The sequence below is a fragment of the Alsobacter metallidurans genome (assembly GCF_014636935.1).
In the GTDB taxonomy this organism is placed as follows: domain Bacteria; phylum Pseudomonadota; class Alphaproteobacteria; order Rhizobiales; family Beijerinckiaceae; genus Alsobacter; species Alsobacter metallidurans.
Genome location: NZ_BMES01000003.1, coordinates 391,242 through 446,227 on the forward strand (window position 1 = coordinate 391,242; position 54,986 = coordinate 446,227).

Here is a 54,986-nt window from a genome sequence, read left to right on the forward strand (position 1 = left end):
CGTCCGGCGAAATAGGTGAGCTGCCGGGCGATGTTCACCTCCACGGCCATCATCGCGATCTTGTCGGCGACACGCGGGAAGGCGATCAGCGGCTTGCCGAACTGCACGCGCTCCTCGGCGTAGCGCAGCCCGATGTCGAGCGCCGACTGCGCGACCCCGACCGCACGGGCGGCGGTCTGGATGCGGGCCGACTCGAAGGTCTGCATGAGCTGCTTGAAGCCCTGGCCCTCGACGCCGCCAAGGAGGTTCTCGGCCGGAACCTCGAAGCTGTCGAAGGCGAGCTCGTATTCCTTCATGCCGCGATAGCCGAGCACCTCGATCTCGCCGCCCGTCATGCCGCTGGCCGGAAACGGATCCGCGTCCGTGCCGCGCGGCTTTTCGCCGAGCAGGATCGACAGGCCGCGATAGCCGGGCTCGTCCGGGTTGGTGCGCACCAGCATGGTCATGACGTCGGCGCGCACCGGATGCGTGATCCAGGTCTTGTTGCCCGTGACCTTGTAGACGTCGCCGTCCCGCACGGCGCGCGTCTTCAGCGAGGCGAGGTCCGAGCCGGTGTTGGGCTCGGTGAACACCGCCGTGGGCAGCACCTCGCCGCTGGCGATCAGCGGCAGCCACTTGGCCTTCTGCTCCTCGGTGCCGCCGCCGATGATCAGCTCGGCCGCGATCTCCGACCGGGTGCCGAGCGAGCCGACGCCGATATAGGCGCGCGACAGCTCCTCGGAAACCACGCACATCGAAACCTTGGAAAGGCCGAGCCCGCCGAATTCCTCCGGCAGCGTGAGCCCGAACACGCCGAGTTCGGCCAGCTTGGAGACGACCTCCATCGGGATGTACTCGTTGCGCAGGTGCCAACCATGCGCGTGCGGCAACACCTCGGCCTCGGCGAATTTCCGCATCTCGGCGCGGATGGCCTCCAGCGTTTCGTCGAGCCCGCTGTCGCCCATCGTGGGCGCGCCCTGCGCGTCGCGGATGCGGGCCACCAGCCGGGCGCGGTGGGCCGGCGTGTTGCCGTCCGCGATCAATGATTCCACGGCGCCCGTCCGCCGCGCCGCGATCTGCGCCGCCGAGAGGCCGAGCGCCGGCAGGCGGATGATCTCGCCCTGGCTCATCGGAATGCCGCCGAACGCCTGGGCGCAATACTCGCCCACGCCGATCGCGATCAGCAGTTCCTCGGTCTCGCCGTAGCGTCCTTCGGCCTGCAGCAGCCGCCCATAGGCGGCGAGCTCGCGGATGGCCTCCGCATAGGTGGCCAGCCAGGCGAGGCCATGCGCGGCGTGCTGCTCCTGCTCGAGCAACGCCGCCGAGATCTTGCCGTCACGGCTGACTTTCGCCCGCACCGCGGCCGTGGCTTCGCCCGCGAGAGCCGACACCGCCGCGGCGGCGTCTTCGGCCAGCGCGAGCCAGTCGGGGGCGTCGTGGGTTCGGGCGGCGGCGACGGACATCGGGGGCTCCTCGGCTCCTGCACGGCGTTTTTCGCAATGCAACATGGCGCGGAGCGCAGCCCTCGGCAATGGGCCTTTTGGCGGGCGCGGGCTGTCAGCTTTTGCGTGTCGCGAGCGCCACGCCCGCGCTGGTAACCACCATTCCGACCACCTGAACCGGGCTCAGAGTCTCGCCGAACAGCAGAAACGCCTCGATCGCGACGGTGGGCGGCACCAAATAGATCAACGCAGCCGCCCGCGAGACCGCGCCGTTGCGGATCAGAAGGAGCAGCAACCCGATCGCGCCGAGCGACAGCGCCACCACGGACCACGCCATGGTGAGCACGACCTGGAGGTTCCACTCTACCCGCATGGGCTCCAGCAGCAGCGCGGCCGGCGCCACCGCCAGGAAAGCTCCCGCATATTGCAGCGCCGTGATGGTGCGCAGGTCGCCGGTCGCGACGAAACGCTTCTGGTAGAACGAGCCCAGCGTCACCCCGACCATGCCGACGAGGTTCACGACGATCGGCGCCGCGACGGCCGAAAGCCCGGCCGCATCCACGCCAGTGAGCTTGGGCTGAAGCACAAGCGCGATGCCGACAAAGCCGAGCGCGATCCCGATCCATTGGCGGCCCGAAATCTTCTCGCCGATCAGCGTCGGCGCCAGAAACGCCGTCATGATCGGCTGCACGGCCGCGATCAGGCCGGAAACGCCAGTCGGCAGCCCGTGCGCGATCGCCCACCAGACGCCGCCGAGATAGATTGCGTGGAGCAGCACGCCCGACGCCATCGCGTGCAGCGCCTCGCGGCGGGACGCCGGCCAGGGCGCGCCGGCCAGCCGGGCGATGAGGCTCACCAGCGCGCCCGCAATCGCGAAGCGGATGGCCAGAAACGTCAGCGGATCCGCATAGGGCGCGCCGTAGCGGGCCGAGATCCAGCCGGTCGACCAGATCAGGACGAACACCGCCGGCGCGGCGCGCAGCAGGCTGGGGGACACGCGGATGCTTCTCCGGTTGGCGGGAGGACGTCCCGGACGGGACCTGCGGCGTTCTGGCCAGGAACGCCCCCATAGCAAGGGGCGTTGTTGCGGTCGAGGCTCAGCCGGGCCATATCCTTTTGGGATCGCCACGCGATCCACGATATCGCCACGCGGCGTCGAGGAGAATACACGGCCCGATGCGGCGATTGCCACGCATCATCTATGACGCCTATTGGCGCTTCGTCGAGGACGACGGGTGGGCCATCGCGTCCCATATCGCCCTGTCCGGGCTGATGTCGCTATTTCCGTTCCTGATCTTCGTGACATCGCTGGCCGGATTCTTCGGCTCCAAGCAGCTCGCCGACGAAGTCGTGGGCCTGCTGCTGGAGGCCTGGCCGTCGCGCGTGGCAGACCCGCTCAGCAACGAGATCCACAACGTGATGAACAACGCCCGAGGCGACATCCTCACGGTGGGCGTGCTGCTGGCGATCTACTTCTCGTCGAACGGCGTCGAGAGCCTGCGCATCGGGCTCAACCGCGCCTACCGGCTCAAGGAGCACCGCGCCTGGTGGCTGCTCAGGCTGGAATCCATCGCCTACGTGCTGGTGGGGGCGGCGGCGCTCTTGTCGCTGGCCTTCCTGGTCGTGCTCGCCCCGATCCTGTGGCAGACCGCGATCCTGTATGTGCCGCAGCTGCAGCCCTACAACTACGTGATCACCATCGGCCGCTTCGGCGTCGCGACCCTGATCATCGTGTCAGCGCTGCTGATCCTGCATCTCTGGCTGCCCTGCGGCCGCCGCGCCTTCCGGGAAATCGTCCCCGGCGTGGCGCTCACGGTGGCGCTGGCGCTGTCGTGCGGCCACGCCTTCGGCATCTATCTCGCCAAGGCGGCCAACAACTACGCATCCACCTATGCGGGGCTGGCCTCCGTGATGGTCGCGCTGGTGTTCCTCTACACCATCGCGTCCATCTTCGTGTATGGCGGCGAGTTCAACGCCGAACTCGCCCGCGTGCGCGAGACCTACGCCGAGCAGGAACGGCGGCTCAACGTCATCGAGCGCGGCCGCGCCTTCCTGCGCCGCCGCCGCGCCTGAGACCGCTCAGCCCGGCTGGTTTTCGAGCACGTCGTCGAACGACCGCAGCCCGGCCCGCTGGGCGTTCACCAGCACGGCCATGTTGCCGGGCGCATGCTGGTTCTTCCACATCTTGGTGTGCGCCACCGGGATCTTCTCCCAGGGGAACACCTCGCTCATGCAGGGGTCGATCCGCCGGTCGATCACGAACTGGTTCGCGGCCGTCGCCTGCTTCAGATGCGCGAAGTGCGAGCCCTGGATGCGCTTTTGCCGCATCCACACGAAGCGGGCGTCAAAGGTGAGGTTGAACCCCGTCGTGCCGGCGCAGAACACCACCATGCCGCCGCGCTTCACCACGAAGGTCGACACCGGGAACGTCTGCTCGCCCGGGTGCTCGAATACCACGTCCACGTCCTTGCGGCCCGTGATGTCCCAGATCGCCTTGCCGAACTTGCGCGCCTCGCCCATGAAGGCGTTGAACTCCGGCGAGTTCACGGTCGGAAGCTGCCCCCAGCAGTTGAAGTCCTTGCGGTTCAGCACGCCCTTGGCGCCCAGCCCCATCACGTAGTCGCGCTTGGTCTCGTCCGAGATCACCCCGATCGCGTTGGCGCCTGACGCCGCGCACAGCTGCACGCCGAACACCCCGAGCCCGCCTGACGCGCCCCACACCAGCACGTTGTCGCCCGGCCGGATCGTGTGCGGGGCATGACCGAACAGCATGCGGTAGGCGGTCGCGAGCGTCAGCGTATAGCAGGCGCTCTCCTCCCAGGTGAGATGCTGCGGCCGCTTCATCAGCTGGCGCGACTGAACCCGGCAGAACTGCGCGAAGGAGCCGTCGGGCGTCTCGTAGCCCCAGATGCGCTGCGACGACGAGAACATCGGGTCGCCGCCATTGCACTCCTCGTCGTCCCCGTCGTCCTGGTTGCAGTGGACGATCACCTCGTCGCCCACCTTCCAGCGCTTCACCTTGCGGCCCACCGCCCACACGACGCCGGAGGCGTCCGATCCTGCGACGTGCAGCGGCTGCTTGTGTCCGTCGAACGGCGAGATCGGCTGGCCCAGCGCCGCCCAGACGCCGTTGTAGTTGACGCCCGCCGCCATCACGAGCACCAGCACCTCGTCGTCGCCGATGGTCCAGGTCGGAACGGCCTCCAGCTGCATCGCGTCCTCGGGCGGCCCATGCCGCTCGCGGCGGATGGCCCAGGCCCACATCTTGGCGGGCACGTGGCCGAGCGGCGGGATCTCGCCGATATCATACAGGTCCTTGACGGCCCGGCTCTTGGGGGCGGGCTCGGCGGTCTGGGTCTGGGCCACGGCGATCCTCCTTGGGGGAAATGTCCCGGTGATCTTACCCGCCATGCTGCACTGCGCCATAGGGCGAAGGGTTGAGGCCGGCCCCGGCGTTAACGATGGCTTTGTACGGAACCGTTATTCTGAAGCCAGGCTGCACCGAACATCGCGGATCGAATGGACCTTCTTCGCACCTTCGGTTTTGGACAGATCCCGCAGGACGCGGTGAACTGGGCCCTGTTCGGCATTCTGATGGTCAGCATGATCGGCGCCTGGATCGTCGACAGCATCATGCAGGATCTCGGATTCGGCGTCTTCTTGAACGGAGCGCTGTTGTTTTTCGGCTCCATCGCCGGGATCGTGCTGTGGAACATGTACTACATGCCGATCACCAGCACAGACGCGATGCTCGTGGTGGCGGTGGCGGTGGGCTCCGGCTTTCTGGCGGTTCTCCTGGCCGGCGGCCTGCGCAGCCTCACGCACTGACGTTCAGACTTTAGCCGGGTGGCGGCCCGCACGGCCTTGCCGCATGTTGCCGCAATGCAGCATGATAGCGAGAGCCAACCGGAGACCGCACGCATGAGCCCCGACCGCGGCCGCCCCGAGCAAGACAAGCCCTGGATCTTCCGCACCTACGCGGGCCATTCCACCGCGGCCGAGTCGAACAAGCTCTACCGAAACAATCTCGCCAAGGGCCAGACCGGCCTTTCCGTCGCTTTCGATCTCCCCACCCAGACAGGCTACGACCCGGACCACGTTCTGGCCCGCGGCGAGGTCGGCAAGGTCGGCGTCTCCATCGCGCATCTGGGCGATATGCGGGCGCTGTTCAGCGATATCCCGATCGCCGAAATGAACACTTCGATGACCATCAACGCCACGGCGGCTTGGCTGCTGTCGCTCTATGTGGCGGTGGCGGACGAGCAGGGCGCGCCGCGCAAGGCCCTGCAGGGCACCACTCAGAACGACATCATCAAGGAATATTTATCGCGCGGCACCTACGTGTTCCCGCCCGCGCCCTCGATGCGGATGGTGAAGGACGTGATCCTGTTCACCACCGCCGAGCTGCCGAAGTGGAACCCCACCAATGTGTGCAGCTATCACCTGCAGGAGGCTGGCGCGACGCCAACCCAGGAGCTCGCCTATGCGCTCGCCACCGCGGTGGCGGTGCTCGACACCGTGAAGCAGGAGGGCGTCGACGAACGGGTTTTTGCCGAGGTGGTCGGCCGCATCTCGTTCTTCGTCAACGCCGGCATGCGCTTCGTCACCGAGCTGTGCAAGATGCGGGCGTTCACGGAGCTCTGGGAGGAGATCACCCGCGAGCGCTACGGCGTCACGGACGAGCGCCACCGCCGCTTCCGCTACGGCGTGCAGGTAAATTCGCTCGGCCTCACCGAGCCCCAGCCCGAAAACAACGTCTACCGCATCCTGATTGAGATGCTGGCCGTGGTGCTGTCCAAGAACGCCCGCGCGCGCGCCGTGCAGCTCCCGGCCTGGAATGAGGCGCTCGGCCTGCCGCGTCCCTGGGACCAGCAATGGTCTCTGCGCATGCAGCAGGTCATGGCCTATGAGACCGACCTGCTCGAATACGGCGACATCTTCGACGGCTCAGTCGAGATCACCCGCAAGGTCGAGGAGCTGAAGGACCTCGCCCGCGCCGAACTCGCCGCCATCGACCGGATGGGCGGGGCCGTGGCGGCGGTGGAAAGCGGTTACCTGAAGCGCATGCTGGTAGAGTCCAACGCCCGCCGCATCGCCGGCATCGAGGGTGGCGACCAGACCGTCGTCGGCGTGAACCGCTGGCGCGAAACCGAGCCGTCGCCGCTCACGGCCGGCGAAGCCTCGGTGATGACCGTTCCCGAGCAGGTCGAGATCGAGGCCATCGGGCGCATTCGCGCCTGGCGCAGCGAGCGCGACCAGAAGGCCGCGGACGCCGCCTTGGATGCGCTGTGCGCAGCCGCCCGCGAGGGCCGCAACGTCATGGAGCCCTCCATTGCGTGCGCCAAGGCGGGCGTCACCACGGGCGAGTGGGGCGAGGCCCTGCGCGAGATCTTCGGCCAGTACCGCGCCCCGACCGGCGTGACTCCCGAGACGCGCACCTCCGACGCGCAGCGCGACGTGAGCCTCCTGGTGGCCGATCTTGCGGCCGAGCTCGGCGAGCAACCCCGCATGGTGGTGGGCAAGCCCGGCCTCGACGGCCATTCCAACGGGGCCGAGCAGATCGCCCTGCGCGGCCGCGACGTCGGCTTCGACGTCACCTACGAGGGCATCCGCCAAACGCCGGCCGAGATCGTCGCCCGCGCGCAAGAGAGCGGCGCGCACGTGATCGGGCTTTCCATCCTGTCCGGCTCGCACGTGCCGCTGGTGCGCGACGTCATGGCCCGCATGCGCGCGCAGGGGCTTGGCCACGTCCCGGTGGTGGTCGGCGGCATCGTGCCGCCCGAGGACGAGCTGGTGTTGAAGAACATCGGCGTCACGGCCGTCTACACGCCCAAGAACTACGTGATCGACGAGATCATGAAGGACATCGTCCGCATCGTCGCGAAAGCCCCTCGGACCGCACCTCAAGACGACGCGCCCGCGCCGCGGCGGGCCGGGCGGCGGTGATCCGGACAGCTTGAGGGCCGCCATCGCCACCTTCAATGGTCGCGATCTAAACGAAGCGGCATGATCGATCGGGCATCGACGTGGTGACGGCGCGGGAACTCACCCCCGCGCCGCGATCGCGTCCGCGATGGCGACGACGCGCTTGCCCATTTCGGCGTGGAGGCGCTCCACCATCTTGCCGTTGAGCTGCAGCGCCCCCTTGTCGCGGTTCTCCGGAAGGTCGAACGCCGCGATGATCGCGCGCGACCATTCCACCTCGGGCGCGGTGGGGGCGAAGATCGCATTGGCGGCGGCGATCTGGCTGGGATGAATCAGCGTCTTGCCATCAAAGCCCAGGTCGCGCCCCTGCTCGCACTCCGCCTGCAGCCCCGACTCGTCCGTGATGCCGTTGAACACGCCATCCAGGATGTCGAGTCCATAGGCCCGCGCAGCCGTGACGCTCACGGACAGCCAATGCAGAAACGGCAGCCGGTCGCCCGTGAACCGCGCGCGCGTTTCCTTGGCGAGATCGTTGGTGCCCATCACGAAACAGGTGAGCCGATTGGCCGGGTCAGCCGCCGCCGCCGCGATCGCCTGGATATTGAGGATCGCGAGCGGGGTCTCCACCATCGCCCAGAGTCGCGTATGCTCCGGCGCGCCCGCCTGGCTCATGATCGACGCAACGCGCACCACCTGTGCGGGCGACGACACCTTGGGGACAAGGATGGCGTCCGGTCCCGCCGCCGCCATGGCCTTGAGGTCGTCCTCTCCCCACGGCGTATCGAGACCGTTGATGCGCCCGACCACCTCGCGGGAGCCAAACCCACCGGCCCGGATTGCGGCTCCGACCTGCTCGCGCGCCGTCGCCTTCGCGTCTGGCGCAACCGCGTCCTCGAGGTCCAGGATCACCCCGTCGACGTCCAGCGTCCTGGCCTTTTCGAGCGCACGGGCGTTGGAGCCCGGCATGTAGAGCACGCTGCGGCGGGGGCGGATGGCGGTCGGCGTCATGGCTCACCTGAAGGATCGTTTTCGCAGTGCAGCATAGACGCGGTCGTTTGGGCGCGCCATCGTCGGAAAGGCGGAAGCGGAGGCCACAATGGCGCGTTGGTTGGCGGGAGTGGACGGCTGCAAAGGCGGGTGGGTTGCGGCGGTGCGCGCTCCACGCGCAGCTGGGCCGACGATCGAGGTCTTCGCCCGCTTCGCCGACCTTCTGGACCAATTGCCGGCCGACGCCATCGTGGCGGTCGACATGCCGATTGGGCTGCCGGAACGGATCGGCCCCGGCGGCCGCGGCCCGGAAGCGCTGCTGCGGCCACTGCTGGGCGAGCGGCAATCCTCCGTGTTTTCGGTGCCGTCGCGCTCCGCCGTGAGCGCCCCCGACTACGCGGCGGCCTGTGCGGCCGCGCTGGCCACCTCCGACCCGCCCCGCAAGGTGTCCAAGCAATGCTTCTTCCTGTTTTCCAAGATGCTTGAGATAGACGCCCTGCTCCGCGCCGATCCGGCGCTTCGGACGAGGGTCTTCGAAAGCCACCCCGAAGGCGCATTCATGCGCCTGAATGGCGGCCCGCTTACCGAGCCCAAGAAGGTGAAATCGCAAGCCTATGGCCCCGGGCTGGAGCAGCGGCGCGCGCTGCTGGAAAGCGCCGGCCTGGCGCGATCCCTTCTGGCCGCCAGGCCGCCGCGCGGGGCCGGCGCCGACGACGTGCTCGACGCTTGCGCGTGCCTGGTCACGGCCATCCGGCTGGAGCGCGGCGAGGCCAGCAGCCTGCCCGCGCAGCCAGCCTTTGACGCGCACGGCATCCCGGTCGCAATCTGGATGTAACGCTGCGCGGCGGTTCTCCGTCGCGTGATCACCAGGGCAAGCCCGTGACCGACACTCTTCATCCAGGCTGGCCCGACCGTGACGCCCTCCGGGCGCTCGCCCGCATCGTGGCCTATCGGCCGGCCGAGCCCACCGCCGTGCTCTCGCCCGACGACCTCGCTGTCGCCCGGCGGCTGTTGTGGGACACGCCTCCGGCGACCGCCGATGACCTGGACGTCGTGCGCCAGTGCCAGGAGCGTGTGGGCGCCATCAACCAGTGGCTCACCGGCGCGCTGCTGGCCGGCTTCGAAGCCGCGCAGGCGCCCCCCGCCCATGATTGCCCGTGGGTGAGATGGATGCTCAACCTGGAAACAGGATCGCGCTCCACGGGAAACGGCGGCACGCAAACATGACCCAGAACGCTGGGGCCAAGCTGCAGCGCGCGCCCTCTGCCTGACACAGGGAGAGGGCTGGGGTGGGGGCCTCCCCACCTCTGCAATGTCTTCAGTCAGCGTTTGGACCGCCCTCACCCTGCCCCTCTCCCCTGCTGGGGAGAGGGAACGCGCCGGGATATTGAGCTTCCAGGAAGACGTGCTTAAGCGGCCTTGGGCTTCAGCAGCTTGCGGTTGATGATCGCCTCGGCGATCTGCACGGCGTTCAGGGCCGCGCCCTTGCGCAAATTGTCGGAGACGCACCAGAACGCGAGGCCGTTCTCCACCGTCGAGTCCGTGCGGATGCGCGAGATGTAGGTCGCATCCTCGCCGGCCGCCTCGTGGGGTGTGATGTAGCCGCCGTCTTCCTGCTTGTCGATCACCAGCACGCCGGGCGAAGACCGCAGGATGTCGCGCGCCTCGTCGGCCGTGATCGGATTGGCGAACTCGACGTTCACGGCTTCCGAATGCGAGATGAACACCGGCACCCGCACGCAGGTGGCCGTGAGCTTGATCTTGGGGTCGAGGATCTTCTTGGTCTCGACGTTCATCTTCCACTCTTCCTTCGTGAACCCGTCCTCCATGAAGACGTCGATGTGCGGGATCACGTTGAAGGCGATGCGCTTGGTGAACTTCTTGTTGGCGACTTCCTGCAGGGAGTAGAGCGCCTTGGTCTGGCGATCGAGCTCCTCCATGCCATCCTTGCCGGCGCCGGACACCGACTGGTAGGTCGACACCACCACGCGGGTGATCTTGGCCTTGTCGTGCAGGGGCTTCAGCGCCACCACGAGTTGCGCCGTGGAGCAGTTCGGGTTGGCGATGATGTTGAGCTTGTCCCGGCGCGCCATGTAGTCGGCCAGGACGTGCGCGTTGACCTCCGGCACGACCAGCGGCACGCGCTCGTCGTAGCGCCAGCAGGACGAGTTATCGATCACCAGGCAGCCCTGCGCGCCGATGCGCGGCGACCACTCCTTGGAGACGGCCGAGCCGGCCGACATCAGGCAGATGTCCGTCTTCGAAAAATCGTGGTGGTCCAGCGACTGCACCTTCAGCACGCGGTCTCCGAACGAGACCTCGTGGCCGAGGCTGCGCTGCGACGCCAGCGCGATCACCTCGGAGATCGGAAACGCTCGCTCCTCAAGAATGGAGAGCATCTCGCGGCCCACATTGCCTGTGGCCCCCACGACCGCCACGCGAAAACCTTCGGCGCCCTTCGAACTCATGATCGTGTTCCTATCGTCTTTGAGATCTTTCCCCCGGATCGAGCCCACCTGACAGGCGGGTCCTCTTCCCCCGCCAGGGGATGATCCGGAGCGAGGACGAGCGTCAGCGCGCCGCGCCGCCTTTGGCGGCCGGCGTTTTCGTCGTCGTTTTGAACGTGACGAAGCGCATGGCGAGACGCTGTTCCGGAGGCGCTTGCGAGGAAGCGCCGATCGCGCAGGAGAAGCACGAGCGGGGGCGCGAAGTCAATCCGTCGTTTGCGGGTCTCTGGGCCGTCGCGTTAACGCTGTCGGTCAACCCAGCGTTGACTCTCCGCCGCGAAAGCCCCGTCGCGGTAACGAGCGACTCAACAGATTGCCGACAATTGGAGGGATCGGAGCCTCCGAAAGGCTCATCGCGCCCCAGGACGGGGCGGCGGAACGGGGTTGCGTCATGTCCCAGGCGACGTTGGACTTTCCGGATCTGGAGCGGGCCACAGGGCCGTCGCCTGCCGACATCGGCCTCGGCCGCGCCGCATGGGCGATCGTACAGGCGATCGGGGTCGGCCGCGTCGCCGGGCTGGCCGGCGCCGTGGCGCTGATTGGCGGCGTGCTGCTGTTGAATCCCGATCTACCCCGCTTCGCCCGCTCTGATGACGCGCCGGCCGCGACCGCGCCGACCGAACCGCTAAGCTGGGTGCAGGTGTCGCGCCCGATCGCAATGTTTGCGCTGGACACGACCCTTCTGCCGCGCGAGGGCCGCGCCATCGAGGCGCGCCGCCATGCAGGCGGCGGCGGGCGCGAGGAGATCCAGTCCTTCGGCCGCCCCGAGGCCGGCCAGCCCTTCGCCCGATTGGTCGCCTATCGCCCCGGCTCGGAAGCCGCAGCGCCTGGCTCGCTCTTCCTCGACACCGCCCGCCGCGCAGCCGAGGCCGGCTACGCGGTCACCCGCAGCGCCGTCCCTGTCCCCACCCCCACCAAGTTCGGCGCGGCCGAGAGCGCGGATGTGGTGCTCTCGCGCGCGGGCGCGCAGTACGCGTGCGTAGCCTGGCGCGTGCTCGCGGAGGACGCGGACCTGCGCCTCTCCGGGTGGATGTGCGGCGGCGCGGACAGGCCCGCGGACCGGCTCACGCTCTCCTGCGCGCTCGACCGCCTGGACCTCGTGGGCGCGGGCGATGACCGCGCGCTCAAGGCGTACTTCACGCGCGCCGAGCGCAACCGCCTGCCCCAGTGCGCGACCCGCGCGACCCCCGGCGGCCGGCGCGCCGGCTGGCTCGACGCGGACGCCGAGCGCGCGCTGCGCCTGCGCTCGCATTCGTGATCCCGCGCCGGGACCCACGAGCCCTCGAAAATGTTGTATAATCACGAACCCAACATGCGAGGCATATGATGTTCCGTCACGCCGCAATCCTGGGCCTCGCGGCCCTCACGGGCGCGCTCTCGGTCGCCACCGCGGACGCGCAGACCCGCCGCCGGACCAACGAGATCACGGTCACCGGCCGCTCCTACCTGAACGCCGGAACGATGGTGAAGCCCGGCACGGGCTACCAACTCAACTACGTCTATGTCGGCCAGGGCAACGCCACCCCGGTCTATTCCAACATCAACAGCCGGTTCGGCGGCGAAACCCTGCCGAGCCGCTGGGACCTGCCGAACTGCTGCGGCACGACGGTGAATTTCGGCCCCTGAGCGCGGCTGGCTGAACATCGGCTTTGCGCGGGATTCCTGTCCCGCGCGAAGCCGTCTACGATGGCGGGATGATCCTCCGAATCGCCACCTTCGCCGGCCTGCTGATCGCCGCCGCCACGCCCGCCGCCGCACAGGCGGATTTCGGCGGCTGCCTGTCCGCCCTGCGCTCCACGATCGTCCAGGGGGGCGTCTCGGCCGCCACATTCGACGCGGCCACGCGTGGGCTCCAGCCCGACATGAAGGTGCTGGACTTTTTGAACGACCAGCCCGAGTTCAAGACCCCCATCTGGGACTACCTCGCCGCCCTGGTGGACGAGGAACGCGTCGCGGACGGCAAGGCCATGCTGCGGCAATGGAGCCAGGCGCTGGCCACGGCCGAGAGCCGCTACGGCGTCGATCGCCACGTCATCGTGGCCGTCTGGGGCGTCGAGTCGGACTTCGGCAAGGCCATCGGCAAGCGGCCGCTGGTTCAATCACTCGCGACGCTGTCCTGCTACGGCCGCCGTCAGGGCTACTTCCGCGGCGAGCTCGCCTCCACGATGAAGATCCTCGACCGCGGCGACGTCGCGCCCGAGCACCTCACCGGCTCCTGGGCCGGGGCCTTCGGGCACACGCAGTTCATGCCCTCCACCTTCCTGCGCCTTGCCGTCGACCTCGACGGGGACGGGCGGCGCGACGTGGTGGATTCCATTCCGGACGCGCTCGGCTCCACGGCCAACTTCCTGAACAAGGCCGGCTGGGTGTCGGGCGGAACATGGGGCTTCGAGGTGAAGCTGCCGCCGGGCTTCAACACCGGCCTCGCGGGCCGCACCAAGAAGCGCCCGATGGCCGATTGGGAGCGGCTCGGCGTGCGCCGGATCGACGGCCGCGGCATGCCGGGCGGTTCAGCCGGCCTGATGATGCCGGCCGGCCCGAACGGCCCGGCGTTTCTGGTGACCAAGAACTTCGAGGCTATCTATGGTTACAACGCCGCCGAGAGCTATGCGCTCGCGATCGCGCACCTGTCGGACCGCCTGAAGGGCGGCGGCCCCATCGTGACGCCGTGGCCCACCAACGATCGCGGGCTGTCGCGCGCCGAGCGGCGCGAGGTCCAGGCGATGCTCAACCGAAAGGGCTATGACGTCGGGCAGCCTGACGGCGCGATCGGAACCAAAACCAGGCAGGCCATCGCGGATTTTCAGGTGAGGAATGGAATGGACCGCAACGGCCGCGCCTCCGGGTCCGTGCTGGATGCGCTGCGGGCCGGGCGCTGAGGTTCAGAGCCTAACCAGCACGTAGCCTTTCTGCTGCAGGTCCACCACCTCGGCGACTCCCGCCGGCACCAAGTCGCTGGCGGTCGCCCCATACAGGTCTTCAACCGGATAATTTCGCCCGACCAGCGTGTTGCGGCAGATCACGAAGCGGATGCCCGCGCGCCGGAGCCTGTCCACCATGCCGGAAAGTTTGCTGTTGCTGGCTGCGTCGTAGAGCAGGCTCGCGCCGTCGCCCTGCAGGATCGCCACCATGTCGAGCTTGTCCCTGCCCACGGCGTTGACGTGGTTGAGCATGGATTGCAGCCGCGCCGCATGGTCCCGGCCAAACCAGCCGCCGCCCTGGGTGATGTGGTAGACGACTTTCTGGCGCGCATAGGGCTCGTGAATGGCGCGCGGCACCACCGCCGGGTCCGAAAAGAATTGCGGAGCGACGCTCGGCGCAGACGCGAGCGCCAGCAGCCCCGCAAGCGCGGCTGAGCGGATGATGATCGAGCGGTTCATGCGGCGCCTCCCGGCTATAACTCGTTCTCCATAAGCCTCTGCGCTTGATATTTGCTAAACGCGGTGAGCCGGCCTTTCGCTTGCCAAGCAACACGGCGAAACTTAAACAGCGCATCGACTTTTGTTCCTCGCAGCGGGGCCGATCATGAGCAGCCACAACATTCTCCTTCTGCCGGGCGACGGCATCGGCCCCGAGGTGATGGCCGAGGTGAAAAAGGTCCTGAACTGGCTGGGCTCACAGGGCGCGGCCAAGTTCGAGACAGAGACCGATCTGGTCGGCGGCGCCGCGTATGACGCACACAAACTTGCGATCACGGATGCCGCCACGGCGCGCGCCACGCAGGCGGACGCCGTGCTGTTCGGCGCCGTGGGCGGACCCAAGTGGGACGACGTTCCCTACGAGGCGCGACCCGAGGCAGGCCTGCTGCGCCTGCGCAAGGATCTGGCTCTGTTCGCCAACCTTCGTCCCGCCATCTGCTACCCGGCGCTGGCGGACGCTTCCTCGCTGAAGCGCGAACTCGTCGAGGGGCTCGACATCGTCATCGTGCGCGAGCTCACCGGGGGTGTGTATTTCGGCGAGCCGAAGGAAATCGTGACGCTCGAGAACGGCCAGAAGCGGGCCGTGGACACGCAGGTCTACACCACGTCCGAGATCGAGCGCATCGGCCGGGTCGCGTTCGAGCTGGCGCGCAAGCGCCGCAACAAGGTGACGTCGTCCGAGAAGCGCAACGTCATGAAGTCCGGCGTGCTCTGGAACCAGGTCGTCACCGCCCTGCACAAGGCCGAATACGCCGACGTGCAGCTCGAGCACCAGCTCGCCGACTCGTTGGCCATGCAGCTCGTCCGCAACCCCAAGCAGTTCGACGTGATCGTTACCGACAACCTGTTCGGCGACATCCTGTCCGACATCGCCGCCATGCTGACCGGCTCGCTCGGCATGCTGCCCTCCGCCTCGCTGGGCGCCGAAGACCCGGCCACGGGCAAGCGCAAGGCGCTTTACGAGCCCGTCCACGGCTCGGCCCCCGATATCGCCGGCAAGGGCATGGCCAACCCCATCGCGATGATGGGCTCGCTCGCGATGGCGCTGCGCTACTCCTTCGGCCTGCTGGAAGCCGCCGACATGGTTGAGAGCGCCATTTCCAACGTGCTGGCGAGCGGCCTGCGCACCGGCGACATCGCCGCCAAGGGGCAGAACGCCGTCTCAACCGGCGAGATGGGCGACGCCATCCTGAAGGAAATGCAGCGCCTCGCCGGCTAAGCGCAGCGCGAAGCCCCACCCTCCCCTCGGGGGAGGTCGCCGCGAAGTGGCGGGGTGGGGTGCAGCCGGGCAAGGCGTGCGATCAACCGGACCGGAGAACGATCCCAGCCGCACATAAGGGTCAAACGGCGAGCGACTGCGCCAATAAAAAACCCCGCCAAGGGCGGGGTTTTCCAGTCGAGAGCGGACGAGCTCACAGCCAGGGCTGGCTGGCCGTCTTGGTTTTCTCATAGGTGTCGATGGCGGCGGCCTTTTCCATCGTAAGCCCGATGTCGTCGAGGCCGTTCAGCAGGCAGTGCTTGCGGAAGGGGTCGATGTCGAACTTCACCACTCCGCCGTCCGGCCCGCGGATTTCCTGCGAGGCGAGGTCGACCGTCAGGGTCGCGTTCGCGCCGCGCTTGGCGTCGTCGAACAGCTTGTCGAGGTCTTCCTGGCTGACCGTAATCGGCAGGATGCCGTTCTTGAAGCAATTGTTGTAGAAAATGTCCGCGAAGCTGGTCGAGATCACGCAGCGGATGCCGAAGTCCAACAGCGCCCATGGGGCATGCTCGCGCGACGAGCCACAGCCGAAGTTGTCGCCCGCCACCAGGATCTGCGCCTTGCGGTAGGCCGGCTGGTTCAACACGAAATCCGGGTTCTCCGAACCGTCCTCCTTCAGCTTCATCTCGGCGAAGAGGCCCGCGCCGAGACCCGTGCGCTTGATGGTCTTCAGGTACTGCTTCGGGATGATCATGTCGGTGTCGACATTCATGATCTCGAGCGGGGCGGCGACGCCGGTGAGCGTGGTGAAGGGCTGCATGGTCGAGGTCTCTCGCGAGCGTGGGCGCGGTGTCAGCGGGTTCTAGACCAATTGCCGCCGGAGAGGAAACCGGATTCTAGGCCCGCGCTTCACTCCGCGGCCGCCTCGATCCCGTACATGTCGTCGTCGCTCAGCCCGAAATGGTGCCCGATCTCGTGCACCAGCACGTGCGTGACGAGGTGCCCCAGCTTTTCGTCGTGCTCGGCCCAATAGTCGAGCAGCGGCCGGCGATAGAGCCAGACCATGTTGGGGAACTGCCCCGTCTGCAGCGTCGCGCCCGCCTGCGCCAGGCCGACGCCGCGGAAAAGCCCGAGCAGGTCGAACTCTGTTTCGCACTGCATCTCGGCCAGAGTTTCCTCGTCCGGGAAGTCGTCGACCTTGATGACGACGCCCTCGCAAAGCGCCCTGAACTCCGGAGGGAGGCGCGCGAAGGCCTCGGCGGCGAGCTTTTCGATGTCGGCGAGCGTTGGGGCCGCAAGGGTGGACCAGTCGGGCGATGGGGTGGACGTCATGAAGGATCTCGCGGCGGGTTCAGCCGCAGATGGCTCTTGCGGGCCGTTCCGTCAACGCCCGAACGCGCCCGTCAGGTCGCCCAGCAGGTAAAGCACGAACAGGAGCGCCAGCGCGCGGGCGATGCGCTTGCCCCAGACCTCCACGCGATCCTCCGCCGGCGCGTCGGCGGCGCCGAAATGGCGGGCCGCCCGCGCCATCGCGGAACTCAGCACCGTACCGCTCTCGGATTGCGCCCGGTCGAGAATGTCCTGCGATTCCCGGCGCCGTTCCTCGTCCGTGCGTCTGTGCTCACTCTCCAATTTTCGACCCCGTTCCGCGCCAAAAAGCGCCCAAACCGACGTTCACGAATCTAAACGGCGGCTGAACGGCCCATTGCGACTTCGTTCAGCCTCAAGTTGCAATCCTGCGTTCATGCCGAGGGGCACGGCTCACCTGAGAGGAACCCTTATCATGTTTTCACCCCGCTCACTCGCGATCCAGGCTCTGGCGGCCGGCGCCCTGACGCTCGGCGGCCTCGCGGGCGCCCAGGCCGCGCCGCTGCCGCCGGTCGCGGCCGCGCCCGTCCAGCATGACGGTTTGACCACCACGGTCCAGTGGGGCCCAGGCTACGGCTACTACGGCCCGCGGCGGCACTACTGGGGCGGCGGCCCGCGCTACCGGCCCTACTATGCCCGCCCCTATTGGGGCGGCCCGCGCTGCCGCGTCGTCCGCCGCTGGGACCCCTACTGGGGCGGCTGGCGCACCACCCGCCGGTGCTGGTGACCGCGTCGGCCTGAAACAAGAAAGCCCGGGCTCACGCCCGGGCTTTTCGCATGCAGCTGTTTCGAGAGCGCGTCAGCGCCACTCGCGGATGTCGACGAAATGGCCCGCGATGGCGGCGGCGGCCGCCATGATGGGCGACACCAGATGGGTGCGGCCCTTGAACCCCTGCCGGCCCTCGAAGTTGCGGTTGGACGTCGAGGCGCAACGCTCGCCCGGCGCCAGCTTGTCGGCGTTCATGGCGAGGCACATGGAGCAGCCTGGCTCGCGCCAGTCGAAGCCCGCGGCCTTGAAGATCTTGTCCAGGCCTTCTTCCTCGGCCTGCATCTTCACCAGTCCGGATCCCGGAACGATCATGGCGCTGACGCTGGACGCGACGGTGCGGCCCTCGACGATCTTCGCGACGGCGCGCAGATCCTCGATGCGGCCGTTTGTGCACGAGCCGATGAACACCCGGTCGAGCCGGATGTCCTGCATGCGCTCGCCGCCCTTCAGGCCCATATAGTCCAGCGCGCGCGCGATGGCGGCCTTCTTCTGCTCGGATGGGGCGTCATCCGGCCGCGGCACCGTGCCGGTGATCGACACGACGTCCTCCGGGCTCGTCCCCCAGGTGACGATCGGCGGCAGGCTGGCGGCGTCGAGCCGGATCTCGCGGTCGAAATGAGCGCCCTCGTCGGTGACGAGCGTGCGCCAGTAGTCGACCGCCATGTCCCACGCCATGCCCTTGGGGGCCTTGGGCTTGTCCTTCAGATACGCGAAGGTCTTCTCGTCGGGGGCGATCAGGCCCGCGCGAGCGCCGCCCTCGATGGTCATGTTGCAGACCGTCATGCGGCCTTCCATGGACAGCGAGCGGATCGCCTCGCCGGCATATTCGATGACGCTGCCGGTGCCGCCGGCCGTGCCGATCTCGCCGATGATGGCCAGGATGATGTCCTTGGCGGTGACGCCGGGCGGCAATTGGCCGTCCACGGTCACGCGCATGTTCTTGGCCTTTTTCTGGATCAGCGTCTGCGTGGCGAGCACGTGCTCGACCTCGCTGGTGCCGATGCCATGGGCCAAGGCCCCGAAGGCGCCGTGCGTCGAGGTGTGGCTGTCGCCGCACACGATGGTGGTGCCCGGCAGCGTGAAGCCCTGCTCCGGGCCGATGATGTGGACGATGCCCTGGCGCTGGTCGAGCTCGTCGTAGTACTCGATGCCGAAGTCTCGGGCGTTCTCGGCCAGCGTCTGCACCTGGATGCGCGACTCGGGATCGTCGATCCCGTGCCGGCGATCGGAGGTCGGGACGTTGTGGTCCACCACGGCCAGCGTTTTCTGCGGAGCGCGGACCTTGCGGCCGGTGACGCGCAGCCCTTCGAAGGCCTGCGGGCTCGTGACTTCGTGCACGAGGTGGCGGTCGATATAGAGCAGGCAGGTTCCGTCGGGCTGCTGGTTGACGACATGGTCGTCCCAGATCTTGTCGTACAAGGTGCGCGCGGCCATGGCTCTGCCTTCTGCGATAACGGTTTCGTGCGCCTCATTTACCGAAGCCGCGCCCCAAAGGGAAGCCGCCGCGTTGGGGCCGGCGACCCGGGCTTAAGCCCTTTTTCAGTTCGCCGGGGTAGCGTCCGCGTCGACCGGATCGGGGACCTCATGCGGATCGCGCTCACCACCTGCACCTTCGCGCCGAACCTCGAAGGCGGCGGCGCGATTGCGGCCACCGCCCTGGCGCGGGAGCTGGCCCGGCGCGGACACGACGTCCACGTGATCACGCTGCCGCTGCCCGACGGCATGCGCGAGCTCGACGAGCCCGGCCTCACGGTGCACCGCATCGCCCCGCACGGACCCGTGGCCCCCGGCGCGCCGTTTCCGAGCGCACTCAAGAAGCTGGAATTCCACCTGCGCGACAGTTTCGACCCCGGCGTGATGGCGCGCGTCGGCGCGTTGCTCGACGTCATCAAGCCCGACGTGGTCAATTCGCACGCCATTCCGGGACTTTCCGGATCGCTGTGGCTGGCGGCCGAACGGCGCGGCATCCCGGTGGTGCATTACATTCACGAGCTGTGGGCGATTTGCGCCAATGCGGGAATGTTTCGCAACAACGCCGGCAATTGCAGGTCACGCTGCTGGGAGTGCCGGGTCATCACCGCGCCGCGCCGCCTCCTGTCGCGCCGTGTCGACACCCTGATCGCGCTCAGCGCCTTCGGGCTTACCAAGATGGTGGGAGCAGGGCGCTTTACAAAAAGCCATCTGGCCGTGCTTCCAAACGCTTTCGAGAACGTGCATTTCACCCCGCGGCCGCGTCCGCCCGGCGAAGGGCTCCGGCTCGGCTTCCTGGGGCGCATCGTGCCCAACAAGGGCCTCGACGTCTTGGCGCGCGCGCTCGTGGCCGCGGACCTGCCGCAATGGCGGCTGCTCGTGGCCGGTAGCGGCGACCCGGCCTATGTCGACGAGGTTCTCGGCATGCTGCCGCCCGGGCGCGTGGAGCGGCTCGGCTGGATTGACCCCGGCGAGCTGTTCCGCCGGATTGACCTGCTCGTGGTGCCGTCCGTCTGGCAGGAGCCGATGGGTCGCATTCTCTATGAGGCGGCCATGCACGGCGTTCCGGTTCTGGCGTCCCGCGTCGGCGGAATGCCCGAGATCGTCGTCGAGGGCGCGACTGGCTGGACGGTCCCGGGCGGCGACAGCGCCGCCCTGGCCGAGCAGCTTAGGCGGCTCGCGACGCATCCCGAGCAGCTTGACCTGCCGCATGGCGCTTACCGCAGCGTGGTCGATCGCGTCCGCCCCGAAAACCTCATCCCCGCCTATGAGCGGGTGTTCGAGGCGGCGGCTGACCGCGGCCGGGAGCGGCGCCGGGCAGCCGCCCGATGACCCGCTTTCTGATCTCCATCTGCAACTCGGCCGTCAACGTCCTCCTGCTGCTGGCCTTTACCCGGCTGATGCCGCCCGCCTGGTTCGGCGAACTCGGCTATGCGCGCGGCGTCGCCATGGTGGCCTACACGTTGCTGTTCGACTGGTTGCGCCTGAGCGTGATGCGCTACTGGGCCCGCGACGGCGAGGGCCAGTACCGGCGGCGCGACGCCATTCGGGCGTTGGTGGGCTTCGCCATCGCGAGCGTCGCGCCGATAACCGGGCTGGCGGTGGCGTTCGGGGCGGACAAGGTGGGGGCCGCCATGGTGGTCGCCATCGGGGCCAATGTGGCGCTGCAGGGCTACAACGAGGTCCGCATCGCGATGGCCCGCGCCGAGTGCGACGATCGCGGGCTCGCGATGCTGATGCTGCCGCGCGCGGGGTTGAGCCTTGTGCTCGCCATCGCGGCGGCCCTTTGGGGCGGTGGACCGCTCGGCGTAGTCATCATGCTGGCCGTGGCGCAATGCGCCGGCCTGGCCTATCTGGCCCTTTCGGGGCGCAACACCAACGTCAGCCTCGGCCGGCCGGATCTCGCCGAGCTCGGGCTGTTCTTTCGCTTCGGCGGCGCGATCGTGCTGTCCACGGGCGCCGCCTCGGCCACCGCGCTGGCGCTCGCGACGCTCACGATCACGCATCGCGGCCCGGCCGAGTACGGCGCCTTTGTGCTCGTGCAGGACCTGATCTCGCGTGCAGCCGGCGTGATGGGCCTTGCGCTCGAGATGGCGCTCCTTCCGGGGGCGCTCGCGGCGCTCTCGGTTGGCGGGCTCGCGGCCGCCCGGGCGGTGTTGTCGCGCAACGCCGGGCTCACGGTTGCGATTTTGGCTCCGCTGCTGCTCGGCTTCTGGCTTGTGGCGCCGCGCTTCGCCGCCGTCGCGCTCGGCGCGGAGTACCGGGACGGCTTCGTGGCTTTGTCATCCTGGGTGGCGTTGCAATGCGCCTTCACGGCGGGTCAGCAATTCGTCCTGAACCAGCCGCTCTTCGTGGCCGAACGCACCACGCCGGCGCTGCTGTGCGTGCTGGCGGGCTCGGCCGTGTCGCTGGCGCTGGGGTTCTGGCTGATCCCGTCCTATGGCGCGCTCGGCAACGCCTGGAGCCAGCTCGGCGGCGCCGGCGCGACCTTCGCCCTGCAGGCGATCGTGGTCGGCGCAGTGCTGCCCGCGTTTCCGCCCCGTCGCGCGATCGCATCCGTCGCGTTCTCCTGCGCGGCGATGACGGCCGCGCTGCTGCCTGTGCGAATGAGCGAAGCCATGCCCGGATTTGCGGGACTCGCGCTGGTCGTGCTGGCCGGCGCGGCCGTTTACGCGGTGGTTCTCTGGCTGCTCGACTTCGAGGGCGTCCGCACAGCAAAAAGCCTGCGCGCGATGGCTCGCACGCAGGCTCAAAACTCCTAGACCGGCCGCGCTCTTGCGACCGACGTAGCGTCTTAGACGGCGGCCTTCGGGGCCTTGTTCTTCGGCGCGTCCTTGCGCTCGGCGATACGGGCCGACTTGCCGCGACGATCGCGCAGGTAATACAGCTTGGCGCGGCGCACCTTGCCGGTGCGGACCACCTTGATGGACTCGATCAGCGGCGAGTAAACCGGGAACACGCGCTCCACGCCCTCGCCGTAGCTGATCTTGCGAACCGTGAAGCTCTCCTGGATGCCGCCGCCGTTGCGGGCGATGCACACGCCCTCATAGGCCTGCACGCGGCTGCGCTCGCCTTCGACGACCTTGACGTTCACCTGCACGGTGTCGCCGGGACGGAAGTCCGGGATGGCGCGGACGGAAGCGAGGCGGTCAGCCTGCTCCTTCTCGATCTGCTGGATGATATCCATGTGTCTTACTCCTGCCGGAAGAGGCCTTCGGTTGATCCGTGGCCAAGCGTTCGGCGCCGCTGTTTTCAGTTGGACGCGGGTCCATACACGAGCGGGCGAGCTTTGTCGAGCCGTCTGCCGCTAGCGCAGCAGGTCCGGCCGCCGCTCGCGCGTGATCCGCTCGGACTCGGCGCGGCGCCATTTGGCGACGCGGCCATGGTCGCCCGACAGCAGCACGTCCGGAATGGAGCGGCCTTCCCACTCGCGCGGCCGCGTGTAGTGCGGATATTCGAGCAGCCCGCCCTCGAAGCTCTCGTCCTCGCCGGACGCGTCCTTGCCCATGACGCCGGGCAGCAGGCGGACACAAGCGTCCATGGTCACGAGGGCCGCGATCTCGCCGCCCGACAGGACGTAGTCGCCGATCGAAACTTCCTCCAGCCGGCGGCCCTCGATCACGCGCTCGTCCACGCCCTCGAAGCGCCCGCACACGATGATGGCGCCAGGTCCCGCCGCGAGCTCGCGCACGCGGGACTGATTGAGCGGTCGCCCGCGTGGGCTCATCAACAGGCGCGGCCGCGCGTCACCCTCGGGCGCTACCGCGTCGATGGCGGCCGCCAGCACGTCGGCGCGGATCACCATGCCGGCCCCGCCGCCCGCCGGCGTATCATCCACCGCGCGGTGCCGGCCGAGGCCGTGGGTGCGGATATCGTAGGCGTCGAGCGACCACGCCCCGCGCTTCAGGGCGTCGCCCGCGAGCGACAGCCCGAGCGGCCCGGGAAACATGTCCGGGAACAGCGTCAGAACGGTCGCGGACCAAGCCATTTCAAAGCGTCGCCAGGGTGGCCGGATCGACGTTGCCGCCGCACAGAAGCACGCCGACGCGTTCGCCCGGCCGCGGCTGGTAGGCGCCGCTGAGCAGGGCTGCGAGCGCGGCTGCGCCGCCCGGCTCGGACGCGATGCGGTAATCCGCCCACAGGCGCTTCTGCGCGTCCCGGATCGCCGAGTCCTGCACGAGCGCGACATGGTCGATCGCCGCACGCGCGATCGCGAAAGGCAGCGCGCCGACGCGCCGGGCGCCCAGCGAATCCGCCGCCACCGATTCCACCGGCACGTCCACGGGCTCGCCGGCCTCCAGCGCCGCATGGAGACACCGTGAGCCCTCCGGCTCCACGGCCACGACCTTGACGCGGCCGCCCCAGAATCCCGCCATGCCGGCCGCCAGCCCACCGCCGCCGACAGCAACCAGCACGGTCTCGATTGGCGCGAGGCCGAGCCGGGCCTGATCCTCTTCCCACTCCAACGCCACCGTGCCCTGGCCCTCCAGGGTCCCGACCGCGTCGTAGGGGTGGATCTTCAGGGCGCCGCTCTCGGCCGCGAAGCGGTCGCAGGCCTCCTGCGCGTCCGCATAGCGCGCGCCGCCCACCACCACCTCGGCGCCCTGCGCCCGGATGGCGGCGATCTTCACTGGAGACGAGATCTCGGGCACGAAGATGCGCGCCTCGTAGCCGAGCCGCCGGGCCGCCAGCGCGGTCGCGATGCCGTGGTTGCCGCCGGACGCCGCCGTGACGCCCGCGGGAGGCACCACGCCGCCCAGCAGGGTGTTAAAGGCGCCGCGCGTCTTGAACGAACCTGCGTGTTGCAACAGCTCGAGCTTGAACGTGACGTGCGCGCCCGCGAAGGGATCGGCCGCCATGAGGGGCGTCCGCCGAACATGCGGGGCGATCCGCGCGTGAGCGGCCTTGATGGTCTCGGGAGTGACCGGCAGGTCCATGGCTTCAGCCGCAATGCATCAGCGAGAAGCGGCCTTCCGGGCCGGGGCCGACCGGCTCGAACCGGCGCGTCTGCGGGTCGCGAATCAGCAGCCGCCCGGTGGTCACGCCGAAATAGGCGCCGTGGAGGGCGATTCGCTTTTTTTCCACCAGCGTGCGGATGCACGGGAAGGTGAGCAGGTTGGCGATGCTGTTTTCCACCGACGCCATGCCGAGCTTTTCGACATAGCTCTCGTCCGCCGGCGAGCCGGGGCCGACGGCCTCGTAAGCCGGCGCGATCAGCTTGATCCAGCGGCCGATGAAATCGCCCGGTGAAAGCGGGCGCGCATAGGGATCGGCCTCGCTCTCCGCAAACGCGCGGACGCCGCCGCACAAGGCATGGCCCATCACGACGATGTGCTCTACGCGCAGGCCCATCACGGCGAATTCCAGCGCCGCCGAAGTGCCGTGGTTGTGCTCGTCCCCGGGCTCATAGGGGGGCACCAGGTTGGCGACGTTGCGGACAACGAAGATCTCGCCCGGCCGGGCGTCGAAGATCACCTCGGGCGACACCCGCGAGTCGCAGCAGCCGATCAGCAGCACCCGGGGCTTCTGCCCCGCGGCGGCGAGTTCCTCGAAGCGCTCGCGCTCGCGCGGCAGGCGGTTCTCGCAAAAAGCGCGGTAGCCCTCCAGCAGCTGCGGCGGAAACACGTTCAGATCGTCAGCAGGCAGATCGTCGGCGCGCTTGTCGTCGGTCATACGGCCTCCTCGGGGGGTTCTTCCTCGCCTGATGTCTCGAGCGGCGGCTCGGCGATCAGCCGTCCTCCGGCGATGTCCACGTGAGGGACAACCGCCTTGGTGAAAGGAAGCATGATCGGCCGTCCGCCGGAAGCGGGCTCGATTTCCAGGATGTCGCCGGCTCCGAAGTCCAGCACGGCCAGAACGGTGCCGATCGCTTCGCCGTTCCTGGCCTCGACCCGCAGGCCGATCAGGTCGGCCTGGTAGAATTCGTCCTCGTCCTCAACGGGCGGCAGCAGGTCGCGCGGCGCATAGAGGCGTGTGTTGGTGAGGACCGCAGCCTTGTCGCGGTCGGCGACGCCTTCCAGGCGCACCACCAGCATGTCGTCTTTCACGAGCCGGGCGGACAGGATTTTGAATGCACGCGCGCCCGCCTCGTCGGTAAGCGGCTTGTAGTCGGCGATCGCGAGCGGGTCTTCCGTATAGGACTTCAACCGCATCTCGCCGCGCACGCCGTGCGGGGCTCCAAGCACGCCCAGGAGAATGAGATCGCGGGTCACGCTGGTACTCCGGGTTCTGTTCTTCGCCCCGGGACAGGGAGAAGGCGGCCGAGCGAAGCGGGGTGGCATGAGGGGAGCGGTCAAACTGGAGCGCTGCCCGGCCACCCTCACCCCGGCCCTCTCCCCATGCTGGGGAGAGGGAGAACGCGTGAGCCTTACTCCGCCGCCGCAGCGGCCGCGGCGGCGCGCTCCTGGGCCTTCTTCTTCGGCTTGGACTTCTCGGGGTTGTTGCGGGCTTCGCGCTTCAGGAGGCCGGCGGCGTCCAGGAAGCGGGCGACGCGGTCCGTGGGCTGCGCGCCCTTGGTCAGCCAGTCCTTGGCCTTCTCGGCGTCGAACTTCACGCGCTCGGCCGAATCCTTCGGCTTCATCGGGTCGAAGGTGCCGAGCTTCTCGATGAAGCGGCCGTCGCGCGGGTAGCGGCTGTCGGCGACGACGATGGAGTAGTGGGGACGCTTCTTGGCGCCGCCGCGGGCGAGCCGGATCTTGAGAGACATCGTTTTTTCCTCAGTTGTCCCGTCTGGTGTGGATGAAAGGGGAGCGCAGACTGCCGACGGGATGTTGGCTGCCGCGCGCCGAACTCACTTCTTCTTCCCCCCGAAGGGGTTGAACCCGCCGCCCAAGCCCGGAAGCCCGGGAATCTTTCCGCCGCCGAGCCCGGGCAGGCCCGGACCCTTGGGACCGCCGGTCAGCCCCGCAGGAGGCGCGGACGGCAGGCCGCCACCCATGCCGGGCGGCATGCTTCCGGGCGGGAGCTTGTCCTTGAGTTGCGCCAGCATCTCGGGCGTGACCTGCGGCATGCCGCCGCCCATCCCGAACATGTTGGCGAGGCCCGCCATGGGCCCGCGCTTTCCGCCCTGGCCCATCATCTTCATCATGTCGGCCATCTGGCGATGCTGCTTCAGGAGGCGGTTGACCTCCTCCACCTTCGCGCCCGAGCCGGCCGCGATGCGCTTCTTGCGCGACGCCTTCAGGACGTCCGGGTTGCGGCGCTCACCCGGCGTCATCGAGTTGATGATCGCGATCTGCCGGCCGATCACCTTGCCGTCCATGTTGGCGCTGGCGATCTGGTCCTTCATCTTGGCGATGCCCGGGATCATGCCCACGAGGCCGCCCATGCCGCCGAGCTTCTCGACCTGGCTGAGCTGCTCGCGCATGTCGTCTAGGTCGAACTTGCCCTTGCGCATCTTGTCGGCGATGCGAAGCGCCTTCTCCTGATCGATCGTCTGCGCCGCCTTCTCGACCAGCGAGACGATGTCGCCCATGCCGAGGATGCGGTTGGCGATGCGCGCCGGGTGGAACTCGTCCAGCGCGTCCATCTTCTCGCCGACGCCGACGAGCTTGATCGGCTTGCCGGTGACGGCCCGCATGGAGAGCGCCGCGCCGCCGCGGCCGTCGCCATCCACGCGCGTCAGCACAATGCCGGTGACGCCGAGGCGCCCGTCAAAGGCGCGGGCGGTGTTCACCGCGTCCTGACCCGTGAGCGCGTCCGCGACCAGCAGCACTTCATGCGGGTTGGTGAGCGCCTTCACCTCCGCGACCTCGGCCATCAGGGCCTCGTCCAGGGTGGTGCGGCCGGCGGTGTCGAGCATCACCACGTCGAAGCCGCCGAGCCGGGCTGACTCCATCGCCCGCCGGGCGATCTGCACGGCCGACTGTCCGGCCACGATCGGCAGCACCTCGACGCCGACCTGCTTGCCCAACACCGCGAGCTGCTCCATGGCGGCCGGGCGGCGGGTGTCCAGCGAGGCGAGCAGCACCTTCTTGCGCTCGCGGTCGGTCAGGCGCTTGGCGATCTTGGCCGTCGAGGTCGTTTTGCCCGAGCCCTGCAGGCCCACCATCAGGATCGCGACAGGCGGCACGGCCTCGAGGTTGATCGGATCGGCCTCGGAGCCCAGCGTGTCGACCAGCGTGTCATGGACGATCTTGACGACCATCTGGCCGGGCGTGACCGACTTCACGACCTCCGCGCCCACCGCGCGGGCGCGCACCTTGTCGGTAAACGAGCGTACGACTTCGAGCGCGACGTCGGCCTCGATCAGGGCGCGACGCACCTCGCGCAAGGCGGCGTTGACGTCCTCCTCCGTCAACGCGCCACGGCGCGTCAACTTGTCGAGAATGCCAGAGAGCTTGTCGGACAGCCCTTCGAACATCAAACACCACCTGATTGCGTGATCCACCTAGGGGCCGATCAAGCGCATGAATGCGGCGACCTCACGTCCTGAAACCGGCGGCGGGCGATGGATAACCCACAAAGCCAAGCGCGCCCGAGGGCGCATCGCGCTGTCGGACGGTGACCTCCGGGCTCCGGGCCCAGGCGGCGGCTCAAGACGAAAACCGTCGTTGATCGGCGGGCAATAGGCGAAACGACGCGCGGAGTCAATAAAACGGCCGCCGCCGAACCCGGCTCAGCCGGCGCGGGCCGGAAGAATGGGCGCGTTGGCGCCGAGTTCGGCCAGCCCCTCCGCGAGGAGCCGGTCGGAAGCCTCCTCGATGCGCGCCTGCAGGACGGCGGCGAATTCCTCGCGCGGCATGTCGGGCGGCAGCGGCGGCAGGATCTCCACCAGAATGGTGCCCTGCCGGTGCTGGAGGCTGCGCCGCGGCCAGAACAGGCCGGAATTCAGCGCGATCGGCAGGCAGGGCACGCCCAGCCTCTCATAGATGTGCGAGATGCCGTGCCGATAGTTCGGCGGCGCCCCCGCGGCCCGGCGGGTCCCCTCCGGAAACAGGAGGATCTGCCGGCCCTTGTCGTGCCGGATCTCGTCGCGGGCCTTGTCGTTGAGCTGCCGCAGCACGGCCGGGCCGCCACGGCGATCCACCGGCAACATGCGCGACTTCAGGGCGTATTGGCCAAACAGCGGGATCCAGGTGAGCTCGCGCTTAAGAATAAAGCATGGGTCGTCGAACAGGCCGATGAGCGCGAAGGTTTCCCAGATCGACTGGTGCTTGGAGGCGACCAGCAGCGGGCCGGGCGGGATGTTCTCGCGGCCGCGAACCTCGAGGCCGATGCCGCCGATGACGCGGCAGATCCAGACGAAATAGCGTCCCCAGCTGCGGATATAGGCCATCAAGGCCCGCCGAGGCAGAAAGAACGTCGGCAGCGCCAGCAGCATATAGGCCACCAGGCTGATGTAGAGCACGACGTTGAGGGCAAGGGAGCGAAGCGTCATGGCGGGGTCCGGACGATCCGTCAGGGACGGCCGTCCTGCTTAGTGGTTTTTCACCCCGAGGGAAACGGCGCGCCGAGCACGAAAGCGTTCTAGCGTCGCGCCGCCAGCGTGGCTTCCCGGCGCGGCGGAGAAGACGCCATGGCACTGTCGGGCACGCCCAGCCCGATGCGCGCCATCGCGGCGACGAACTTCACGTATTCGACCGCCAGCAGTCGCACGATGCCCGGCTCGCGCCACCAGCCGTCCAGATCGAGTTTGTCCGCCACCACCGGATGCGGCAGAAACTCGCCTTCCGGCATCGCGTGAGAGAGTTCGGCCAGCGTGCGCGGCATGTGGTAGGTGGACGTCACCACGAGAAGGCGGCGGAAGCCGTGCTGGCGGGCCCAGTTGCGGGTCTGCTCGGCGTTGCCGATGGTGTTCAGCGCCTGATAGTCGAGATCGACGCAGCAATCGAAGAAAGATTTGAGGTCAGGGCGCTGCTTGCCGACGCTGTCGCGCGTCGTCCTGGCGTTCACGCCCGTGATCAGCAGCCGCTCGCCCTTGCCGCGAGAGAGGAGCTCCATCGCGTCCGCGATGCGCTCCGCCCCGCCCGTGAGCGCCACGATGCCCTCGACCTTGGCGGTGGGCGGCGGCTCCGTGCGGGCAAGACTCTGGACGAACAGGAAGAACCCCGCCGCGAGCCCGACGGCCGCCAGCAGGCACGCCGTCACGGTCAGGTTTCGCGCGAGCCTCAGCATCTTGATCCAGTTTGGTCGCCCATCCGCGTCATGATTTCGTATTCATGATCACAGAAGGTTAACGATAATGAACCCGCCTATCCGGCGGGCCGGCCATGCGGTCAGGAGAGCTCCTGGAGCGTCCGCCTCACCGTGAGGCGCGACACCACCGCGGTCACCACCGCCACCAGTAGGGCGATCGCCACCACGGCGAGGAAACCGCGCCATCCCAGGGCGAAACGGCCGAACAGCGCTTCGAGTTGCGTGCCCTCGGGAGTCGCCGTCCAGGCGGCCGCCGTCCACCCAGCCGCCAGGTAGAACCCCAGCGCGGCGGCGCCGCCGATCAGGCCGCCCCGCAGGCCGAGCCGCAGGAAGTGGCGCTGGAATTCCACCGCGATATAGGAATCGCTCGCGCCGACGAAGTGCAGCACCTCCACGATCCCGCGATTGCCGTCCATGGCGCCGCGCGTCGCGAACGCCACCGCGAGCCCGGTCGCCGACAGCACCAGCGCGAGGATGCCAAGCCCGAGCAGCACGAAGGTGTTCGCCATGGTGGCGAGGCGCTCCATCCAGACCCGGTGGTCGTCGAGGCTCGCGCCCTTCACGTCGTTGGCGAGCGTTTGCCGCAGCGTGGCGAAATCGACGCGCGCATCCGGGGCGATTTTCAGCACGACGAGGCGCGGCACCGGCAGCTCGTCGAAGTTCAACCCGACCCCGAGCCACGGCTCCAGCAGCCGCTCCGACTCCTGCTTGGAGTAGATCCGCACCTCCGCGACGCCGGGAGCGGCGCGAGCGGCTGCGGCCGCCTTCGCGACCTCGTCCTCGATGGCCCGGCCAGGCCCGGGCCGCACCTGGATGGTGACTTCGCGCGACACCTGGCTGCGCCAGTCCGCCGAAGCGTCCGACAGGAGCTGCGCCGCGCCGGCCGTCAACCCGGCCAGGAACGTCATGATGGCGATCACGGTCACGAGCGCCCGGCCCGCGATGGAGGCGGCCGGCACCAGCGGCTGGTTGCGCCCGAGCGGCCGCTCACGCTTCTCGCCGGCGGCCTCAGGCTCCCACTCCAGGCCCGGCGGCGCGTGCGGGGAAGGGTCCTTCATGTCGACATCAGTCATAGATGTGCAGCCGTCCGTCGCCCAGCACCAGGCGGCGCGCCTGGTCGAACTGGTCCATGAGGGCGAGATCGTGGGTCGCGATCACGATCGCGGTGCCCGTCTTGTTGAGCTCGACGAAGAGCCGCAGGAGGCGCCGCGCCAGGGAAGGATCGACGTTGCCGGTCGGTTCGTCGGCCAGCAGCAGGTCCGGCCGCACGATCAGGGCGCGCGCGATGGCGGCGCGCTGCTTCTCGCCGCCCGAGAGCACCGGCGGCAACACGTGCATGCGCTCGCCCAGGCCCACCCAGCGCAGCAGCTCGACCACCTCACCGCGATAGCTCGCCTCGTCGCGACCCTGCACGCGCAACGGCAGCGCGACGTTCTCGTAGGTGGTGAGGTGATCCAGAAGGCGGAAATCCTGGAACACCACTCCCATGCGCCGGCGCAGGCCCGTCAGCATGTCCTTGTCGAGCGTGTTCACGTCCTGCCCGAACAGATGGATCAAGCCCCGGGTGGGACGCAGCGCCAGCAGGATCAGCCGCAGCAGGGTCGTCTTGCCGGCGCCAGACGGCCCGGTGAGGAACTGAAACGACTGCGGCTCGATCGAGAAGGTGATGTCGCGCAACACCTCCGAGCCCATCCCGTACCGCAAACCGACATTCTCGAAGCGGACCACGCTTGCACACGCCCCTGTGGATGACTGGCCGGCGAAAGGAGCCGCCCAGGCGGTCTTTACCATTCATTAAGGCTGCAGGACGACCAATGAACGGCGAGGCAGGAGAAGCCCTCCGCAACCACTGTGCCTGATTCGCGATGCTGATCGTTTGTCCGTCCTGCGCAAGCTCCTATTCGCTGACCCCCGAACAACTCGGGGCAGGGCGGAGCCTGCGTTGCGCCAAGTGCCGGCATACCTGGCACGCGACCCCTGCCGATTCGCTCGACGAGCCCGTCGACGCCGTGATGACCAAAGCGGCCGATACCGATCGCGCCCGCGATGCGGCGGTCGAGGCGGACGCGGCCCACGCCGAGATGGTCGAGCCCCTGATCCCGGCGGAGCAGCAGGCCACGAAATCCCTGAAACCGTCCGGAAAGCCGAAGCATCGGGCGGCGAAGAAGCCCCGCAAGCCGTTCAAGGTCTCGGCAGGTCTGGCCGCCGCCGCCATGCTGGTCGTCGTGCTGGCCGCCGGGTTGGGGCTGCGCGCCAAGATCGTGAAAATCCTGCCCCAGACGGCCGGCCTCTACGCGGCGGTCGGGCTGCCCGTGAATCTGCGCGGGCTTGAATTTTCCGCCCTCCGGTCCGAGTTGCTGGTCGACAAGGACAAGGCCGTCCTGCTCGTGGAGGGCGAGATCACGGGCGTCGCCGCCCAGACGACCGAAATTCCCAAGGTGACCGTGAGCTTGCGTGGCCCGGAGGGACGCGAGATTTACGCCTGGACGTCCGAAGTCGGGCGCGCCGCCCTAGCCAAGGGCGAGAGCACGACCTTCCGGGCGCGCCTGGCGTCCCCGCCCGGTGAGGGACGTGACGTCGTCGTGCGTTTCGCCGAAACTGCTCCGCAAGCGCCGACGCATTGACGGGGGCGCCCCGCGCGAGCCGCCTTGGCTGAGCGCCCCTCCAGACAGGATGAGAGACGATGTTCGAGAACCGGCGGGTCCGCGTATTGTTTGACGAGGCGGCCATCGCGGTCCGGAACGAGGAGATCGCCCGCGACATCGCGGCGCGCCAGCCCAAGGACCTGCTCGTCATCGCGATCCTGAAAGGCAGCTTCATGTTCGCCGCCGACCTCATGCGGGCGCTGCATCGCGTCGGCCTGACACCGCAGGTGGAGTTCATGCACCTGTCGAGCTACCGGGCCGCGACCGTGTCGTCTGGTCAGGTCTCGATCCTGCGCGACGTCGAGAGCGAGGTGAAGGACCGGGACGTGGTGCTGGTGGACGACATCCTCGAATCAGGCCGCACGCTCGCGTTCGCCAAGGATCTGCTCGCCGCCCGCGGCGCTCGCGTGATGACCTGCTGCCTTCTCGAGAAGCCCGGCAAGCGAGCCGTGTCGATCAATCCCGATTTCGTCGGCTTCAGCTGCCCCGACCTCTTCGTGGTCGGCTACGGGATGGATGTCGCCCATTCGTTTCGCGAACTCCCGTTTATTGGCGTCGTCGAGCGCGACGACGCCGTCCAGACCTGACCGGCCGGCGACAGCCCGGCGCACGCACCAGGAAGCAAGAAGGAAGGATCGATGGCGCGCATCCTCATCGCCGATGACGAGGAGCCCTTGCGGGGCTTCATTGCCCGCGGCCTCCAGCTCGATGGCCACCTCGTGGACGCCGCCGCGGATGGGGCCGAGGCGCTTGACATGCTTCTGCTCGAGGGGGCGGCCTACGACCTGCTCCTGACCGACATCCGCATGCCCATGATGGACGGCATCGCGCTGGCGCTGGCGGCCGCGAAAGCGCGCCCCGACATGCCGATCCTGCTGATGACCGGCTACGCCGACCAGCGCGAGCGGGCGCGCAACCTCGAGGCGCTGATCAAGGAGGTGCTGCCGAAGCCGTTCTCGCTGGCGCATCTGCGCGACGTGGTGCGCGAAACGCTCGACAGTCAGTTCAGCAGCACGATGGATGCGTTCAGCGCCGACGCGAAGACGACCCAGCACGCATAAGGAACCAGGATCCAGCCGGCAGGCGGGTCCAGTCGCCGAAACAGCACGATGGTGGCCAGGATAGCGATTTCGAGCGCGATCACGACCACGAGGCCGAGCTTCGGATTGTGCATGCCGAAAAACGCCACCGACCAGAATGCATTCAGGGCCATCTGGATCAGCCAGACCGCGATGGCCCGGGTTCGACCGGGCGTCCCGGCGTCGAGACGCAGGATGCGCCAGAACGCATACGCGATGGTGAGATAGAGCAACCCCCAGACCGGGCCGAAGATCCAGTTGGGCGGATTGAACGACGGCTTGTTCAGCCCCGCATACCATGTCGGGATGTTGGGCATTGTCGCCAAGTTGCCGACCCCGCCCGCAAGCGCGACGAGGCCGATCGCCAATAGCGCCGCGAGTCCGGCGTTCATCGGCTTGCGGGACCGGTTCTCCGCCCCGCGCGACTGCACATCACTGGTCATTGCATCCTCCACCAACAAGGTTGCGTGATCGCGACGGAAAGCAAGGGGCCGACGCCGAACCGCTGGGTTGCGGGGCTTGTGGCCGGCCGCCCTCTCTGGTTGAGTTCGCGCCTTCTTGTAAGGACGCCCCATGTCGAGCAACAAAAGCCCCCGCTGGTCGAAGCGCACTCTTTCCGCCCAGGCGATGGGGCATACGGACCCGGTGACAAATGCGGTGGTTTCGCCGATCCATGTCGCCACCACCTATCTGCGTGATCCAGACAACCAGTACTCCACCGGCTATGTCTATGGCCGCCCGGACAATGCCACGGTGCGCGAAGCCGAGGGCGTGATCGCGATGTGGGAGGAGGCCGACGCCGCCCTGGTGTTTTCGTCCGGCATGTCGGCCGCCACGGCGGTGTTTCTCGCGCTTGCGCCTGGCGACCATGTGGTGGCCCCGACCGTGATGTACTGGGCGCTTCGCAACTGGCTCCTCACCGACGCCAAGCACTGGGGACTGGTGATCGATTTCGTCGACACCAGCGACGTCGACGCGGTGCGCAACGCCGTGCAGCCGAACCGCACCAAGCTCGTCTGGCTGGAAACACCCTCCAACCCGCTCTGGTCGATCAGCGACATCGCCGCAATCGCGAAAATCGCGCATGCGGCCGGCGCCAAGGTGGCGGTCGACTCCACCGTCGCGACGCCGGTGTTCACGCGTCCGCTGACGCTGGGCGCCGACATCGTCATGCACGCCGCCACCAAGTCGCTGAATGGCCATTCGGACGTGATCGCGGGCGCGCTCGCGACAGCCAAGCAGGACGCGCTCTGGGCGCGCATCGTCGCCAACCGGCGTAATCTGGGCGCCATCCTGGGGCCGTTCGAGGCGTTTCTGCTGATCCGCGGCATGCGCACGCTCGACCTGCGCGTGCGCGCCGCAGCCGCCAACGCGGCCGACCTCGCGCAGCGCTTCTCCAACCACGCCCACGTGTCGGCCGTGCTCTATCCTGGCCTGAAGACGCATCCGGGACACGACATCGCGGCCCGGCAGATGCAGGGTGGTTTCGGCGGCATGCTGTCGATCCGCGTGCGAGGCGGTGAAGCGAGCGCGGTCGCGACCGCTGCCGGGGTGGGCCTTTGGAAGCGGGCGACCTCCCTGGGTGGAGTGGAGAGCCTGATCGAGCATCGCGCCTCCATTGAAGGCGCGGGATCGCCCTGCCCGCCCGACCTGCTGCGGCTGTCCGCCGGCATCGAGGATGTCGAGGATCTTTTTGCGGATCTCGACCAGGCCCTGCGCCGGGCGCATGGCTAAAGGGGGCGGCGGGCGGCTACTCGGCCGCCTGCCTGCTGATCGGGGCGATGCTCTTCACCGGCGCCACCACGTCCGGCAGCGGATGCGCAGCCTCGAACGCCCCAATGTAGTCGCGCGTCAGCGGCACCACGTCGACCCGCTTGGCGAGCTGGACCTGGAATACGACATGTCCGCCATACCGGAAGGTGGCCTCGCTGCCGGCGAGGTAGAACTCCCACATGCGGCAGAACCGCTCGTCGTACAGGGCGCGGATCTCGTCTTTGTTGCGATTGAAGCGCTCGCGCCAGTGCTTCAGCGTCTCGGCGTAATGGAGGCGCAGAACCTCGACGTCGGTCACATAGAGCCCGGCGCGCTGGATCGAGGGCAGGAATTCCTGCAGCGCCGGCGAGTAGCCGCCCGGAAAAATGTACTTCTGAATGAACGCGTTGGTGGCGCCCGGCCCGTCGGCGCGCCCGATGGTGTGCACCAGGGCGACGCCGTCATCCGCGAGCAGCGAGGCGATCTTGCTGAAATAGGCGTCGTAGTGGTTCAGGCCGACATGCTCGAACATGCCGACTGAAACGATCCTGTCGAAACGGCCCTGTTCGGCGCGGTAGTCGCGGAGCTCGAACCGCACACGGTCGGCCGCGCCGGCGTCCCGCGCCCGCGCGTTGGACACCCTGTGCTGCTCCTCCGAGAGCGTCAGCCCGGTCACGTCGATCCGGTCCAGCGTCGAAAGGTAAAGGCCCAGACCGCCCCAGCCCGACCCAACGTCCAGCACCTTCTGGCCGGCCGAGAGCAGCAGTTTGGCCGCGATGTGCCGCTTCTTCTGAGCCTGCGCCTGCTCGAGTGTGTCGGTGGGCGACAGGAAATAAGCGCATGAGTACTGGCGATCGTCATCCAGAAACAGTTCGTAGAGACGGTCCGAAAGATCGTAATGATGCGCCACGTTGGCGCGCGACCGGGGCGCGGGATTGAACTGGATTGCGCGCCGCGCCAGAACGCGCAGGCGGTCGTTCAGCAGCGCGAGCGGGCCGCCCGGGATTGCCCATTCGGCGTTGGCGAGGATGACGTCGAGAAGATCGTAGATCGTCCCGTTCTCGACCGTGATCCGTCCATCCATGTAGCCCTCGCCAAGGGCCAACTGCGGATTGGCGAGCAGCCGGTACATCGTCGCCGTATCATGGATCCGCATCGTGACGCTTGGCGCGCCGCCGCCAAAGCTCTCGATGGTGTTGTCCGGAAGGGCGATCCGCAAAGCGCCCCGCTTGATCAGATGCCGCCCGATGAGCCCGAGGAGGTGCATGGCCAACTCCGTTCCCGCGTGCGGCGCCGCCAAAACCGCGCCAGCATGAACTTGGCGGGAACGCAGGTCCGGTGCTTGGAGTTGCATTGGGGATTGGTCATGTACGTTGCGGGGCTGCATCGCCCAGCTCTCGTTCATTAAATTCGACGATGTAGGACATTATACCGATTGGGTGGGGAGATTGCGTCTGTTAGTTAGGCGCGTGACTTGGCTTGCTCTCGCAGCCAAAACGGCGCGTTCGCGCCGCCCGAGGCGGATTTGCGTTGATGAAGCGGTTGACGACCACGGACTTACAGAATGCTGCGCTCGAGCATTGTCGTGAACAGTCCCGCCTCGCTGACGCCATCAGCGGCCGCCAAAGCGAAAAATGTGAAGAAGCTTGTGCATCCTGCATGTCAGCCATGCGGAAGGCACTAAGATACGTCGGCGACCAGGTCGGCTTTCTAGTAACGGACGATGAATCCACCGCAATGCACTGAACGGTTGTCGCGAGTTTAGCCTACAGTCGCCGAACTCACGCGAAGGTTCATCGTTCGCAAACTCACGCTATGCTTCGACTATTCCCGGGTATTCTGAGCATTCGCTTGCATTTATGCTGACCCGCGAAGATGTTTTCGAGTGCGAATTGATGTTGTGGTGATTTCGGTTGACCGGCCTGAGATTGGCGTCTACTTTGCCAACACCACATATGTATTGTGGGCTATTGTCTTAATTCAATATGGTTCGTCGTGGCGAGCGCTGTCATCGAGTTGATCAAAGACGCACCCCTCTTTCGAGGCGTGACGGACGATACGCTGAGGGCTCTCACACAGGGCTCGTTCGTTCAGCGTTATCCCGCCAACGTCTCGCTTTTTGACGAGGGTGAGGTGTCACCGTTCGTGTATGTGCTGCTGGAGGGCCAGATCGAGCGCTTCTCGGTGCATCGCGGGCGCGAGTCGGGCCTCGGCTTCATCGAAGCCGGCGCGACGTTCATCCTTTCTGCCGCCATCACCCTGCAGCCGAATTCCTACTCGGCCCGCACCCTGGCCAATTCGCGTTTCGTGCTGTTGCCGGCCCAGAACCTGCGGGCCGTGTTCCAGACTGACCTGCGCTTCGCCCAGAACCTCGCCCGGGACGTCGCCGAGAGCGAGTGCGAAGTGCTCGCGGAGCTGAAAAACCAGAAGCTCCGCACCATGGCGGAGCGTCTCGCCAACTGGATCCTCACCACCGTCCCGGCGGAAGCGCAGGGCGAATGGACCCGGCTGCCCATGAGCAAGCAGGCCTTGGCGCTGTATCTGGGCACCACCCCCGAGAACCTGTGGCGCAGCTTTGTCGCCCTGGAACCTTACGGCGTCGGCGTGCGGCGCAGGGAGGTTTCGGTGGCGGACTTCGCCAAGCTGACCGATTTCGCCGGACCCAATCCGCTGATCGATCGCCGTAAGGCCCGATCCGACGCCGAGCGCATGGCCGCACCGGCGTCAGACTGACTTTGCCCTCCAAGACGAGATGCCCAATACGAAAAAAGCCGCCTTTCGGCGGCCTTTTTTCGTCGCTGCGCCTCTTCGGGGTGGAAGAGACTTTGGAGCGGGCGAAGGGATTCGAACCCTCGACCCCAACCTTGGCAAGGTTGTGCTCTACCCCTGAGCTACACCCGCATCCTCCGGAGCGCTTCGGCCGCCGGCGGGCGGTATATGCCGCAACTCGGCGGACGATGCAACAGGGCGCGCGATCTTTTCTTGGCGCCCCGTCAGCCGCCGGGCTTGCGAGGCTTGGAAGCGCTCACGTATGAACCACCCGAGCCCGCCGTCACCAAGGATCGACGATGCCCGCCACGCCCGAGGAACTCTTTGCTTTTTTCGCCTCGCTCGGCATCCCTCACGAGACCGTGGAGCACCCCGCCGTCTTCACCGTCGAGGAATCCAAGCGGCTGCGCGGCGAACTGCCCGGCGCGCATGTGAAGAACCTTTTCGTGAAGGACAAGAAGAGCCGCCTCTTTCTTGTTTCGGCGTTGGAGGACACCGTCATCGACCTGAAGAAGCTGCACGAACTGATCGGCGGAACCGGCCGCGTGTCGTTCGGGTCGGCGGATCTGCTTGTCGACACTCTCGGCGTGACGCCCGGCTCCGTGACGCCCTTCGCGGCCATCAACGACACCGCTGGGCGGGTCACGGTGGTGCTGGACAGCCGCCTGCTTGAGCACGAGCGCATCAACGTGCATCCGCTGGTGAACACGATGACGACCGGCGTGTCGCGCGAGGACCTGCTCCGCTTCCTGCGCGCCACCGGACACGAGCCGCTCGCGGCGGCGATCGGCGAGGCGCGCCAGGACGCCGTCACCTAAATGCGCCTCAGGCGGGCGGCCGACGTTGCCGAGCCCACCTGCGAGGCCCATGTTACGCTCATGCGAATGCCGGGCGCTCCCGGCCAGGAGATCGAAGATGGCCTTTGAAGCCACGAGCGCCGCCCCCGCCGGGGCAGACACCCTCGTCTCGGACACCACGACCCAGGGCTTCCGCCAGGACGTGCTCGCCGAATCGATGCAGCGGCCCGTGCTGGTCGACTTCTGGGCGCCGTGGTGCGGGCCCTGCAAGCAGCTCACGCCCGTGATCGAGAAGGCCGTCAAGGCGGCCGGCGGTAAGGTCAAGCTCGTCAAGATGAACATCGACGAGCACCCGCAGATCCCCGGGCAGCTCGGCATCCAGTCGATCCCGGCCGTGATCGCATTTCAGCGCGGGCAGCCGGTGGACGGCTTCATGGGCGCGCTGCCCGAGAGCCAGGTGAAGCAGTTCATCGAGCGCCTCGTTGGCCCCCTTGGCCCCGGCGCGACCGCGGAGCTGATCGCCGAAGCCGAAGCCCTGCTGGCGGGCGGCGACGCGGCCGGCGCCGCCGAGCTCTATGGCGCGGTGATCGACCAGGAGCCCGACAATCTCGCGGCGCTGGGAGCGCTGGCCAAGATCCATGTCGAGGCCGGCGATCTGGAGGGCGCCAAGTCGATCCTCGCCATGGCCCCGCCCGGCAAGGAGAACGACGCCGCTCTCGCGGGCGCCAAGGCGGCGCTCGACCTCGCCGAAAAAACGGCGTCGCTGGGCGACGCCGCCGGCTTCTACGCCCGGATCGACGCGGACCCGGCGGATTATCAGGCCCGCTTCGATCTCGCTCTGGCGCTTGGGGCCAAGGGCGACCGTGAGGGCGCGACGGACCAGCTGGTCGAGATCATCAAGCGCGACCGTACGTGGAACGACGACGGCGCACGCAAGCAGCTGCTCCAGTATTTCGAGGCGTGGGGTCCCATGGACCCCATGACGATCGCGGGGCGCCGCAAGCTGTCGGCGCTTCTGTTCCGATAGAGCGCGGGGGCGACGTCCCGCCAAAGGAGCCGGCCATGGCCATGAACGCCAGCTATCGGAGCGCCGCCGATCTTCCGGCCGTCATCCCAGTGTTTCCCTTGCCCGGAGCGTTGCTGCTTCCTCGGGGCGAGATGCCGCTCAACCTGTTTGAGCCGCGCTACCTCGCGATGCTGGACGACGCCCTGAAGGGGCAAAGGGTCATCGGCATGGTCCAGCCGGACGTCGAGTCCGAGATCATGCCGCGCACTCCCAGCCTCTACGGCGTGGGCTGCGCCGGCCGCATCACCCAGTTCACCGAAACCGGCGATGGGCGGTGCCTGATCACCCTCACGGGGGTTGCACGTTTCCGGATCGTCGAGGAGCTTCTCGTGACGACGCCCTATCGCCAGTGCAGGGTCGACTTTTCGGCGTTCTCGTCGGACTTCGAGGCGCGCGCCGGCGAAGGCGAGGTCGACCGCGAATCGGTAATCAGGACGCTCAAGGCCTTCGTTGAGGCCAACGACCTCTCGATAGACTGGAAGGGCATCAAGGAAGCATCCAACGAGGCGCTGGTGAACGCCCTGTCGATGATGAGCCCGTTTGAGCCGCGCGAGAAGCAGGCCCTGCTGGAAGCGCCGGACCTGAAGACCCGGGCCGAGATCCTGGTGGCGATCACCGAAATGGATCTGGCGCGCGGCCAGGACGGATCGGAGACGCCGCTGCAATGAGTCAGGAAACCGTGCCGGACAACGCCCCCCAGGCGACCCGCATCGACCCCAAGCTTCTGGAAATTCTCGTCTGCCCGTTGACGCGCGGATCGCTGGACTATGATGCGGCCCGGCAGGAGCTGATCAGCCGCTCGGCCAGGCTCGCCTACCCCATCCGGGACGGCATTCCGATCATGCTGCCCGAGGAAGCGCGCCGCCTGGACGAATAGTCCGGCAAGGCCTGTCCTGGGCGTGCTGGCCTGAAGCCCTCCACCCGAAGCCGACGTTAGAGCGGAACGCCGCGCAGCAGTCGCGGCATGTCGGGCGACACGGCCGCGGCCTGCCGGATAAAGAAGCGCTTCAGCCCCGGCATCCTGTCCACCATGCCGAGCCCGGCGTCGCGCAGGAGACGCAAAGGCGTGTTGTCGTTGGAAAACAAGCGGTTGAGCCCCTCCATCACCATGCCCATCGCCACCGTGTCGAAGCGGCGCGCCCGCTCATAGGCGGCGAGCACGTCCGGCGAGCCTGGATCAAGTCCGAGTTGCGCGGCGTCCACGATCGCCTCCGCGAGCGCGGCCACGTCCCGGAAACCCAGATTAAGCCCCTGACCGGCGATTGGGTGGATCACGTGGGCGGCGTCCGCCACCAGGGCGAGGCGCTCACCCGCGAACCGGCGCGCCACCATGAATTGGAGAGGCCAGGCGGCCGGCCGCGTTTCCAGCGTGAGCCGTCCGTGGCGCAGCCCGAAGCGGCGCTCGATCTCGGCCAGCAGGTCATCGTCCGCCAGGCCGAGCAGCGCCGGCACGTTCTCGCTGCGCTCCGTCCATACGATGGACGACCGCCGGCCCCGCAACGGCAGGATCGCGAACGGCCCGGACGGCAGGAAGTGCTCTTCCGCCCGGCCCTCGTGGTCGCGCTCGTGACCGATCGTCGCCACGATGCCGGACTGCCGGTAGGGCCAGGAAACCGTCCCGATCCCGGCCTGCTCGCGCAGGGGCGACGCGGCGCCGTCGCAGGCCGCCACAAGGCCGACCGAGAGCGTCTCGCCGCCCGAAACGCGCACGCGCGCCATATGCGGCTGCGGCTCCACGCGCAGCACCCTTTCGGCGCGGACCTCGACGCCGGCCTCGGTCGCGCGCCGGCTCAGCGCCCGGATCAGGCTGGCGTGCTCGACCATGTGGGCGAAGGGCTCGTCAGGTCCGACCCCCCCGCCGAAATCGAGAAACACCGGCCTCACCGGGTCGAAGGTGCGGCTGTCCGTGATCTTCATGCTGCGGATCGGCTCGGCGTCGGTCTCGATCTCGTCCCACGCGCCCAGCACCTCGAGCATCCGCCGTGCACCGGCCGCCACCGCGAAGGCGCGGTCATCGCGGCGTGGAGCCGCCGCCAGGGCCGGATCGCAGATCGAGACCGCCAGCCGGCCGCCCACCGCGGTCTTGAGCGCCAGCGCCAGCGCGAGCCCGGCCGCGCCGCCGCCTGCCACGAGCACGTCCACACGGGTCTGGCGGGGTGAGGCGTCGCTCATCGTGAGGATCTCCGGCTGGCTTGCACCCTTGTCCTACGCCCGCGCATGCCGGCCGACAATGCGAACACGGCTGGCGACAGCCCTCAGGGGAGTGGCATAACGTCAGCCCAAACCGTGAGATCCGCCATGTCCGACCCTGTCGCCGAGTTGCTGACCACCCTCGACCTGGAAACGTTGGAACTGAATCTGTTTCGCGGACGCAGCGACTACACGGCATGGCAGCGTGTGTTCGGCGGGCAGGTCATCGGCCAAGCCTTGATGGCGGCTTGCCGCACGGTCGAGAACCGTATGCCCCATTCGCTGCACGGCTACTTCATCCTGCCCGGGGATTCCAAGCTGCCCATCGTGTACGAGGTGGAGCGGGTCCGGGACGGGCGGAGCTTCAGCACTCGCCGCGTCAAGGCGATCCAGCGCGGGCAAACGATCTTCACCCTGTCGGCGTCCTTCCAGAGCGAGGAGGGAGGCTTCGAGCATTTCGTCCCCATGCCGGACGTGCCGATGCCCGAGGACCTGCCCAGCGGCGACCAGACCGGCGTGCAGGTCGCGCCCAGGATGCCGCCCTCCGTGCAGCAATATTTCGCGCGCAAGCGCCCCATCGAGCTACGCCCGGTCGACGTGACGCGTTATGTCAGCCGCGAGCCGCGCGACCCTGTATTCCGGATGTGGATCCGCGCAACCGCGCCCTTGCCGGACGACCCGATCATCCACCGCTGCGTGCTCGCCTATGCGTCCGACATAGCCTTGCTGGATTCGGCGCTGGTCGCGCATGGGCGCAGCGTCTTCGATCCCGAAATCCAGGCCGCCAGCCTCGACCACGCCTTGTGGTTTCACCGGCCGTTCAAGGCGGACGAGTGGCTTCTCTACGCCCATGACAGCCCGTCCAGCGGTGGCGCGCGCGGTTTTTCGCGCGGTTCCGTTTTTACGCGCGACGGCGTCCTGGTCGCGTCGGTTGCGCAGGAAGGGCTAATTCGGCCTCGCACCGCGAAAGTGCCTGCCGACTAAGCAATTGCCTAAAAAGATTGCACAACCCGGACGCGTGCTCAGAGAGAAGCGCGCGCCGTTGGATGGTCGCGCGCCGAATTGGCGCGAATCAGTTCGCCCGACCCTAGCCGAAAGTGAGGGGCCGAACTGGCACGACCCTTGAAAGGTGTTCCCCGGCTCGAACCGCGCATCGTCGATGTGCAGGTGGCGTAACGGGGATCCGACATCCATGAAAATCGTGATGGCCATCATCAAGCCGTTCAAGCTCGAGGAGGTTCGCGACGCGCTGACCGCCATTGGGGTGCACGGCCTGACAGTGACTGAAGTCAAAGGGTATGGCCGCCAAAAGGGTCATACCGAGATCTACCGCGGCGCCGAATACGCCGTCAGCTTCCTCCCGAAGCTCAAGATCGAGGTGGCGATCGCCGCCGACCTCGTCGGCAAAGTCATCGACGCGATTTCGGCCGCCGCCAAGACCGGCCAGATCGGCGACGGCAAGATCTTCGTGTCTCCCATCGAGCAGGCCGTCCGCATTCGCACCGGCGAGCGCGACGCTGACGCTCTCTAAGCCGCTTCCTGGCAGGAGTTATCACCAATGAAGTTGTCTACCACAGTCAGGGCGAGCGTGTTTGGGGCGTCGCTCGCCGTGCTGACGAGCACCGCCGCGTTTGCGGCCGATGCGCCGGTCCCCAACAAGGGCGACACGGCCTGGATGCTCATCGCCACCGCCCTCGTGCTGATGATGTCGGTCCCGGGGCTCGCCCTGTTCTATGGCGGCCTGGTCCGCACCAAGAACATGCTGGCGGTGCTGACCCAGGTCTTCGCCATCGTGTCGATCGTGGCCCTGCTGTGGGTGTTCTACGGCTACTCGCTCGCTTTCACGAACGGCGGCGGCCTGAATGATTTCGTCGGCGGCTTCTCCAAGGCCTTCCTGAAGGGCGTCGACACCAACGCGGTTGCGGCCACCTTCTCCAACGGAGTCGTGATCCCCGAACTGGTCTACATGGCCTTCCAGATGACGTTCGCGTGCATCACGCCGGCCCTGATCGTCGGCGCCTTCGCGGAGCGGATCAAGTTCTCGGCCCTGATCGCCTTCGTGGTGCTTTGGGTCACGTTCATCTACTTCCCGATCGCCCATATGGTCTGGTACTGGGGCGGCCCGGACGCCATCGGCGACGCCGCCAAGGCTGTTGCGGCGGCTGGCGCTGACGCGGCTGCGAAGACCGCCGCCGAAGCCAAGCTCGCCGAGGTCACGGCCGACGCCGGCATGATCTTCAAGTGGGGCGCTCTCGACTTCGCGGGCGGCACCGTGGTGCACATCAACGCCGGCATCGCGGGCCTGGTTGGCTGCATCCTGATCGGCAAGCGCGTCGGCTACGGCAAGGAGCTGATGGCTCCCCACTCGCTGACGATGACGATGATCGGCGCCTCCCTCCTGTGGGTCGGCTGGTTCGGCTTCAACGCCGGCTCAAACCTCGAAGCCAACGGCACCACCGCGCTGGCCTTCGTGAACACCTTCGTGGCTACCGCGGCCGCGGCCGTGTCCTGGCTCTTCGTGGAATGGATGGCCAAGGGCAAGCCCTCGCTGCTCGGCATGGTTTCGGGCGCGGTCGCGGGCCTGGTCGCCATCACGCCGGCTTCGGGCTTCGCGGGTCCGATGGGCTCCATCGTCCTCGGCCTCGCGGCCGGAGCGCTCTGCTTCTTCTTCTGCTCCACGGTCAAGAACGCCATCGGGTACGACGACTCGCTGGACGTCTTCGGTGTCCATTGCGTCGGCGGCATCCTGGGCGCCATCGCGACCGGCATCCTGGTGTCTCCGGATCTCGGCGGCACCGGCCTGGTGGACTACGCGGCCAAGCCCGGCGAAGCCGCTCCCGGCGAATACGTCATGGCCACGCAGGTCTTCGCCCAGCTCAAGGCGGTCGGCCTCACCCTGGTGTGGTCGGGCGTCGGCTCCGCAATCCTCTACAAGGTCGTGGATGTGATCTTCGGCCTGCGCGTCACGCAGGAAAAGGAGCGCGAGGGTCTCGACATCGCCGAGCACGGCGAGCGCGCCTACAACTACTGAGACGCGTCGGAGGGCGCTTTTTCCCTCCATTCCTCCCTGAACTGGGCGGCAGGCATTCCCTGCCGCCCTTTTTCTTTTGTGGCTGCGCCACACGCCGGCTCAGCCGGGCCCCGATGGTTAAGCCACCTTTAACCGGGCGCTCCCTACGGTGAATCACCCGGCCTGCGCGCATGCGCGGGTCGCCCCCCATTGTGTGTGGACCCGGCGAATGCGGACGACACGAGCGAGCGGTTCAGGCCTGGACCAACTCTCGGAAGCCCTGCGCGACTTCCTGTGGCGCCGCGCCGCCGAACTCACCGGCTTGATTCTGCTGGCGGTCGCGGCCGCCTGCGGCCTCGCGCTGGTGACCTGGTCGGTCCAGGATCCGAGCCTGAACCACGCCATCAACGGCCCCGTCCGCAACCTGCTGGGGCGTCCCGGCGCGATCGCGGCCGACGTGCTGATGCAGATCTTCGGGCTGGCCGCCATTGCGTTGATCGCCCCGCCGGCGCTCGCGGGCGTCCGCCTCCTGTCAGGCCGTCGCCTGCTCCGCAGCCGCTTGCGCGTGCTGCTCTGGATCCTGGGCGCGACCGCGGCCGCGGGCCTCGCCAGTTCGCTCCCGACGACCGGGCGCTGGCCTCTGCCGACGGGACTGGGCGGCGTGCTCGGCGACGCCGTCTTGCGCGCCTTCCACGCCGTCCCGGGCCTGAACGGCGGCCTGGCAAGGCTGATCCTCACGATCGCGCTCGGCGTGCTCGCGATCCTGACCCTGTCGGCCGCCTCCGGGGTAGGCTTCGACAAGGAAGGCGACGCCCGCGCGGAGCCGCGCGAAACGCGTGCGGCCCGCAGCGACGATTTCGAGGACGACGACCGCACCAGCGAACCCGGCCTCGCGATCGTATCGGTCGGCGCCATCATCCATGGCCTGCTCAGCCTCAAGAGCGCGATGGCGCGCGCCTGGCGCCGCCGCGCCGCCCGGCCGAGCTTCATGGCCCGCGTGCGCGCCGCCATGCCGGCCCGCGCGCCCGACGATTTCGACGATCTCCTCCCTGCCCCCGGCGGCCGCGCCGAGCCGGGTTTCGCCCGCGCGGCCGACGGCGGCGAGCGCCCGGCGCCCCGCCGCGAACCGCCGCAGCCCGCCAGCCATGCACGTCCGCAGCCGCAGCCGGCGCAGCCCGATGAGGACGACGACGATTACGACGCCGTTCCGGACGGCGAGCCCCTCGACGCCGGCATGGTGATCGACGGGGTCGCGGCTCCGCGCGTCTCCGCCCCCGCCCCGGCGCCGCGCCCCGGCAAGCGCCTCGCCAAGGAAGCGCAGCCGTCTTTCCTTGACCGCGACGGCTACCAGCTGCCGCCGCTGGCTTTGCTGTCGGAGCCCAAAAAGACCACCGCTCCCAACATCTCGGCCGACGCGCTGGAGCAGAACGCCCGCCTGCTGGAAGGCGTGCTGGAGGACTTCGGCGTCCGCGGCGAGATCATCAAGGTCCATCCCGGCCCGGTCGTGACGCTATACGAGCTCGAGCCCGCGCCCGGCATCAAGTCGTCCCGCGTGATCGGCCTGGCGGATGACATCGCCCGCTCGATGAGCGCGGTGTCGGCCCGCGTGGCCGTGGTGCCCGGCCGCAACGCCATCGGCATCGAGCTGCCGAACCAGAAGCGCGAGACCGTGTTCCTGCGCGAGTTGCTGGCCTCGGAGGACTTCGAGAAATCCAAGTTCAAGCTGGCGCTGTGCCTCGGCAAGACCATTGGCGGCGAGCCCGTGATCGCCGAGCTCGCCCGCATGCCGCATCTGCTGGTCGCCGGCACCACCGGCTCGGGCAAGTCGGTCGCCATCAACACCATGATCCTGTCGCTGCTCTATCGGCTCCAGCCCGAGCAGTGCCGCCTGATCATGGTGGACCCCAAGATGCTCGAACTTTCCGTCTATGACGGCATCCCGCATCTCCTCACCCCCGTGGTGACGGACCCCAAAAAGGCCGTCGTGGCCCTGAAATGGGCCGTCCGCGAGATGGAGGAGCGCTACAAGAAGATGTCGAAGCTCGGCGTCCGCAACATCGACGGGTTCAACGTCCGCGTCGTGGAGGCCAAGCAGAAGGGCGAGATCATCACCCGCACGGTGCAGACCGGCTTCGACCGCGAAACCGGCGAGGCCGTGTACGAGGACGAGATCATGGATCTCGAGCCGCTGCCCTACATCGTCGTGATCGTCGACGAGATGGCGGACCTCATGATGGTGGCCGGCAAGGAGATCGAAGGCACCATCCAACGCCTCGCCCAGATGGCCCGCGCGGCCGGCATCCACGTGGTGCTGGCGACACAGCGCCCGTCCGTGGACGTCATCACCGGCACCATCAAGGCCAACTTCCCCACCCGCATCTCCTTCCAGGTCACCTCCAAGATCGACAGCCGCACCATCCTGGGCGAGATGGGCGCCGAGCAGCTGCTCGGCCAGGGCGACATGCTCCACATGGCGGGCGGCGGCCGCATCAGCCGCGTTCACGGCCCCTTCGTGTCGGACGACGAGGTCGAGAAGGTCGTCGCCCACCTCAAGTCCCAGGGCCGGCCGCAATATCTCGAAGCCGTCACGCAGGACGAGGAAGAGGGCGGCGCGACCGAGGACGCCGAGGACGGCGCCGTGTTCGACAAGGGCGACTTTGGGGCGCCGAGCGGCGACCTCTACGACCAGGCGATCGCGGTGGTGCTGCGCGACAAGAAGGCCTCGACCTCCTATATCCAGCGCCGCCTCCAGATCGGCTACAATCGCGCCGCCTCGCTCATGGAACGCATGGAGAAGGAGGGCATTGTCGGTGCGGCCAACCATGCGGGCAAACGCGAGATCCTGATCGAGCAGCCCGCCGGACGTGGCGACGCTCCGTTCGATGAGGATTGAGGGAGCTGGCGAAACGGGCCGTGAAACGGCCATACAGGCAGGCTAGACGCAGCGCATGACCAGCAACGCCCTCTTCATCGCGCTTGTCGGCCTGGTCGGACTCGGCCTCGCCGGCGGTCCTGTGGCCGCCCAATCCGGTGAGCCGCTGACCTTGCCGACGCCGGCCGTGACGGCCGCGCCGAAGCCCGCCGCAAAGCCGCCCGCGCCGCGCCGGATCCCGCTCCCGCTGCCTCGTCCGGCCAATCTCGGCGCCGGCGACGGCGGTCTCGGCATCGAGCCCGTCCAGGTCGCGGCGGCTGGCCCTGCGCCCACCGTCCAGCTCGCGAAAGCCGAGGCTCCCGCAGATACATCCCAGCGCGGGATCGTGGAGCGCGCCAACGCGACCCTGAACGCCATGAGTTCGCTCAGCGCGCAATTCGTGCAGGTCGGCCAGAACGGGAAGCGGCTCGAAGGCAATCTCTATGTCCAGAAGCCAGGCCGCATGCGCTTCGAGTATCGCGCCGCCCCGATCGAGATCGTCGCGGACGGCTCCTCGGTGGCGATCCGCGATCGCAAGCTCAACACCCAGGACGTGTACTCGATCGGCCAGACGCCGCTGAAGTTTCTGCTCAAGGAGCGCGTCGACCTGTCGCGCGACACCCGCCTGATCAGCGCCGAGGCGGAGCCCGACCTGGTCAGCGTCACCGTCGAGGACAAGGCGACCTTCGGCGGGACATCGCGCGTCACGCTGTTCTTCGATCCGAAGTCCTTTGCGTTGAAGCAGTGGCTCGTCGTGGATCCGCAGGGCTACGAAACCAACGTCACCCTGCGCAATGTCCAGCTTCAGGCGAAGCTCGACCAGAACCTCTTCAACATCAACTTCACACGCGTTCTCGAGTAAGCGCCCGCCGCGACGGCGCAGCGCTTGCGGCCATGAGGGCAAACCGATACCCCTGCCGAGCTTCTAGCCCGGGAGGAACGTCGCTTTGCGCCTCAATGTCGCGACCTGGAACATCAACTCCGTTCGCCTGCGCTCCGGCCTGGTCACGCAGTTCTTGCAGGACCACCAACCCGACGTTCTCTGCCTGCAGGAAACGAAGTGCCCGGACGACCGCTTCCCGCTCGGCGACTTCCGCAAGCTCGGCTACAACCACATCGCGATCCACGGCCAGAAGGGCTACCACGGCGTCGCCATCGTCTCGCGCCTGCCGTTCGAGGAGCGCGGCTCGAAGGCGTTCTGCGGCAAGAATGACGCCCGCCACATCAGCGTGTCCCTGAAGGACGCCGGCCCCGCCTCAGGGGTCACGGTGCATAATTTCTACGTGCCGGCTGGCGGCGACATTCCGGACCCCGCGATCAACGAGAAGTTTGCGCACAAGCTCAGCTTCCTGGACGAGATGCGGGACTGGTGCCACCTGGACAAGCCCAGCGCCGGCAAGGCGATCGTGGTCGGCGACCTGAACGTGGCTCCGCTCGAAAACGACGTCTGGAGCCACAAGCAGATGCGCGACGTGATCTCCCATACCCCGATCGAGCGCGAGAAGCTTCTTGGCGTCATCGAGTGCGGCGATTGGGTGGATGCGATCCGGACGCTCACGCCGGAGCCGGAGCGCGTCTACACCTGGTGGAGCTACCGCGCCAAGGATTGGCAAGCCGCCAACCGCGGCCGTCGTCTCGACCATGTCTGGGTGTCGCGCGAACTGGCCGGCAGCCTCGCCGGCAGCGCCATCCTGCGCGAAGCGCGCAGCTGGGAGCGGCCGTCGGACCACGTCCCCGTCATGGTTCATCTCGACGTCTGATCAGCCGCGCTCCTTGGTGAGCGACTGGTCCAGCCGATCGACGTTGAGCAGGCGATATCGCACGGTCGAGAGCCCGGCCGACGTCACCTGCGCGTGTGCGGCGAGATGCTCGCGCATCGTCTCGGCCGAGTCCGGGAATTCCTGCATCACACGCCGGAAGATTTCGCGCGTGATCCGCAATGTTGTGGTCGGCTCGCGCGCCGTCGCGGTGGCGGGCCGTTCGGTGTCGATGATCATCGCGAGTTCGCCAAGCAGCACGCCCGCTTGCACGATCATGGGAGCGCTCGAATCATCCGCGTTCAGCGCCACGGCTCCGCCGGTCAGAAGATAACCGCCATTCGACACGTCGCCGCGACGGAACAGCACGTTGCCGCTCCGAAAGCTCCGGCCCTCCGCCGCGAATGCGATGAGTTGCAGCGCCTCGGGCTCCGCGCGGCTGAAAAGCGGCACACGTTGCAGCAGGTCGATGTCGCGCTTGAGAGACAATGAGCGTCCAGAAAAGCCGGATCAGGGAAGGAGTTTGTAGCCGCCCGCCTCGGTGACGAGGATCTGCGCGTTGGACGGATCGCGCTCGATCTTCTGCCGCAGGCGGTAGATGTGGGTTTCCAGCGTATGCGTTGTGACGTTGGAGTTGTACCCCCAGACCTCCGCCAGCAGCACGTCGCGGGTGACCACCTTTTCGCCCGCCCGGTACAGAAAGCGCAGGATGGCGGTTTCCTTTTCGGTCAGCTTCAGCTTCGAGCCGTTCTCGGCGACCAGCAGCTTGGCGCTTGGCCGGAACGTGTAGTGCCCGATCGTGAAGACCGCGTCCTCGCTGGCCTCGTGCTGGCGCAGATGCGCGCGGATGCGGGCCAGCAGCACCGAGAACCGAAACGGCTTGGCGACGTAGTCGTTGGCCCCGGACTCGAGGCCCAGAACGGTGTCCGACTCCGAATCATGGCCGGTGAGCATGATGATCGGCGACCGAAACCCGTTCCGCCGCATCAGCTTCACGGCTTCACGGCCATCCATGTCGGGCAGGCCCACGTCCATGAGCGCGAGGTCGACGCGGTCATCCTTCACGAAGGCCAGCGCCTTGGCGGCGGTGTCGACCGTCTGGGGCGCGAATTCCTCGTGCAAGGCGAGCTGCTCTGCGAGCGCTGAGGCGAGTTCGACGTCGTCGTCGACCACCAGGATGCTGCGGACGTTCGACATGGCGTTCCGCTGGTTGGCGCTGCAGGAGCGCAGGTTGGCGCCGGACGCGCAAAGATGCTTCAAGTAGCCCAGCCGCGGCCTGCGCCGCAACCAGCCTCACCCGCTCACGCGGGAGCAAAGCCGGAGGTGACAGTGGCACGTGGAGCACCGTTCCGCCATATCCGCGTGATTCGCCGCCCGGGTTGTCCCCGGCGCGGTGTGTTGATCGCCGGCGGGCTGGTGGTTCCGTGCGCTCTCGGGCGCGGCGGCGTCTCCGCGGCCAAGCGGGAAGGCGATGGCGCCTCGCCGCGAGCGACGCTGCGACCCCTGCAGGCGTTCTACCGCGCCGATCACGGCCAGCGTCCCCGTTCAAGCCTGCCGCTCAGGCCCATCCGTGAGCGCGATGGCTGGTGCGACAGCCCACAGGATCGCAACTACAACAGGCCCGTCGCACTGCCCTACCGGGCGAGCTGCGAGGCGATGCGGCGGCCCGACAGGCTCTACGACATCGTCGTCGACCTGGACTGGAACCGGCGTCCGGCCGTGCGCGGGCGAGGAAGCGCCATCTTTATGCACGTCGCGCGCCCCGGCTTCCTGCCCACGGAAGGCTGCATCGCGCTCAGCGCGGCCGTGCTCCGCCGGCTTTTGCCGCGCCTGGGCGCGCAGACGCGCATCACCATCACCTGAGACGAGAGGACCACTTGGCCAAATCCTGCCTTCTCTTCGACCTGGACGGCACCTTGGTGCACACCGATCCGGTTCACCTGGAAGCCTTCAATGCGATGCTCGCGCCGTTTGGACGCGCCGTGGACGAGGCGTTTTACCAGCAACACGTGATGGGGCGGCAGAACGCCGCCATCATGCGCGACATCTTTCCGGATCTGCCCGAGGCGGAACACCGGCGTTTGGCCGACGAAAAGGAAGCCCGCTTCCGGGCGCTCGCCGCCGCCGGCGCGCTGCATCCCCTGCCGGGGCTTCTCGACCTTCTCGCAAAGGCTCACGAGCAAGACGTCGCTTGCTGTATCGTCACCAATGCGCCGCGCGCCAACGCAAGTCAGATGCTGTCCGCCATCGGCCTGACGGAACGATTCGACGTCATTGTGATCGGCGACGAACTGGAGCACGCGAAGCCGCATCCGATGCCCTACCTGACCGGCCTTGCCAGGCTGGGCGGCGAGGCGGACCGCTCCGTCGCCTTCGAGGATTCGCGGTCCGGCATTCAGGCCGCGTCGGCGGCCGGCCTTCCGGTGGTGGGCGTTGCGACCTCGCTGGATGAGCCTGCGCTGCTCGCCGCCGGGGCGTCCCTGGCCGCGCCCGACTTCACGGATGCGGCCGCGCTTGCGTTGATCCGCGAACGCACGGGCTTGAGGGTCTGATCAGCCCCGGTGACCAAAGATGGCGCTGCCCACCCGCACATGGGTGGCGCCAAGCTGGATCGCTTCCTCGAAATCCGCGCTCATCCCCATCGAGAGCGTCTTCAGGCCGTTGCGCTGCGCGATCACGCGCAACAGGGCGAAATGCGGCGACGGAGGCTGGTCGGCCGGCGGAATGCACATCAGGCCTTCGACCTGTAGCTTCCACCGGTCGCGGCACGCCCCCAGAAACGCATCGACCTCGTGCGGCGCCAAGCCGGCCTTCTGTGGCTCCTCGCCGGTGTTCACCTGCACGAGCAGGCGGGGCGCTCGACCAGTCTTGGCCATCTCTCTCGGAATCTCCTTGGCGAGTTCCTCGGCCAGGCTGTCGCGATCCACGGTTTCGATCACGTCGAAAAGCTGCACGGCTTCGCGCGCCTTGTTGGACTGCAGCGGCCCGATGAGGTGAAGCTCGACCCCGGCAAAGCGCTCCCGCAATCCCGGCCATTTCGTCTTGGCTTCCTGGACGCGGTTCTCGCCGAACACCCGCTGCCCGGCCTCCAGCACGGGCGCAATCTCATCGGCCATGAAGGTCTTCGACACCGCAACCAGCGTTACGGCGTCCTCCGCGCGCCCGGCTTCCAGAGTCGCACGCGTGATCGCGTGGCGGACTTCGACCAGGCGCTCGCGCGCTCCGCACTCCGTGCCCATGACATCTCCCGTCAGCGGATCGAATGGCGCCATGCCGTTGACCGCAAAGCTTTATCGTGTCCTAGTCCGGCGCACGCGCGCCGCGCAAGCGGCGCGATCCCACCGCTATTGTCGCCCGCAAGAGGGCAGGCCAAGACGAGGCCCTTGATACACTCATGACGTCCGAGCGCTACAACGCCCGCGAGGCGGAACCCAAGTGGCAGCGGGTCTGGGAAGAGCGTGAGCTGTTCCGCACCCGGAATGATGATCCCCGCCCCAAATACTACGTGCTCGAGATGTTCCCGTACCCGTCGGGCCGCATCCATATGGGCCATGTCCGCAACTATGCGATGGGGGACGTGGTCGCCCGGTACAAGCGCGCCCGCGGCTTCAACGTGCTGCACCCGATGGGATGGGACGCCTTCGGCATGCCGGCCGAAAACGCCGCGATGGCGAACAAGGTTCACCCGGCCACGTGGACCTACGCCAACATCGCGACCATGCGTTCGCAGCTCAAGTCAATGGGCCTCTCGCTCGACTGGCATCGCGAAATAGCGACTTGCGATCCAAGCTACTATAAGCACCAGCAGCGCCTGTTCCTCGATTTCATGGCCGCCGGCCTGGTGGATCGCAAGACCGCCAAGGTGAACTGGGACCCGGTGGATCACACCGTGTTAGCCAACGAGCAGGTGATCGATGGCCGCGGCTGGCGCTCTGGGGCGGTTGTCGAACAGCGCGAACTGACGCAGTGGTTCTTCAAGATCACGGACTTCGCCCAGGAACTGCACGACGCGCTCGACCAGCTCGACCGCTGGCCCGAGAAGGTGCGCCTCATGCAGCGCAACTGGATCGGCCGTTCCGAAGGTCTGATGGTTCGTTTCGCACTCGACTCGAAGACCTCTCCGGGTGGCGAGCGCGAACTCGAGATCTATACGACCCGGCCCGACACCCTGTTCGGCGCGAAGTTCCTTGCGATTGCTCCGGACCATCCGCTTGCGCGCGCCACCGCGGCCGGCAACGCTGATCTGGCCGCCTTCATCGAGGAGTGCAAGCGAACCGGAACCGCCCAGGAGGCCATCGACAAGGCCGAGAAGAAGGGCTTCGACACCGGCATTCGCGCCCGCCATCCCTTCGATCCCGCGTGGGAGCTGCCGGTTTATGTCGCCAACTTCATCCTGATGGAATACGGCACGGGCGCGATCTTCGGTTGCCCGGCGCATGACCAGCGCGATCTGGACTTCGTGAACCGGTATGGCCTGGGCAATACCCCAGTCGTATGCCCACCCGACATCGCGCCCGAAGCCTTCGTGGTCACGGACGTGGCCTATGACGGCGACGGGCGCATGATCAACTCGCGCTTCCTCGACGGCATGACGATCGCCGAAGCCAAGGAGGAGGTCGCCCGTCGTCTCGAATCCGAATCGGTTGATGGCCGGCCGGTCGGGACTCGCAAGGTGAACTTCCGCCTGCGCGATTGGGGCGTGTCGCGGCAGCGCTATTGGGGTTGTCCGATCCCGATCATCCACTGCGACAGCTGCGGCGTTGTGCCGGTGCCGAAGGCGGATCTTCCCGTCAAGTTACCCGAAGACGTGAGCTTCGACCTTCCCGGAAACCCGCTTGACCGACACCCCACCTGGAAAGCGGTGGACTGCCCGCAATGCGGCCGCGCGGCCCGCCGCGAAACCGACACCATGGACACCTTCGTGGACTCGTCCTGGTACTACTCGCGCTTCACCGATCCATGGCTCGACGAGGCCCCCACGGATCGCGCTGTGGTCGACCACTGGCTGCCAGTGGACCAGTATATTGGCGGCATCGAGCACGCGATCCTGCATCTGCTGTACTCGCGCTTCTATACGCGCGCGATGCGGGCCGCCGGCCATGTGGGGCTCGACGAGCCATTCCGCGGCTTGTTCACGCAGGGCATGGTGGTCCACGAGACCTACAAGGGCCCCGACGGCGCCTGGGTCTCGCCCGCGGAGATCAGGATCGAGGCGGACGGCGCAGAGCGGCGCGCCACGCTGCTGTCCTCCGGCGAGCCGGTTGAGATCGGCGGCATCGAGAAGATGTCGAAATCCAAGCGCAATACCGTGGATCCGGACGACATCATCGGCACGTTCGGAGCCGATACGGCTCGATGGTTCATGCTGTCCGACTCTCCCCCCGAGCGCGACGTCATCTGGACCGAGGAGGGCGTCCAGGGCGCCTCCCGCTTCGTGCAGCGCCTTTGGCGGCTCACGGGCGAGATCGCCCGGGTTGCGGGGCCCGTAGGAGCCGAGGCGCCGGCCACGTTCACCACGGAGGCGCTCGCGATCCGCAAAGCCGCGCACCGGGCGCTGATCCGCACCGAAGAAGATGTCGAGCGGCTCCGCTTCAATCGTTGCGTGGCGCACGCCTACGAGCTTGCAAACGCCCTCTCGGCTGCGATCGGCGCCGTGACGGACGACACGGACCGTGACGACCTGGCCTTTGCGTTCAGGGAGGCCGGCGAGGTTCTGATCCAGATCGTCGCCCCGATGATGCCGCATCTCGCCGAGGAGTGCTGGTTGGCGCTCGGGCACACGCGCCTTGTCGCCGACCAGCCCTGGCCG

General features: G+C 67.7%; 57 protein-coding genes and 1 tRNA gene (2 of these 58 cut by a window edge). 30 read left to right on the forward strand and 28 right to left on the reverse strand.

Annotated features, from left to right (window positions below; translation table 11 throughout):
* Window positions 1–1,442 carry the 5' portion of an acyl-CoA dehydrogenase family protein gene (locus IEV99_RS22725; protein ID WP_188520120.1) on the reverse strand. Its footprint begins 238 nt before the window's first position, so the window shows 1,442 of its 1,680 coding nt (coding positions 1–1,442); its start codon is at window positions 1,440–1,442; its stop codon lies beyond the left edge, outside the window.
* A gap of 94 nt (window positions 1,443–1,536) precedes the next feature.
* Window positions 1,537–2,418 (reverse strand): DMT family transporter, encoded by an 882-nt coding sequence (locus IEV99_RS22730; RefSeq protein ID WP_188520121.1) that lies wholly within the window; start codon window positions 2,416–2,418, stop codon window positions 1,537–1,539.
* Between the two features lie 179 nt (window positions 2,419–2,597).
* Here IEV99_RS22730 and IEV99_RS22735 point away from each other — a divergent pair, with 179 nt between their 5' ends.
* On the forward strand, window positions 2,598–3,494 hold the full coding sequence (locus tag IEV99_RS22735; RefSeq protein ID WP_188520122.1) for a YihY/virulence factor BrkB family protein: 897 nt from the start codon (window positions 2,598–2,600) through the stop codon (window positions 3,492–3,494).
* A gap of 6 nt (window positions 3,495–3,500) precedes the next feature.
* Here the strand turns inward: IEV99_RS22735 and ccrA are convergent, their stop codons facing one another.
* Window positions 3,501–4,787: a crotonyl-CoA carboxylase/reductase gene (gene ccrA / locus IEV99_RS22740; RefSeq protein ID WP_244644023.1), complete on the reverse strand. Its 1,287-nt coding sequence runs from the start codon at window positions 4,785–4,787 to the stop codon at window positions 3,501–3,503.
* A gap of 153 nt (window positions 4,788–4,940) precedes the next feature.
* On the opposite strand from ccrA, the gene IEV99_RS22745 reads away from it, so the two are divergent.
* Window positions 4,941–5,249: a hypothetical protein gene (locus IEV99_RS22745; RefSeq protein WP_188520124.1), complete on the forward strand. Its 309-nt coding sequence runs from the start codon at window positions 4,941–4,943 to the stop codon at window positions 5,247–5,249.
* Window positions 5,250–5,342: 93 nt separating this feature from the next.
* Complete coding sequence (locus tag IEV99_RS22750) at window positions 5,343–7,367, forward strand: methylmalonyl-CoA mutase family protein (protein ID WP_188520125.1); 2,025 nt, start codon at window positions 5,343–5,345, stop codon at window positions 7,365–7,367.
* Between the two features lie 99 nt (window positions 7,368–7,466).
* Here the strand turns inward: IEV99_RS22750 and IEV99_RS22755 are convergent, their stop codons facing one another.
* Entirely contained in the window at window positions 7,467–8,354 is an 888-nt protein-coding gene (locus IEV99_RS22755) for an HpcH/HpaI aldolase/citrate lyase family protein (protein ID WP_188520126.1), read from the reverse strand.
* Window positions 8,355–8,442: 88 nt separating this feature from the next.
* Between IEV99_RS22755 and IEV99_RS22760 the strand changes: the two genes are divergently transcribed.
* Entirely contained in the window at window positions 8,443–9,168 is a 726-nt protein-coding gene (locus tag IEV99_RS22760) for a DUF429 domain-containing protein (protein ID WP_188520127.1), read from the forward strand.
* A gap of 44 nt (window positions 9,169–9,212) precedes the next feature.
* On the forward strand, window positions 9,213–9,560 hold the full coding sequence (locus IEV99_RS22765) for a hypothetical protein (RefSeq protein WP_188520128.1): 348 nt from the start codon (window positions 9,213–9,215) through the stop codon (window positions 9,558–9,560).
* Between the two features lie 182 nt (window positions 9,561–9,742).
* Here the strand turns inward: IEV99_RS22765 and IEV99_RS22770 are convergent, their stop codons facing one another.
* The gene (locus tag IEV99_RS22770; protein WP_188520129.1) at window positions 9,743–10,801 is read right to left on the reverse strand and encodes an aspartate-semialdehyde dehydrogenase; all 1,059 of its coding nucleotides are present in this window, start codon (window positions 10,799–10,801) and stop codon (window positions 9,743–9,745) included.
* 430 nt (window positions 10,802–11,231) lie between these two features.
* On the opposite strand from IEV99_RS22770, the gene IEV99_RS22775 reads away from it, so the two are divergent.
* From IEV99_RS22775 to IEV99_RS22785, 3 genes are all read left to right on the forward strand, one after another.
* Window positions 11,232–12,098, forward strand: a complete 867-nt coding sequence (locus IEV99_RS22775) for a hypothetical protein (RefSeq protein ID WP_188520130.1) — start codon at window positions 11,232–11,234, stop codon at window positions 12,096–12,098.
* Between the two features lie 68 nt (window positions 12,099–12,166).
* Window positions 12,167–12,466, forward strand: coding sequence for a hypothetical protein (locus tag IEV99_RS22780; protein WP_188520131.1), 300 nt, complete (start codon window positions 12,167–12,169; stop codon window positions 12,464–12,466).
* Between the two features lie 68 nt (window positions 12,467–12,534).
* A complete protein-coding gene (locus IEV99_RS22785) occupies window positions 12,535–13,719 on the forward strand; it encodes a lytic murein transglycosylase (protein WP_188520132.1) in 1,185 nt (394 codons plus the stop codon).
* Window positions 13,720–13,722: 3 nt separating this feature from the next.
* Here the strand turns inward: IEV99_RS22785 and IEV99_RS22790 are convergent, their stop codons facing one another.
* Window positions 13,723–14,220 (reverse strand): DsrE family protein, encoded by a 498-nt coding sequence (locus IEV99_RS22790; protein WP_188520133.1) that lies wholly within the window; start codon window positions 14,218–14,220, stop codon window positions 13,723–13,725.
* A gap of 145 nt (window positions 14,221–14,365) precedes the next feature.
* Here IEV99_RS22790 and leuB point away from each other — a divergent pair, with 145 nt between their 5' ends.
* Window positions 14,366–15,478 carry a 3-isopropylmalate dehydrogenase gene (leuB, locus tag IEV99_RS22795; protein ID WP_188520134.1) on the forward strand — a complete coding sequence of 371 codons (1,113 nt, stop codon included), beginning with the start codon at window positions 14,366–14,368 and terminating at the stop codon, window positions 15,476–15,478.
* 193 nt (window positions 15,479–15,671) lie between these two features.
* Here the strand turns inward: leuB and leuD are convergent, their stop codons facing one another.
* From leuD to IEV99_RS22810, 3 genes are all read right to left on the reverse strand, one after another.
* Window positions 15,672–16,277 (reverse strand): 3-isopropylmalate dehydratase small subunit, encoded by a 606-nt coding sequence (gene leuD, locus IEV99_RS22800; protein WP_188520135.1) that lies wholly within the window; start codon window positions 16,275–16,277, stop codon window positions 15,672–15,674.
* A gap of 89 nt (window positions 16,278–16,366) precedes the next feature.
* Entirely contained in the window at window positions 16,367–16,789 is a 423-nt protein-coding gene (locus IEV99_RS22805; protein ID WP_188520136.1) for a metallopeptidase family protein, read from the reverse strand.
* Window positions 16,790–16,840: 51 nt separating this feature from the next.
* Window positions 16,841–17,002: a hypothetical protein gene (locus IEV99_RS22810; RefSeq protein ID WP_244644024.1), complete on the reverse strand. Its 162-nt coding sequence runs from the start codon at window positions 17,000–17,002 to the stop codon at window positions 16,841–16,843.
* A 238-nt stretch (window positions 17,003–17,240) separates the two neighbouring features.
* Here IEV99_RS22810 and IEV99_RS22815 point away from each other — a divergent pair, with 238 nt between their 5' ends.
* On the forward strand, window positions 17,241–17,552 hold the full coding sequence (locus IEV99_RS22815; protein ID WP_188520138.1) for a hypothetical protein: 312 nt from the start codon (window positions 17,241–17,243) through the stop codon (window positions 17,550–17,552).
* Window positions 17,553–17,624: 72 nt separating this feature from the next.
* Here IEV99_RS22815 and leuC read toward each other — a convergent pair whose 3' ends face one another.
* Window positions 17,625–19,028, reverse strand: a complete 1,404-nt coding sequence (gene leuC / locus IEV99_RS22820) for a 3-isopropylmalate dehydratase large subunit (protein WP_188520139.1) — start codon at window positions 19,026–19,028, stop codon at window positions 17,625–17,627.
* A gap of 150 nt (window positions 19,029–19,178) precedes the next feature.
* Here leuC and IEV99_RS22825 point away from each other — a divergent pair, with 150 nt between their 5' ends.
* Both IEV99_RS22825 and IEV99_RS22830 read left to right on the forward strand, forming a co-directional pair.
* Window positions 19,179–20,396 carry a glycosyltransferase family 4 protein gene (locus tag IEV99_RS22825; RefSeq protein WP_188520140.1) on the forward strand — a complete coding sequence of 406 codons (1,218 nt, stop codon included), beginning with the start codon at window positions 19,179–19,181 and terminating at the stop codon, window positions 20,394–20,396.
* Window positions 20,393–21,826: a polysaccharide biosynthesis C-terminal domain-containing protein gene (locus IEV99_RS22830; protein WP_188520141.1), complete on the forward strand. Its 1,434-nt coding sequence runs from the start codon at window positions 20,393–20,395 to the stop codon at window positions 21,824–21,826. Before IEV99_RS22825 ends, IEV99_RS22830 begins: the two co-directional genes overlap by 4 nt.
* 32 nt (window positions 21,827–21,858) lie before the next feature.
* Here the strand turns inward: IEV99_RS22830 and rplS are convergent, their stop codons facing one another.
* The 11 genes from rplS to ftsE all read right to left on the reverse strand — a co-directional run bounded on the left by rplS (window position 21,859) and on the right by ftsE (window position 30,929).
* Window positions 21,859–22,251: a 50S ribosomal protein L19 gene (gene rplS, locus IEV99_RS22835; RefSeq protein WP_188520142.1), complete on the reverse strand. Its 393-nt coding sequence runs from the start codon at window positions 22,249–22,251 to the stop codon at window positions 21,859–21,861.
* Between the two features lie 120 nt (window positions 22,252–22,371).
* Window positions 22,372–23,052, reverse strand: a complete 681-nt coding sequence (trmD, locus tag IEV99_RS22840; protein ID WP_188520143.1) for a tRNA (guanosine(37)-N1)-methyltransferase TrmD — start codon at window positions 23,050–23,052, stop codon at window positions 22,372–22,374.
* A gap of 1 nt (window position 23,053) precedes the next feature.
* The gene (locus IEV99_RS22845; RefSeq protein ID WP_188520144.1) at window positions 23,054–24,001 is read right to left on the reverse strand and encodes a threonine/serine dehydratase; all 948 of its coding nucleotides are present in this window, start codon (window positions 23,999–24,001) and stop codon (window positions 23,054–23,056) included.
* Window positions 24,002–24,005: 4 nt separating this feature from the next.
* Window positions 24,006–24,737, reverse strand: a complete 732-nt coding sequence (locus tag IEV99_RS22850; protein WP_188520145.1) for a carbonic anhydrase — start codon at window positions 24,735–24,737, stop codon at window positions 24,006–24,008.
* Window positions 24,734–25,276, reverse strand: a complete 543-nt coding sequence (rimM, locus tag IEV99_RS22855; protein WP_244644025.1) for a ribosome maturation factor RimM — start codon at window positions 25,274–25,276, stop codon at window positions 24,734–24,736. Before rimM ends, IEV99_RS22850 begins: the two co-directional genes overlap by 4 nt.
* A gap of 155 nt (window positions 25,277–25,431) precedes the next feature.
* Window positions 25,432–25,770, reverse strand: a complete 339-nt coding sequence (gene rpsP, locus IEV99_RS22860; protein ID WP_188520146.1) for a 30S ribosomal protein S16 — start codon at window positions 25,768–25,770, stop codon at window positions 25,432–25,434.
* Between the two features lie 84 nt (window positions 25,771–25,854).
* Window positions 25,855–27,426, reverse strand: coding sequence for a signal recognition particle protein (gene ffh / locus IEV99_RS22865; RefSeq protein WP_188520147.1), 1,572 nt, complete (start codon window positions 27,424–27,426; stop codon window positions 25,855–25,857).
* Window positions 27,427–27,681: 255 nt separating this feature from the next.
* On the reverse strand, window positions 27,682–28,443 hold the full coding sequence (locus IEV99_RS22870; RefSeq protein WP_188520148.1) for a lysophospholipid acyltransferase family protein: 762 nt from the start codon (window positions 28,441–28,443) through the stop codon (window positions 27,682–27,684).
* Between the two features lie 89 nt (window positions 28,444–28,532).
* Window positions 28,533–29,180 (reverse strand): YdcF family protein, encoded by a 648-nt coding sequence (locus IEV99_RS22875; RefSeq protein WP_188520149.1) that lies wholly within the window; start codon window positions 29,178–29,180, stop codon window positions 28,533–28,535.
* A 101-nt stretch (window positions 29,181–29,281) separates the two neighbouring features.
* On the reverse strand, window positions 29,282–30,259 hold the full coding sequence (locus IEV99_RS22880) for a cell division protein FtsX (protein ID WP_244644026.1): 978 nt from the start codon (window positions 30,257–30,259) through the stop codon (window positions 29,282–29,284).
* 7 nt (window positions 30,260–30,266) lie between these two features.
* The gene (ftsE, locus tag IEV99_RS22885) at window positions 30,267–30,929 is read right to left on the reverse strand and encodes a cell division ATP-binding protein FtsE (RefSeq protein ID WP_280514689.1); all 663 of its coding nucleotides are present in this window, start codon (window positions 30,927–30,929) and stop codon (window positions 30,267–30,269) included.
* A 137-nt stretch (window positions 30,930–31,066) separates the two neighbouring features.
* On the opposite strand from ftsE, the gene IEV99_RS22890 reads away from it, so the two are divergent.
* From IEV99_RS22890 to IEV99_RS22900, 3 genes are read left to right on the forward strand one after another with little or no spacing between them, the layout of a single operon-like run.
* Entirely contained in the window at window positions 31,067–31,825 is a 759-nt protein-coding gene (locus tag IEV99_RS22890; protein ID WP_188520151.1) for a zinc-ribbon domain-containing protein, read from the forward strand.
* A gap of 59 nt (window positions 31,826–31,884) precedes the next feature.
* Entirely contained in the window at window positions 31,885–32,433 is a 549-nt protein-coding gene (gene hpt, locus IEV99_RS22895) for a hypoxanthine phosphoribosyltransferase (RefSeq protein ID WP_188520152.1), read from the forward strand.
* A 51-nt stretch (window positions 32,434–32,484) separates the two neighbouring features.
* Window positions 32,485–32,907, forward strand: coding sequence for a response regulator (locus tag IEV99_RS22900; protein ID WP_188520153.1), 423 nt, complete (start codon window positions 32,485–32,487; stop codon window positions 32,905–32,907).
* On the opposite strand, the gene IEV99_RS22905 is transcribed toward IEV99_RS22900, so the two are convergent.
* Window positions 32,847–33,368: a TspO/MBR family protein gene (locus IEV99_RS22905; protein WP_244644027.1), complete on the reverse strand. Its 522-nt coding sequence runs from the start codon at window positions 33,366–33,368 to the stop codon at window positions 32,847–32,849. The genes IEV99_RS22900 and IEV99_RS22905 overlap by 61 nt on opposite strands.
* 130 nt (window positions 33,369–33,498) lie before the next feature.
* On the opposite strand from IEV99_RS22905, the gene IEV99_RS22910 reads away from it, so the two are divergent.
* Window positions 33,499–34,659: a trans-sulfuration enzyme family protein gene (locus tag IEV99_RS22910; protein WP_188520154.1), complete on the forward strand. Its 1,161-nt coding sequence runs from the start codon at window positions 33,499–33,501 to the stop codon at window positions 34,657–34,659.
* Between the two features lie 16 nt (window positions 34,660–34,675).
* Here the strand turns inward: IEV99_RS22910 and IEV99_RS22915 are convergent, their stop codons facing one another.
* Window positions 34,676–35,944, reverse strand: coding sequence for an SAM-dependent methyltransferase (locus IEV99_RS22915; protein ID WP_188520155.1), 1,269 nt, complete (start codon window positions 35,942–35,944; stop codon window positions 34,676–34,678).
* Window positions 35,945–36,672: 728 nt separating this feature from the next.
* Between IEV99_RS22915 and IEV99_RS22920 the strand changes: the two genes are divergently transcribed.
* On the forward strand, window positions 36,673–37,410 hold the full coding sequence (locus tag IEV99_RS22920; protein WP_188520156.1) for a cyclic nucleotide-binding domain-containing protein: 738 nt from the start codon (window positions 36,673–36,675) through the stop codon (window positions 37,408–37,410).
* 93 nt (window positions 37,411–37,503) lie between these two features.
* On the opposite strand, the gene IEV99_RS22925 is transcribed toward IEV99_RS22920, so the two are convergent.
* Window positions 37,504–37,578, reverse strand: a tRNA-Gly gene (locus tag IEV99_RS22925).
* A 167-nt stretch (window positions 37,579–37,745) separates the two neighbouring features.
* Here IEV99_RS22925 and IEV99_RS22930 point away from each other — a divergent pair.
* From IEV99_RS22930 to IEV99_RS22945, 4 genes are all read left to right on the forward strand, one after another.
* Entirely contained in the window at window positions 37,746–38,264 is a 519-nt protein-coding gene (locus IEV99_RS22930; protein WP_188520157.1) for a prolyl-tRNA synthetase associated domain-containing protein, read from the forward strand.
* A gap of 97 nt (window positions 38,265–38,361) precedes the next feature.
* Window positions 38,362–39,270, forward strand: a complete 909-nt coding sequence (gene trxA, locus IEV99_RS22935) for a thioredoxin (RefSeq protein ID WP_188520158.1) — start codon at window positions 38,362–38,364, stop codon at window positions 39,268–39,270.
* 35 nt (window positions 39,271–39,305) lie between these two features.
* On the forward strand, window positions 39,306–39,977 hold the full coding sequence (locus IEV99_RS22940) for an LON peptidase substrate-binding domain-containing protein (protein ID WP_188520159.1): 672 nt from the start codon (window positions 39,306–39,308) through the stop codon (window positions 39,975–39,977).
* Complete coding sequence (locus tag IEV99_RS22945) at window positions 39,974–40,186, forward strand: Trm112 family protein (protein ID WP_188520160.1); 213 nt, start codon at window positions 39,974–39,976, stop codon at window positions 40,184–40,186. The genes IEV99_RS22940 and IEV99_RS22945 overlap by 4 nt, the downstream gene beginning before the upstream one ends.
* Before the next feature lie 56 nt (window positions 40,187–40,242).
* Here the strand turns inward: IEV99_RS22945 and IEV99_RS22950 are convergent, their stop codons facing one another.
* Window positions 40,243–41,481: a ubiquinone biosynthesis hydroxylase gene (locus IEV99_RS22950; RefSeq protein ID WP_188520161.1), complete on the reverse strand. Its 1,239-nt coding sequence runs from the start codon at window positions 41,479–41,481 to the stop codon at window positions 40,243–40,245.
* A 126-nt stretch (window positions 41,482–41,607) separates the two neighbouring features.
* Here IEV99_RS22950 and tesB point away from each other — a divergent pair, with 126 nt between their 5' ends.
* The 6 genes from tesB to xth all read left to right on the forward strand — a co-directional run bounded on the left by tesB (window position 41,608) and on the right by xth (window position 49,180).
* Window positions 41,608–42,483: an acyl-CoA thioesterase II gene (gene tesB / locus IEV99_RS22955; RefSeq protein ID WP_188520162.1), complete on the forward strand. Its 876-nt coding sequence runs from the start codon at window positions 41,608–41,610 to the stop codon at window positions 42,481–42,483.
* A gap of 208 nt (window positions 42,484–42,691) precedes the next feature.
* Window positions 42,692–43,030: a P-II family nitrogen regulator gene (locus IEV99_RS22960; protein WP_188520163.1), complete on the forward strand. Its 339-nt coding sequence runs from the start codon at window positions 42,692–42,694 to the stop codon at window positions 43,028–43,030.
* Window positions 43,031–43,057: 27 nt separating this feature from the next.
* On the forward strand, window positions 43,058–44,530 hold the full coding sequence (locus IEV99_RS22965) for an ammonium transporter (RefSeq protein WP_188520164.1): 1,473 nt from the start codon (window positions 43,058–43,060) through the stop codon (window positions 44,528–44,530).
* Between the two features lie 208 nt (window positions 44,531–44,738).
* Complete coding sequence (locus tag IEV99_RS22970) at window positions 44,739–47,402, forward strand: FtsK/SpoIIIE family DNA translocase (RefSeq protein ID WP_188520165.1); 2,664 nt, start codon at window positions 44,739–44,741, stop codon at window positions 47,400–47,402.
* Window positions 47,403–47,457: 55 nt separating this feature from the next.
* Window positions 47,458–48,282: an outer-membrane lipoprotein carrier protein LolA gene (locus IEV99_RS23685; RefSeq protein WP_210318699.1), complete on the forward strand. Its 825-nt coding sequence runs from the start codon at window positions 47,458–47,460 to the stop codon at window positions 48,280–48,282.
* 85 nt (window positions 48,283–48,367) lie between these two features.
* The gene (gene xth, locus IEV99_RS22980) at window positions 48,368–49,180 is read left to right on the forward strand and encodes an exodeoxyribonuclease III (RefSeq protein ID WP_188520166.1); all 813 of its coding nucleotides are present in this window, start codon (window positions 48,368–48,370) and stop codon (window positions 49,178–49,180) included.
* Here the strand turns inward: xth and IEV99_RS22985 are convergent, their stop codons facing one another.
* Entirely contained in the window at window positions 49,181–49,666 is a 486-nt protein-coding gene (locus IEV99_RS22985) for a cyclic nucleotide-binding domain-containing protein (RefSeq protein WP_188520167.1), read from the reverse strand. It abuts the gene before it with no gap.
* 21 nt (window positions 49,667–49,687) lie between these two features.
* Entirely contained in the window at window positions 49,688–50,374 is a 687-nt protein-coding gene (locus IEV99_RS22990; RefSeq protein ID WP_188520314.1) for a response regulator transcription factor, read from the reverse strand.
* Between the two features lie 132 nt (window positions 50,375–50,506).
* On the opposite strand from IEV99_RS22990, the gene IEV99_RS22995 reads away from it, so the two are divergent.
* Window positions 50,507–51,040 (forward strand): L,D-transpeptidase family protein, encoded by a 534-nt coding sequence (locus tag IEV99_RS22995; RefSeq protein ID WP_244644028.1) that lies wholly within the window; start codon window positions 50,507–50,509, stop codon window positions 51,038–51,040.
* A gap of 14 nt (window positions 51,041–51,054) precedes the next feature.
* Complete coding sequence (locus IEV99_RS23000; RefSeq protein ID WP_188520169.1) at window positions 51,055–51,729, forward strand: HAD family hydrolase; 675 nt, start codon at window positions 51,055–51,057, stop codon at window positions 51,727–51,729.
* Here IEV99_RS23000 and IEV99_RS23005 read toward each other — a convergent pair whose 3' ends face one another.
* A complete protein-coding gene (locus IEV99_RS23005) occupies window positions 51,730–52,416 on the reverse strand; it encodes a YggS family pyridoxal phosphate-dependent enzyme (RefSeq protein WP_188520170.1) in 687 nt (228 codons plus the stop codon).
* A 155-nt stretch (window positions 52,417–52,571) separates the two neighbouring features.
* Here IEV99_RS23005 and leuS point away from each other — a divergent pair, with 155 nt between their 5' ends.
* A protein-coding gene (leuS, locus tag IEV99_RS23010; RefSeq protein WP_188520171.1) for a leucine--tRNA ligase crosses the window boundary here: on the forward strand, window positions 52,572–54,986 show its 5' portion. 216 nt of this gene lie beyond the right edge of the window; only the first 2,415 of its 2,631 coding nucleotides appear in the window; its start codon is at window positions 52,572–52,574; the stop codon falls past the right edge of the window.

Bases quoted from the DNA above. Each gene is read 5' to 3' on its own strand.
- IEV99_RS22735 (WP_188520122.1), top strand. From the start codon at position 2,598: ATGCGGCGATTGCCACGCATCATCTATGACGCCTATTGGCGCTTCGTC.
- IEV99_RS22745 (WP_188520124.1), top strand. From the start codon at position 4,941: ATGGACCTTCTTCGCACCTTCGGTTTTGGACAGATCCCGCAGGACGCG.
- IEV99_RS22750 (WP_188520125.1), top strand. From the start codon at position 5,343: ATGAGCCCCGACCGCGGCCGCCCCGAGCAAGACAAGCCCTGGATCTTC.
- IEV99_RS22755 (WP_188520126.1), bottom strand. From the start codon at position 8,354: ATGACGCCGACCGCCATCCGCCCCCGCCGCAGCGTGCTCTACATGCCG.
- IEV99_RS22760 (WP_188520127.1), top strand. From the start codon at position 8,443: ATGGCGCGTTGGTTGGCGGGAGTGGACGGCTGCAAAGGCGGGTGGGTT.
- IEV99_RS22770 (WP_188520129.1), bottom strand. From the start codon at position 10,801: ATGAGTTCGAAGGGCGCCGAAGGTTTTCGCGTGGCGGTCGTGGGGGCC.
- IEV99_RS22775 (WP_188520130.1), top strand. From the start codon at position 11,232: ATGTCCCAGGCGACGTTGGACTTTCCGGATCTGGAGCGGGCCACAGGG.
- IEV99_RS22780 (WP_188520131.1), top strand. From the start codon at position 12,167: ATGTTCCGTCACGCCGCAATCCTGGGCCTCGCGGCCCTCACGGGCGCG.
- IEV99_RS22785 (WP_188520132.1), top strand. From the start codon at position 12,535: ATGATCCTCCGAATCGCCACCTTCGCCGGCCTGCTGATCGCCGCCGCC.
- IEV99_RS22790 (WP_188520133.1), bottom strand. From the start codon at position 14,220: ATGAACCGCTCGATCATCATCCGCTCAGCCGCGCTTGCGGGGCTGCTG.
- leuB (WP_188520134.1), top strand. From the start codon at position 14,366: ATGAGCAGCCACAACATTCTCCTTCTGCCGGGCGACGGCATCGGCCCC.
- leuD (WP_188520135.1), bottom strand. From the start codon at position 16,277: ATGCAGCCCTTCACCACGCTCACCGGCGTCGCCGCCCCGCTCGAGATC.
- IEV99_RS22805 (WP_188520136.1), bottom strand. From the start codon at position 16,789: ATGACGTCCACCCCATCGCCCGACTGGTCCACCCTTGCGGCCCCAACG.
- IEV99_RS22815 (WP_188520138.1), top strand. From the start codon at position 17,241: ATGTTTTCACCCCGCTCACTCGCGATCCAGGCTCTGGCGGCCGGCGCC.
- leuC (WP_188520139.1), bottom strand. From the start codon at position 19,028: ATGGCCGCGCGCACCTTGTACGACAAGATCTGGGACGACCATGTCGTC.
- IEV99_RS22825 (WP_188520140.1), top strand. From the start codon at position 19,179: ATGCGGATCGCGCTCACCACCTGCACCTTCGCGCCGAACCTCGAAGGC.
- IEV99_RS22830 (WP_188520141.1), top strand. From the start codon at position 20,393: ATGACCCGCTTTCTGATCTCCATCTGCAACTCGGCCGTCAACGTCCTC.
- rplS (WP_188520142.1), bottom strand. From the start codon at position 22,251: ATGGATATCATCCAGCAGATCGAGAAGGAGCAGGCTGACCGCCTCGCT.
- trmD (WP_188520143.1), bottom strand. From the start codon at position 23,052: ATGGCTTGGTCCGCGACCGTTCTGACGCTGTTCCCGGACATGTTTCCC.
- IEV99_RS22845 (WP_188520144.1), bottom strand. From the start codon at position 24,001: ATGGACCTGCCGGTCACTCCCGAGACCATCAAGGCCGCTCACGCGCGG.
- IEV99_RS22850 (WP_188520145.1), bottom strand. From the start codon at position 24,737: ATGACCGACGACAAGCGCGCCGACGATCTGCCTGCTGACGATCTGAAC.
- rpsP (WP_188520146.1), bottom strand. From the start codon at position 25,770: ATGTCTCTCAAGATCCGGCTCGCCCGCGGCGGCGCCAAGAAGCGTCCC.
- ffh (WP_188520147.1), bottom strand. From the start codon at position 27,426: ATGTTCGAAGGGCTGTCCGACAAGCTCTCTGGCATTCTCGACAAGTTG.
- IEV99_RS22870 (WP_188520148.1), bottom strand. From the start codon at position 28,443: ATGACGCTTCGCTCCCTTGCCCTCAACGTCGTGCTCTACATCAGCCTG.
- IEV99_RS22875 (WP_188520149.1), bottom strand. From the start codon at position 29,180: ATGCTGAGGCTCGCGCGAAACCTGACCGTGACGGCGTGCCTGCTGGCG.
- IEV99_RS22880 (WP_244644026.1), bottom strand. From the start codon at position 30,259: ATGAAGGACCCTTCCCCGCACGCGCCGCCGGGCCTGGAGTGGGAGCCT.
- IEV99_RS22890 (WP_188520151.1), top strand. From the start codon at position 31,067: ATGCTGATCGTTTGTCCGTCCTGCGCAAGCTCCTATTCGCTGACCCCC.
- hpt (WP_188520152.1), top strand. From the start codon at position 31,885: ATGTTCGAGAACCGGCGGGTCCGCGTATTGTTTGACGAGGCGGCCATC.
- IEV99_RS22900 (WP_188520153.1), top strand. From the start codon at position 32,485: ATGGCGCGCATCCTCATCGCCGATGACGAGGAGCCCTTGCGGGGCTTC.
- IEV99_RS22905 (WP_244644027.1), bottom strand. From the start codon at position 33,368: ATGACCAGTGATGTGCAGTCGCGCGGGGCGGAGAACCGGTCCCGCAAG.
- IEV99_RS22910 (WP_188520154.1), top strand. From the start codon at position 33,499: ATGTCGAGCAACAAAAGCCCCCGCTGGTCGAAGCGCACTCTTTCCGCC.
- IEV99_RS22915 (WP_188520155.1), bottom strand. From the start codon at position 35,944: ATGCACCTCCTCGGGCTCATCGGGCGGCATCTGATCAAGCGGGGCGCT.
- IEV99_RS22930 (WP_188520157.1), top strand. From the start codon at position 37,746: ATGCCCGCCACGCCCGAGGAACTCTTTGCTTTTTTCGCCTCGCTCGGC.
- trxA (WP_188520158.1), top strand. From the start codon at position 38,362: ATGGCCTTTGAAGCCACGAGCGCCGCCCCCGCCGGGGCAGACACCCTC.
- IEV99_RS22940 (WP_188520159.1), top strand. From the start codon at position 39,306: ATGGCCATGAACGCCAGCTATCGGAGCGCCGCCGATCTTCCGGCCGTC.
- IEV99_RS22945 (WP_188520160.1), top strand. From the start codon at position 39,974: ATGAGTCAGGAAACCGTGCCGGACAACGCCCCCCAGGCGACCCGCATC.
- IEV99_RS22950 (WP_188520161.1), bottom strand. From the start codon at position 41,481: ATGAGCGACGCCTCACCCCGCCAGACCCGTGTGGACGTGCTCGTGGCA.
- tesB (WP_188520162.1), top strand. From the start codon at position 41,608: ATGTCCGACCCTGTCGCCGAGTTGCTGACCACCCTCGACCTGGAAACG.
- IEV99_RS22960 (WP_188520163.1), top strand. From the start codon at position 42,692: ATGAAAATCGTGATGGCCATCATCAAGCCGTTCAAGCTCGAGGAGGTT.
- IEV99_RS22965 (WP_188520164.1), top strand. From the start codon at position 43,058: ATGAAGTTGTCTACCACAGTCAGGGCGAGCGTGTTTGGGGCGTCGCTC.
- IEV99_RS22970 (WP_188520165.1), top strand. From the start codon at position 44,739: ATGCGGACGACACGAGCGAGCGGTTCAGGCCTGGACCAACTCTCGGAA.
- IEV99_RS23685 (WP_210318699.1), top strand. From the start codon at position 47,458: ATGACCAGCAACGCCCTCTTCATCGCGCTTGTCGGCCTGGTCGGACTC.
- IEV99_RS22990 (WP_188520314.1), bottom strand. From the start codon at position 50,374: ATGTCGAACGTCCGCAGCATCCTGGTGGTCGACGACGACGTCGAACTC.
- IEV99_RS23005 (WP_188520170.1), bottom strand. From the start codon at position 52,416: ATGGGCACGGAGTGCGGAGCGCGCGAGCGCCTGGTCGAAGTCCGCCAC.